The organism is Pseudomonas farris (assembly GCF_019145235.1).
Lineage (GTDB): Bacteria > Pseudomonadota > Gammaproteobacteria > Pseudomonadales > Pseudomonadaceae > Aquipseudomonas > Aquipseudomonas farris.
Map to the genome: position 1 here is coordinate 1 of NZ_JAHSTV010000018.1, position 57,671 is coordinate 57,671.

The 57,671-nt window shown below is 58.9% G+C and carries 46 protein-coding genes (1 of these 46 running past the window's edge); 19 read left to right on the forward strand and 27 right to left on the reverse strand.

Annotated features, from left to right (window positions below; all coding sequences use genetic code 11):
* From KVG95_RS27940 to KVG95_RS27970, 7 genes are all read right to left on the reverse strand, one after another.
* On the reverse strand, window positions 1-1,033 hold a 1,033-nt coding region (locus KVG95_RS27940), incomplete at its 3' end, for a hypothetical protein (RefSeq protein ID WP_217858698.1).
* Window positions 1,033-3,159, reverse strand: coding sequence for a hypothetical protein (locus KVG95_RS27945; RefSeq protein WP_217858699.1), 2,127 nt, complete (start codon window positions 3,157-3,159; stop codon window positions 1,033-1,035). The genes KVG95_RS27945 and KVG95_RS27940, both read right to left, overlap by 1 nt.
* A 417-nt stretch (window positions 3,160-3,576) precedes the next feature.
* Window positions 3,577-3,981 carry a response regulator gene (locus KVG95_RS27950; RefSeq protein WP_080370428.1) on the reverse strand — a complete coding sequence of 135 codons (405 nt, stop codon included), beginning with the start codon at window positions 3,979-3,981 and terminating at the stop codon, window positions 3,577-3,579.
* A gap of 172 nt (window positions 3,982-4,153) precedes the next feature.
* Window positions 4,154-5,485 (reverse strand): deoxyguanosinetriphosphate triphosphohydrolase, encoded by a 1,332-nt coding sequence (locus KVG95_RS27955; RefSeq protein WP_052963977.1) that lies wholly within the window; start codon window positions 5,483-5,485, stop codon window positions 4,154-4,156.
* A 260-nt stretch (window positions 5,486-5,745) separates the two neighbouring features.
* Entirely contained in the window at window positions 5,746-6,084 is a 339-nt protein-coding gene (locus KVG95_RS27960; RefSeq protein ID WP_052963975.1) for a hypothetical protein, read from the reverse strand.
* Window positions 6,081-6,470, reverse strand: a complete 390-nt coding sequence (locus KVG95_RS27965; protein WP_007895049.1) for a phage holin family protein — start codon at window positions 6,468-6,470, stop codon at window positions 6,081-6,083. Before KVG95_RS27965 ends, KVG95_RS27960 begins: the two co-directional genes overlap by 4 nt.
* A gap of 1 nt (window position 6,471) precedes the next feature.
* The gene (locus KVG95_RS27970; protein ID WP_008009371.1) at window positions 6,472-6,786 is read right to left on the reverse strand and encodes an ElaB/YgaM/YqjD family protein; all 315 of its coding nucleotides are present in this window, start codon (window positions 6,784-6,786) and stop codon (window positions 6,472-6,474) included.
* A 305-nt stretch (window positions 6,787-7,091) separates the two neighbouring features.
* On the opposite strand from KVG95_RS27970, the gene KVG95_RS27975 reads away from it, so the two are divergent.
* Window positions 7,092-8,300, forward strand: coding sequence for an ammonium transporter (locus KVG95_RS27975; RefSeq protein ID WP_217858700.1), 1,209 nt, complete (start codon window positions 7,092-7,094; stop codon window positions 8,298-8,300).
* 1 nt (window position 8,301) lies between these two features.
* Here KVG95_RS27975 and KVG95_RS27980 read toward each other — a convergent pair whose 3' ends face one another.
* On the reverse strand, window positions 8,302-10,020 hold the full coding sequence (locus KVG95_RS27980; protein WP_217858701.1) for a cation:proton antiporter: 1,719 nt from the start codon (window positions 10,018-10,020) through the stop codon (window positions 8,302-8,304).
* 209 nt (window positions 10,021-10,229) lie between these two features.
* On the opposite strand from KVG95_RS27980, the gene KVG95_RS27985 reads away from it, so the two are divergent.
* From KVG95_RS27985 to KVG95_RS27995, 3 genes are all read left to right on the forward strand, one after another.
* Window positions 10,230-10,466 carry a glutaredoxin family protein gene (locus KVG95_RS27985; protein WP_052964156.1) on the forward strand — a complete coding sequence of 79 codons (237 nt, stop codon included), beginning with the start codon at window positions 10,230-10,232 and terminating at the stop codon, window positions 10,464-10,466.
* Window positions 10,467-10,629: 163 nt separating this feature from the next.
* Window positions 10,630-10,950, forward strand: a complete 321-nt coding sequence (locus KVG95_RS27990) for a hypothetical protein (RefSeq protein WP_008075636.1) — start codon at window positions 10,630-10,632, stop codon at window positions 10,948-10,950.
* A 72-nt stretch (window positions 10,951-11,022) separates the two neighbouring features.
* Window positions 11,023-11,913, forward strand: coding sequence for a pseudouridine synthase (locus KVG95_RS27995; protein WP_217858702.1), 891 nt, complete (start codon window positions 11,023-11,025; stop codon window positions 11,911-11,913).
* Window positions 11,914-12,002: 89 nt separating this feature from the next.
* On the opposite strand, the gene KVG95_RS28000 is transcribed toward KVG95_RS27995, so the two are convergent.
* Window positions 12,003-12,224, reverse strand: a complete 222-nt coding sequence (locus KVG95_RS28000; RefSeq protein ID WP_038982251.1) for a YgdI/YgdR family lipoprotein — start codon at window positions 12,222-12,224, stop codon at window positions 12,003-12,005.
* Window positions 12,225-12,300: 76 nt separating this feature from the next.
* On the reverse strand, window positions 12,301-12,903 hold the full coding sequence (gene mobA, locus KVG95_RS28005) for a molybdenum cofactor guanylyltransferase MobA (RefSeq protein WP_050681940.1): 603 nt from the start codon (window positions 12,901-12,903) through the stop codon (window positions 12,301-12,303).
* A gap of 81 nt (window positions 12,904-12,984) precedes the next feature.
* On the opposite strand from mobA, the gene moaB reads away from it, so the two are divergent.
* Both moaB and KVG95_RS28015 read left to right on the forward strand, forming a co-directional pair.
* Complete coding sequence (gene moaB / locus KVG95_RS28010) at window positions 12,985-13,524, forward strand: molybdenum cofactor biosynthesis protein B (protein WP_007895059.1); 540 nt, start codon at window positions 12,985-12,987, stop codon at window positions 13,522-13,524.
* Window positions 13,508-14,734, forward strand: coding sequence for a molybdopterin molybdotransferase MoeA (locus tag KVG95_RS28015; RefSeq protein WP_217858703.1), 1,227 nt, complete (start codon window positions 13,508-13,510; stop codon window positions 14,732-14,734). The genes moaB and KVG95_RS28015 overlap by 17 nt, the downstream gene beginning before the upstream one ends.
* Before the next feature lie 65 nt (window positions 14,735-14,799).
* Here KVG95_RS28015 and KVG95_RS28020 read toward each other — a convergent pair whose 3' ends face one another.
* Complete coding sequence (locus tag KVG95_RS28020) at window positions 14,800-15,108, reverse strand: hypothetical protein (protein ID WP_007895062.1); 309 nt, start codon at window positions 15,106-15,108, stop codon at window positions 14,800-14,802.
* Window positions 15,109-15,432: 324 nt separating this feature from the next.
* Here KVG95_RS28020 and yegS point away from each other — a divergent pair, with 324 nt between their 5' ends.
* Entirely contained in the window at window positions 15,433-16,350 is a 918-nt protein-coding gene (gene yegS / locus KVG95_RS28025; RefSeq protein ID WP_217858704.1) for a lipid kinase YegS, read from the forward strand.
* On the opposite strand, the gene KVG95_RS28030 is transcribed toward yegS, so the two are convergent.
* From KVG95_RS28030 to KVG95_RS28040, 3 genes are all read right to left on the reverse strand, one after another.
* Window positions 16,334-16,993, reverse strand: a complete 660-nt coding sequence (locus KVG95_RS28030; RefSeq protein ID WP_052963964.1) for a response regulator — start codon at window positions 16,991-16,993, stop codon at window positions 16,334-16,336. The genes yegS and KVG95_RS28030 overlap by 17 nt on opposite strands.
* Window positions 16,990-17,883: a sensor histidine kinase gene (locus tag KVG95_RS28035; RefSeq protein WP_217858760.1), complete on the reverse strand. Its 894-nt coding sequence runs from the start codon at window positions 17,881-17,883 to the stop codon at window positions 16,990-16,992. The genes KVG95_RS28030 and KVG95_RS28035 overlap by 4 nt, the downstream gene beginning before the upstream one ends.
* Before the next feature lie 472 nt (window positions 17,884-18,355).
* Complete coding sequence (locus KVG95_RS28040) at window positions 18,356-18,826, reverse strand: hypothetical protein (RefSeq protein ID WP_217858705.1); 471 nt, start codon at window positions 18,824-18,826, stop codon at window positions 18,356-18,358.
* A gap of 463 nt (window positions 18,827-19,289) precedes the next feature.
* Here KVG95_RS28040 and KVG95_RS28045 point away from each other — a divergent pair, with 463 nt between their 5' ends.
* Together KVG95_RS28045 and KVG95_RS28050 are read left to right on the forward strand one after the other, a co-directional pair.
* Window positions 19,290-20,225: a chemotaxis protein CheV gene (locus tag KVG95_RS28045; RefSeq protein WP_052963960.1), complete on the forward strand. Its 936-nt coding sequence runs from the start codon at window positions 19,290-19,292 to the stop codon at window positions 20,223-20,225.
* Between the two features lie 90 nt (window positions 20,226-20,315).
* On the forward strand, window positions 20,316-21,119 hold the full coding sequence (locus tag KVG95_RS28050) for an MOSC domain-containing protein (protein WP_217858706.1): 804 nt from the start codon (window positions 20,316-20,318) through the stop codon (window positions 21,117-21,119).
* A 74-nt stretch (window positions 21,120-21,193) separates the two neighbouring features.
* Here the strand turns inward: KVG95_RS28050 and ppnP are convergent, their stop codons facing one another.
* The 8 genes from ppnP to KVG95_RS28090 form a co-directional block, all read right to left on the reverse strand.
* Window positions 21,194-21,478: a pyrimidine/purine nucleoside phosphorylase gene (gene ppnP, locus KVG95_RS28055; RefSeq protein WP_007895072.1), complete on the reverse strand. Its 285-nt coding sequence runs from the start codon at window positions 21,476-21,478 to the stop codon at window positions 21,194-21,196.
* Between the two features lie 74 nt (window positions 21,479-21,552).
* Window positions 21,553-22,101 carry a 3'-5' exonuclease gene (locus KVG95_RS28060; RefSeq protein ID WP_217858707.1) on the reverse strand — a complete coding sequence of 183 codons (549 nt, stop codon included), beginning with the start codon at window positions 22,099-22,101 and terminating at the stop codon, window positions 21,553-21,555.
* A gap of 71 nt (window positions 22,102-22,172) precedes the next feature.
* Window positions 22,173-24,134, reverse strand: coding sequence for an acetyl/propionyl/methylcrotonyl-CoA carboxylase subunit alpha (locus KVG95_RS28065; protein WP_217858708.1), 1,962 nt, complete (start codon window positions 24,132-24,134; stop codon window positions 22,173-22,175).
* A gap of 109 nt (window positions 24,135-24,243) precedes the next feature.
* Entirely contained in the window at window positions 24,244-25,041 is a 798-nt protein-coding gene (locus KVG95_RS28070; protein WP_217858709.1) for an enoyl-CoA hydratase/isomerase family protein, read from the reverse strand.
* Entirely contained in the window at window positions 25,038-26,195 is a 1,158-nt protein-coding gene (atuD, locus tag KVG95_RS28075; protein ID WP_052963949.1) for a citronellyl-CoA dehydrogenase, read from the reverse strand. The genes KVG95_RS28070 and atuD overlap by 4 nt, the downstream gene beginning before the upstream one ends.
* Window positions 26,196-26,263: 68 nt before the next feature.
* On the reverse strand, window positions 26,264-27,880 hold the full coding sequence (gene atuC, locus KVG95_RS28080) for a geranyl-CoA carboxylase subunit beta (protein WP_217858710.1): 1,617 nt from the start codon (window positions 27,878-27,880) through the stop codon (window positions 26,264-26,266).
* 2 nt (window positions 27,881-27,882) lie between these two features.
* A complete protein-coding gene (locus KVG95_RS28085; RefSeq protein WP_217858711.1) occupies window positions 27,883-28,797 on the reverse strand; it encodes an SDR family oxidoreductase in 915 nt (304 codons plus the stop codon).
* Between the two features lie 12 nt (window positions 28,798-28,809).
* Window positions 28,810-30,612 carry an acyclic terpene utilization AtuA family protein gene (locus KVG95_RS28090; protein ID WP_217858712.1) on the reverse strand — a complete coding sequence of 601 codons (1,803 nt, stop codon included), beginning with the start codon at window positions 30,610-30,612 and terminating at the stop codon, window positions 28,810-28,812.
* A gap of 178 nt (window positions 30,613-30,790) precedes the next feature.
* Between KVG95_RS28090 and KVG95_RS28095 the strand changes: the two genes are divergently transcribed.
* From KVG95_RS28095 to KVG95_RS28105, 3 genes are all read left to right on the forward strand, one after another.
* The gene (locus KVG95_RS28095) at window positions 30,791-31,417 is read left to right on the forward strand and encodes a TetR/AcrR family transcriptional regulator (protein ID WP_217858713.1); all 627 of its coding nucleotides are present in this window, start codon (window positions 30,791-30,793) and stop codon (window positions 31,415-31,417) included.
* A 92-nt stretch (window positions 31,418-31,509) separates the two neighbouring features.
* A complete protein-coding gene (locus KVG95_RS28100; protein WP_217858714.1) occupies window positions 31,510-32,304 on the forward strand; it encodes a substrate-binding periplasmic protein in 795 nt (264 codons plus the stop codon).
* A 112-nt stretch (window positions 32,305-32,416) separates the two neighbouring features.
* Entirely contained in the window at window positions 32,417-33,430 is a 1,014-nt protein-coding gene (locus KVG95_RS28105; protein WP_217858716.1) for a GNAT family N-acetyltransferase, read from the forward strand.
* A 147-nt stretch (window positions 33,431-33,577) separates the two neighbouring features.
* On the opposite strand, the gene KVG95_RS28110 is transcribed toward KVG95_RS28105, so the two are convergent.
* Window positions 33,578-34,126, reverse strand: a complete 549-nt coding sequence (locus tag KVG95_RS28110; RefSeq protein WP_007894994.1) for an RNA polymerase factor sigma-70 — start codon at window positions 34,124-34,126, stop codon at window positions 33,578-33,580.
* Between the two features lie 380 nt (window positions 34,127-34,506).
* Between KVG95_RS28110 and KVG95_RS28115 the strand changes: the two genes are divergently transcribed.
* Window positions 34,507-47,490 carry a non-ribosomal peptide synthetase gene (locus tag KVG95_RS28115; protein WP_217858721.1) on the forward strand — a complete coding sequence of 4,328 codons (12,984 nt, stop codon included), beginning with the start codon at window positions 34,507-34,509 and terminating at the stop codon, window positions 47,488-47,490.
* Between the two features lie 200 nt (window positions 47,491-47,690).
* Window positions 47,691-48,515: an alpha/beta fold hydrolase gene (locus KVG95_RS28120; protein ID WP_217858723.1), complete on the forward strand. Its 825-nt coding sequence runs from the start codon at window positions 47,691-47,693 to the stop codon at window positions 48,513-48,515.
* 124 nt (window positions 48,516-48,639) lie between these two features.
* On the opposite strand, the gene dsbG is transcribed toward KVG95_RS28120, so the two are convergent.
* The 3 genes from dsbG to dsbD are packed head-to-tail and all read right to left on the reverse strand — an operon-like array spanning window position 48,640 to window position 51,985.
* Window positions 48,640-49,407 (reverse strand): thiol:disulfide interchange protein DsbG, encoded by a 768-nt coding sequence (gene dsbG, locus KVG95_RS28125; RefSeq protein ID WP_217858725.1) that lies wholly within the window; start codon window positions 49,405-49,407, stop codon window positions 48,640-48,642.
* The gene (locus tag KVG95_RS28130) at window positions 49,383-50,249 is read right to left on the reverse strand and encodes a TlpA disulfide reductase family protein (RefSeq protein ID WP_217858726.1); all 867 of its coding nucleotides are present in this window, start codon (window positions 50,247-50,249) and stop codon (window positions 49,383-49,385) included. Before KVG95_RS28130 ends, dsbG begins: the two co-directional genes overlap by 25 nt.
* Window positions 50,249-51,985 carry a protein-disulfide reductase DsbD gene (gene dsbD, locus KVG95_RS28135; RefSeq protein WP_217858732.1) on the reverse strand — a complete coding sequence of 579 codons (1,737 nt, stop codon included), beginning with the start codon at window positions 51,983-51,985 and terminating at the stop codon, window positions 50,249-50,251. Before dsbD ends, KVG95_RS28130 begins: the two co-directional genes overlap by 1 nt.
* A 153-nt stretch (window positions 51,986-52,138) precedes the next feature.
* On the opposite strand from dsbD, the gene KVG95_RS28140 reads away from it, so the two are divergent.
* From KVG95_RS28140 to KVG95_RS28160, 5 genes are all read left to right on the forward strand, one after another.
* Window positions 52,139-52,819, forward strand: a complete 681-nt coding sequence (locus KVG95_RS28140; protein ID WP_030132275.1) for a response regulator — start codon at window positions 52,139-52,141, stop codon at window positions 52,817-52,819.
* The gene (locus KVG95_RS28145) at window positions 52,816-54,144 is read left to right on the forward strand and encodes an ATP-binding protein (protein ID WP_217858734.1); all 1,329 of its coding nucleotides are present in this window, start codon (window positions 52,816-52,818) and stop codon (window positions 54,142-54,144) included. The genes KVG95_RS28140 and KVG95_RS28145 overlap by 4 nt, the downstream gene beginning before the upstream one ends.
* A gap of 212 nt (window positions 54,145-54,356) precedes the next feature.
* A complete protein-coding gene (locus KVG95_RS28150; protein WP_052963927.1) occupies window positions 54,357-54,842 on the forward strand; it encodes a GNAT family N-acetyltransferase in 486 nt (161 codons plus the stop codon).
* A 143-nt stretch (window positions 54,843-54,985) separates the two neighbouring features.
* Complete coding sequence (locus KVG95_RS28155; protein WP_217858736.1) at window positions 54,986-56,398, forward strand: aspartate aminotransferase family protein; 1,413 nt, start codon at window positions 54,986-54,988, stop codon at window positions 56,396-56,398.
* Window positions 56,399-56,479: 81 nt separating this feature from the next.
* Window positions 56,480-56,707: an MbtH family protein gene (locus KVG95_RS28160; RefSeq protein WP_007934245.1), complete on the forward strand. Its 228-nt coding sequence runs from the start codon at window positions 56,480-56,482 to the stop codon at window positions 56,705-56,707.
* 204 nt (window positions 56,708-56,911) lie between these two features.
* On the opposite strand, the gene KVG95_RS28165 is transcribed toward KVG95_RS28160, so the two are convergent.
* A protein-coding gene (locus tag KVG95_RS28165) for a metal ABC transporter substrate-binding protein (RefSeq protein ID WP_217858737.1) crosses the window boundary here: on the reverse strand, window positions 56,912-57,671 show its 3' portion. 158 nt of this gene lie beyond the right edge of the window; 760 of the gene's 918 nt are visible here — the last part of the coding sequence; its start codon lies off the right edge, out of view; the stop codon is at window positions 56,912-56,914.

Consider the following 57,671-nt stretch of genomic DNA (forward strand, 5'->3'; position numbering starts at 1 on the left):
CATATACCATGACCCACTCAATTGCTTTGTCCATAGCATACATACCTATCGAGTAGGGTATTTTCCTCGTATGGCCCTCCTTTTTGACATCGTAGTTTTTTAATTCTTCATTCGGGTTGTACTCAAACCTCGGCATCAGATCGTGCAAATACGGGTTTCCCTCCGCAACTGATTTCACTAGTATCAGAAATTGAGCGAGAGAGGCTTTGGTTATCTCTCCACTTGCATCTATGTCAAAGATAGGTGCTTTGTGTGAGCTATATTGCGCCCGAATGTTGATTCCGTGCACAAGGACTGGTTTTTGCAGGTTAACTTCAAACTGTCTGAGAAATGTTCGTGTATGTACATGTTTGAACGCTGTTATGTGGGTGTTCAAGATTGTCGCTAGATATGTTCTAGACACTAAACCAAACTCGTGCTCTGTATCAATTTTGTTTTTTTTATACAAATTGTTTTTTTTCAGGTGCTCTACTATCGTGGCTATCTGGGATTGGGTTAGCTCGACACCATTGTATACTTCACCTATCTGTTCACAGAATATTTCGCTAAGTCTTGGGATAAGTTGGAGCGCGCCTGCCCAACCAGATTTGCAATAGTCATTAACTAGTAGTTCACAGGCATTTTTGTTCAGTAGTTTGAAGCCAAATGTTTGTGGGTAGTATTGATCTTTATAAAGGCATAGCCAGCTTGCTAGGTTTATGTAGAAGCGGACATATTTCAACCAAGCTAGATGGTCGACGCGTGGTGTAAGGTATCTTGCGCGTATGCAGAAAGCTTGTTTCTGAATAGCTGCCAGCAGCTGGGCATTCGGTGGATCTGTGAGCAAGCTACCATCAGATAAAAGCTCAGAAAAACTAACTGTTACCAACTTGTTTTTATTGCCGATTACTTTCCATTCGGGAGACCCGATGCCACCTACTTTTAGCCAGGAGGCAGTGTAGGTCACAGTGCCTTCGAGGTTCTGTTTAGCCTGATCTATTAGTAGAGCCAAGGTTGCTCTAGAGGGCAAAGTCTTGAAAATTTTCCTGGGCATTATTTTTCTCGCTCAACCATGATGCTTGCAGACATGGTCTTCTTAGCTAGCTCGGATTTTAATTTCACAGCTTCGACATAAACTTGTTGGAAGTACGGGACAGATAGGCCTGCAATATTGCTTACGATAGGGCCGCACATGTTCGGATCTTTGCTGATCTCGTATGTGCAATGAAGAAGATGTGCCAATGTGATAATCGAATCCTCGGTAAGCCCTGTACCAGGGTCTTCGTGTTGGCCTGATGATCCAGTGAACATCTCAGCAAATAGAAACACGGCAGCCAGAGAGGCAGAGTCTAGTTTTAGAATCATTTTGTGATTCACTAGGTGTTCAACAAGGTTATGAACAGCATCCTCCGTGAGTTCCGCTGCGTAACGTTTAAGATCCATCGATACTGGATCAGAGGTGAGACTTGTCGCTGCTTCCCTGATGATAAAATTAAACAAAAAGCTCTCGGTCAGGAAGTCCGTTGCGGCAAAATGCCATGGCCTACCTTTCGTAGCGAGAATGATTAGCTTGGTCTGAAATGTCCGGAGTATCCGCACGTTCCACCGATATTTTAGCCAGTCCGGTATATATCTAGCCACAACGACAGCGATAGAGTTGCCCAGCGTGTTAGCAACGGCTTGATAGCTACCCTCTTTCAGGAAGCTAATCAATCCCTGGCTACCACGAATTCTCTTTAACGAGAAAACTTCTCTTGAAACGTCCCCACTAATAAGATCAGGTTCAATTGCCTGATAGAGAGAGATTCCTATTGATGCTGTCAGAATTTGATCAAGGCTGCTACTCAATCCAACCCACTTTAATGACGAAGTCAAAAAAAGCTTTCTGTAGTTGATGTCCCCTTCTAGCATTAGCCTAATTCTAGCTTTCATTGTTGCCTTCACCAGCCCTGTATAAATTTTAAGGCTGCGCGGAGGTAGTGCGGAGACTTTTCTAGATCTTGCCCGAGGTTTGCTTACGCTCCACATTAACTGGTCTAGGTCACTATTGAAATAGTGTATTGGTTTGTCATTTTCAGACAGATAATCAGCACTGCGTAGCGGGTGTGGATTGAACTTCGGATTTTCAGCTATCAGAATTGCGGCGGCTGCTCCGCAGTCGCGCGCGGAAAGGTGACCAAGGAGACGGTTTAACGTTTCATTGATGTTTGAATTCGGGGCCCCATAATCTCCAGCAATCTCTCTCAGCTTGCTGTCCATTTTTGCTTTCATATAACGATTGCGACAGAAAGGTTCAAAAAAATGGATTTTGCTCATGGCCCTATAAGAGATTGCAGTCAGCTCATCTGTAATGAGAAAATGATAGTTGATCATCGCCAAAAACCAAGCAACGCCATCTGGATTCGCAGGATCAGCGATGTATCGGCGTCCCACGTAAAAATTACCAGAAGCTAAGAGCGCTTCAATCTGTTCTAAAGAAATTGAATTTATCAACTTTTCGCCAATGCGTTGGCATTCCACTACTTTGTCCCAGTGGTTTTCACAAGCAGAGAGTATAGTCTGCGTACGTTTCTCGATATCGCTTTGAAGGGTATCCAGAAAATGATCTGTACTGACGTTCAATCCTTTATCTATCAAGAAACTCTTCGGCCAGAGCTCATTGACATCTGTCAACGGCCATAAATTTGCTTCCACCGAGTCCAACACATCAGAACTTCTTTCATCATCCGAAATTTGTGGCTGCCTCATGGAAGGTATAGTGATGCCCGAAGGGATGATGTACTTCTGCTTAAGACTTTTATATAGGTAACCAATTTGAGTCCATTCCTTGCGTATGGATTCGAATTCTTTGTCGCCATCGTTATTCAGCTTTTCGGGGTGTGAAAGATGGTATATGTAGTGCTCATTTACGAAGACTTTCCATTCGGCACTGTTCGGATCTGGCAGGGCCCGTCCTTGGTCTGTCGCGAAGTTCAATATTTTTCTCAGTGACCCTACCCGGCCTGTAGTTGTGTAGGGAGCAAAACGATGGCAAATCCGGGCTATTTCACTGCATACAGTCTCAAGGTTGGCTTGCGATGCTAACGGTGGCCTCGGCAAGATCATATTTCTACAGCCTTGCTTATTTCGCCATTCGAGGCGGAATAAGATGTGGTCGCTGGCAATTTTAAAAGAGATCATGGCCAAGGCCTCACCGTGAATCCCTTGAGACTAGACTCGTGATGGGCGGTGTCAAATAATAGGTGTCAAAAAAAGAGCGTGTACGTGCATAAGCTAATGATAAATATAGTAAAATTATGTATCTCGCATTGAGTGTGTGTCCACAAAAGGGAAAGAGTTCATAATCAAATCCCATACGTGCACAAATAAAGCGCGCACCTTAGCTCAGATAGTTGAGGGGCCGCATGAACTGAGGGGGCTGTAGCGGCAATATAGGAAAAGTCCTACAACTGAAGAAGAATGGGACTACGCATCAACTAGGTTTTGCATGAGGAAAGGCAAGGTTTGGTAGGGTTAGTCAAACCGTTGAAAGCATTGAGTTAGAGGTTTGAATCTATATGTTGGTCATTGTTTTAATGTGTTTGGGTTTTTGTGTTTTTATACTGAGGCCAAGGTCAACAAGTTTCTAAAGTCTGATTGTTTCAATGGCTTGATCAAGTAACCGAGCAAGGGCAGTCCATGTTCGTAAGCCATTACTTTAAGTTTGTCCAGTTCGACGGATGTCAGACTGCTCAGAAGGATGGCCTGTCTGATCATCCCCCGGTGACTGGCGTATTCGATCAAATCAAGGCCTGGAAGGTCGGGCAGGCATTGGTCGCACAGAAGAATATCGAATGGTTGCTCCGCCTTGAGCATGTGTTGCAAGGCGCCTTCGGCACTGTCAGTGGCGGTCAGTTGGGTGAAGCCATAACTCTCGAGCAAGTATTGAGTCGCCCGTAGCTGAAAGGGATGATCTTCCACCAGCAAGATGCGCCAGTCATGTTCGAACATAGGAGTTTTCATGCGTCATCTGTCGAGCAGGGGGAGTGTGATTATTTCGCGATATGGCCGAACAATCGATCAGTCCGCTCTGCGCAAGGTGTAGGGCGATTCTGGCGACGTTGAAATACAGATGAATGTCGAGAAACTCGATCAGCCGTTCAGAGCTCTCTGATACGGCTGATCGATACATTTTTTATCGGTGGCTTGAACGACCGGTCATTTCCAGCGCCATTTCACCGGCATAGCTGTCGGTCATGCCGGCGATGAAATCAATCATTCGCAAGAAGGAGGTGTGTAAAGGGCCATTAGGATCGGGCGCATTGTTGCCTAACAGGTCGAGTATGCGGCGGTGCTTGAAGGATGGTGTACGACCGTTGTGTTGCTCCAGTGCTGCTCCGCAAAAGGCGTTGAGCAGGATTTCCAGGGTGGTATAGGCGCCTATTTCGTGGAGTGTCTTGCGCTTGTCCTGGAAGATTTTTTTGCGCGCCATGTCCTTGGCATTCAAGACGCAACGTTTGGCGGGGCCATGCATGTGCTCCACCAGGTCGCCAGGCAGCGTGCCCGCCAGCAGCGCGTCCTGTTGCTCGACGAACGCTCGAGCTGCTGCGTTGGTCAGGTGTTCGATGGCTTTGCCCCGCAGGATCGCCAGTTTGCGCCGACGCGAATCCTGCGAACCGAGCTGGCGATAGGTTTCCGGGAGGTCGTCGCCCACCAGGTCCAGCAGCAGGGACTCGACTTCGGCGTACTCCAACAACTCCATTTCCAGACCATCTTCCAGATCGATCAGCGCGTAGCAAATGTCGTCGGCGGCCTCCATCAGGTACACCAGTGGATGGCGCGCCCAGCGCTGTTCGTCCAGCTGGGGCAGGCCGAGTTTATGAGCGATCTGTTCCAGCAGCGGCAGTTCGCTCTGATAGCAACCGAACTTGTGCTTCTTGTAGCCCAGAGAGTCGGCGTGCCGAGCAGTCCACGGGTATTTCAGGTAGGTGCCCAGCGTGGCATAGGTCAGCCGGGTTCCCCCTTCGAACTGGTGGTATTCAAGCTGGGTAAGCACCCGGAAACCTTGGGCGTTGCCTTCGAAATTGAGGAAGTCATTGCGTTCGGCTTCGCTCATCGCATCCAGCCAGCCACGACCTGCGGCCTGCTGGAACCAGTGGCGGATCGCGTCTTCACCGGAATGACCGAAGGGCGGATTACCGATGTCATGGGCCAGGCAAGCCGATTGCACCACCATCCCCAGGTCGCTCGGTTCGCACCAGTCGGGCAGGGCGCTGCGGATGGTTTCACCAACGCGCATGCCCAGCGAACGACCGACGCAGCTGACTTCCAGCGAATGGGTCAGGCGCGTGTGGATGTGATCGTTGCTGGAGACCGGATGGACTTGGGTCTTGCGCCCGAGACGGCGAAACGCGCCCGAAAAAATGATGCGGTCGTGGTCTTTATGGAAAGGGCTGCGGCCGAGTTCTTCCGGGCTGTGCACAGGCTTTCCGAGGCGTTCGCGGGTAAGCAGGGTTTGCCAATCCAAGGCTGGTTTCTCCGTCAGGTGACTGATCCCCTAGCTTCCCGGTTCGAGCCGGTACCTGCAAGGAGAACTAGAGCCCCGCGGCATCAATATCGATGAGCAGCAGTCGCTCGCCGTTGTCGAAAAATTGCCCGGCGGTAAGGCAGTACTGATTGCTGGTGGCATCGCGGTAGGTGTCCCAAACCTGGGCGCACGCAGGATCAACCTCACGATAAAGAGGTTAATCCCGGTGGTATTGTAGAAATGCAGCCAAACAGGACTGACTAGTGTTTGCGCGAGTTCTGCATGATCAGCTTGATCAGTGGCCCCAGCGTGACGCCCAGGCGAGCCAGCCGAGTCAGGCTGCCGATACCGCCACCCTTGGCACCCTTGCCGGTCAGAAAGCCCAACCCGATCACGGCCGCGATGCCCCAGAGCGGGGCGTGTTTGATGCCGAGACCGTCTTGCAGGTTTTGCGTCATGCCACGCACCCGTTGCAGGGGGTGCAACAGGTGTTGGGATTCGTGGCGAATTTCCTGGCGATGCATTTCCATGCGCAGGCGGATCAGCGCCTTGCGCATTTCCGTGCGCGAGCTGTTGCGGGGAAGTTCAGACATGCTCATGGCAACAGACGCTCCCGATCATTGGCCAACTCTTCCAGGGTGCCATGGAAGGGCGAGGATTCATCGAAAATCGCGGCTCTCAAGCGCATCGCACAGAACAATGCTGCGAGGGTGTAGAACACACAGAGCCCGATGATTGCTGCCAGGCGATAGGTGTCCCAAAACAGGATCAACACCAGCGTCGACAAGCCCACCAGCAATAACAAGGCAAAGACCAGCGTCAGGCCTGCAAACAGCAACAGGCTTACGGTGCGTGCTTTTTGTTCCTGCAATTCAATGCCGAACAGTTCGACATGACTGTGCAGCAGTCCAAGAAACGCGGCACCGAGGCGCCGCGGTGATGAGCCGGTGCCCGTCGCGGACGGGCCGGATTCGCCGATCGCCATGTTAGCGCCGAGTGGCCAGCAGGCCGATCAGGAAGCCCACGCCAGCCGCGATGCCGACCGATTGCCATGGATTGGCCTGAACGTAATCTTCCGTGGCGGTGACAGCAGCTTTGCCGCGCTCGCGCACAGAGTCTTCGGTCAATCTCAGGGTTTCGCGCGCGCGCAACAGACTGTCATGGATCTGCTGGCGCAACTCATCGGCTTGATCGCCAGCCAGGGATTTGGTGTGTTCCAGCAACCTTTCAGTGTCGGTGACCAGCGTCTGAAAATCTTCCATCAAAACTTCTTGAGCAGTCTTTGCTGTGGTGCGTGCCATTGGTGATCTCCGTGAGTGGCTTCTGAAGCGTTCGAGTATGAGCCTTGCGTGAAGGTTCAGTACAAATGACTGGTACAACTTTTGCTATGTCGTGGTGCGTCAGCCTGCGCCATTGCGCTGTTGCTGGGCATGATTTCAGGAAATCCTTAACTCAAATAATCAAAACTCGCGCAGAGGCTGCGGTCTTGTGCGCCAAACCGGTTCATCCAGATCAGCGCTGTGGTCTGGATGAGCTGCAACTTGGTGCGTCAGCCATCTGCGCGAACTGCTTTGGTGCTTTTTTCAGCCTTCAGGTCTGCCAATCCATGGAAAATCTGCAAAGTGCTGTGGACAGTCTGGTCCATAGCTCCAACACATTGTTCATCCTTATCGGTGCGGTCATGGTCCTGGCCATGCACGCCGGTTTCGCCTTTCTCGAGGTGGGTACGGTTCGACAAAAAAACCAGGTCAATGCCTTGTCGAAAATCCTCAGCGACTTCGCCATTTCGACCCTGGCCTATTTCTTTATAGGCTATTGGATTTCCTACGGGGTCACTTTCATGCAGCCGGCGGCGGTGATCACTGCCGATCATGGCTATGGGCTGGTGAAATTTTTCTTTCTGCTGACCTTTGCTGCGGCGATACCAGCAATCATTTCCGGAGGCATCGCCGAGCGCGCCCGGTTCGTCCCGCAGTTGTGTGCGACCGCACTGATCGTGGCGTTCATCTATCCCTTCTTCGAAGGCATGATCTGGAATGGCAACTTTGGCCTGCAAGCCTGGTTGCTGGAGCGTTTTGGTGCCAGTTTCCATGACTTCGCGGGCTCCGTGGTGGTTCACGCCATGGGCGGCTGGCTGGCACTCGCGGCGGTGTTGTTGCTCGGCCCAAGGCAAGGTCGTTATCGCGATGGGCGACTCGTGGCATTCGCACCGTCGAGCATTCCCTTTCTGGCGCTGGGTTCGTGGATTTTGATCGTTGGCTGGTTCGGCTTCAACGTGATGAGCGCTCAGACGCTGCAAGGGGTCAGCGGGCTGGTGGCGGTGAACTCGCTGATGGCCATGGTCGGCGGCACCGTGGCGGCGTTGATCGTCGGGCGCAATGACCCGGGCTTCCTGCATAACGGCCCATTGGCCGGGTTGGTGGCGATCTGCGCAGGCTCGGATCTGATGCACCCGGTGGGTGCGTTGGTGACCGGTGCCATCGCCGGGGCGCTGTTTGTCTGGTGCTTTACCGCGGCTCAAGGCAAATGGCATATCGATGATGTGCTGGGCGTCTGGCCTCTGCATGGACTGTGTGGTGTCTGGGGCGGGATCGCTTGCGGCATCTTTGGTCAAACCGCCTTGGGTGGTTTGGGGGGCGTGAGCCTGGTCAGCCAGTTGATCGGCACTTCTCTGGGGGTGATTGTTGCGCTGGTCGGCGGTTTTACGGTGTATGGCGTGATCAATGCGTTGTTTGGTCTGCGCCTGAGCCAGGAAGAGGAGTATTACGGCGCGGACTTGTCGGTGCACAAGATCGGTGCCGTGAGTCAGGATTGAATCACCGTTCCTCATCGTCATCGTCAGCGCCAGGGTAAAAACCGTGCAGCAGGCGATAGCGGTCCCGCCGTACCTGGTCGACCCGGTCTCGCACCTGCTGGCCGGGTATGCCCAGCATGATCAGCGCATGGGAGGCGAGCATCAGGCTCGACTCCAGCAACTCGGGTACGACTTCGCTGGCGCCGGCCGCCTTCAACTCGGCCAACTGACTGTCGTCCCGTGTGCGCACCAGGATCGACACGCTCGGGTTGAACCGGCGTGCCTCCTTGAGTATCAACAGTGCGATGTCCGTCTTGTCCACGGCGACCACCAGCAGTCTGGCGCGTTCCAGCCCTATCGCGACCAACAGCTCGCCGCGACGTGAGTCGCCGTAATGAACACAGCTTTCATTGACGGCTGCTTCCTGAACCCGCACCGGGTCGGTATCCAGCGCAATGTAAGGTTGATCTATATTACGCAGGACGCGCCCGATGGACTGACCTACGCGACCGTAGCCACAGATCACTACGTGATTGTGCAAGCCTGCGTTGAGCGCGCTGATTTCTTCGAGTTCGGCTTCTTCGTTGGGCTTGTGGTGCAGGCGTGTGGCGATGTGGGGAGCGGCGCGCAGCAGTAAAGGCGTCACCAGCATCGAGCAGAACGTGGCGGCCAGCAGCAGGCCGCCAAAGTCGGCGGGCATCAGTTTGTTCTGCTGCATTTGCGTCATCAGGGCAAAGCAGAATTCACCCCCTTGAGCCAATGCCAGGCCGCTGCGCCAGGCGGTTTCGACATCGCTGCCGCGCCATTTGACCAGCAGCGCGACCACGGTGCCTTTGATCAGCAGCAATCCCAGCGTCAGGCCAAGAATCAGCAGGCCGTGGCTGGCAAACAACCGCAAGTCGATCAGCATGCCGATACTGACGAAGAACACCCCGAGCAGAATGTCGCGGAACGGACGGATGTCCGCCTCGATCTGATGTCGGTAGTGGCTTTCGCCTAGCAGCATGCCGGCGAGAAAGGCGCCCAGGGCTGGGGAGAGGCCGAGCAGGTGAGTCAGCCAGGCCGTCAGCAAAACGATTACCAGCGCCAACAGCACGAACAGCTCTGCGGACCGGGACGCGGCGACTTCATGGAACAGCCTTGGCAGAAACCAGCGACTGACCAGCAGCAGACCGACGAACAGCACTATGGTCTTGCCCAGCGTCAATGGCAGCGCCCAATACCAGGCCTGGTCGCTGCTGCCGGCGAACACCGGCACCAGAGTCAGTAGCAACACCGCGACCACGTCCTGGAACAACAGCACGGCGATGGCATTCTGGCCGTGACGGCTGAAGAGCTCACCGAGACTGCTCAACTCTTTGCTGACAATGGCGGTGGACGACAGCGCCAAACCGGTACCGAGTAACAGTGCAGGTATGGTCGGCATGCCGAACAGCATCAGCCCCCCCCCCAGCACAATCCCGGAACCCAGCACTTGCAGGCTGCCCAGGCCAAATACCACCTGGCGCAGTGCGAGCATTTTCGACAGGGAAAATTCAAGCCCGAGAGAAAACAGCAAGAACACCACGCCCAACTCGGCAAGGTCGGGCAATTCCTCGCTTTCATTCACCCAGTTGAACGCGGTCGGCCCGATCATCAGCCCTACGCACAGATAGCCCAGCACCGGTGGCAAGCGCAGGCGCTGGAACAGTGCAATCACCACCAGAGAGGAGGTGAAGATGATCAACAGATTGGCGAACACAAAAAACTCCGGTGAGGGTTCTGACTACTCAAGCGTAGAGGCAAAAAAGACGCGAGCATCGCGCAAATGGCCGTTGAGGCGAATGATGTGCGTCAGGAGTTTGCCGAAATCTCTTGAAATCAGCCATTGCTCAGACAGATCGGGCATCGGCTCGACGGCTTTTGATAGCGGGCCTAGAATGAGCGCTTACTTCGATGGGTCTTGTCGTCATGCCTCCTGAATGTCAGCTGTTCGGCACCCTTGGTTGCCATCTCTGTGAAGTCGCCGAAGCCATGCTAATGGAATTTGTCGAGCGTGGTTTATTGGTGGAGCTGGTGGATATCGCTGAGGACGAAACGTGGTTCGAAGCTTACAGTCTGCGTATTCCAGTGTTGCGACGGGTCGATACCGGCGCTGAGCTGGATTGGCCGTTCAGTGCCGATGAAGTGGTGGCGTTCCTGCGGTAGGGGGGCGGCGACGGTGTTCCCGTGTGTCGGACTTTATGATTGATACCTTGGCTTAACCGATGTTATTCGGATACTGTATGCGCATACAGTTATTCCGATTGCCTGCCATGCTTTTCCCTGTTTCGGGTTTGGCAGCCGATCCCGGACGTCAGAGGGATGAACCTTGGTCAATGTCGAACAATTGAAGAACAGCGTGAACCGGATGTCGGCGGACGTGGTGCGCGAGGCCGTCCTCGAATTGCGTTTGGATGGACTGGTCACGGAGGGAAAAACGCCTTTCAACAAATTGCATTTCAATACCTGTTTCGCCGAAATCGAAGCCTTGTTCCAGCGTGCGGGCTATCACCGACAGCTGGATGTCGTGGGCTATCAGGGGTTGTTGTATGCGCTTTATGATCCGGGTCGCTGGGAAGCGGTCGATGTGCTGCGCTGGCTCAAGGAGTTCACCGAAGCGGCCGCTCGAGCACAGTCGATACCTGCTTGAGGATTCTCTTCTAGGTTCGTTCCGGCCACTGTTGGATAATGCCGCCCTGTATTGAGGGTCAGAGCTTTTCGTATGTCCACTTCATCTTTTTCTGCTGCACATAACCAGGCCAGCACGCTCTACCTGCCGCCGGGGCCGTGGCAGACCGTCCTCGATTGCCTCTGCGAACACTTCAGTGCCATCGGTCGTGAACAATGGCTGGACAGAATTGCTCGCGGTCGTGTCCTCGATGGGCAAGGCCTGCCGATCGCCCTGGACCTGCCTTACAAAGAGGGTCTGCGGATTCATTATTTCCGTGAAGTGCCGGACGAAAAACCGATTCCGGTGGTGGAGTCGATCCTCTATGCCGACGAGCATCTGGTGGTAGCAGATAAACCACACTTCCTGCCCGTGACTCCGGCGGGTGAATACGTGGAGCAGACATTGCTGCGGCGGCTGATCCGTCGCCTGGATAACCCGCATCTGGTGCCTTTGCATCGCATTGATCGGCATACGGCTGGGTTGGTGTTGTTTTCAGCCAATCCTCAGAGTCGGTCGGCGTATCAGTCATTGTTTCCTACACGCCAGATCGAAAAGCGCTATGAAGCAATCGCCCGGGCATTGCCGGAGCACTCCTTCCCTCTGGTTCATAAAAGTCGACTTATCGATGGCGAGCCGTTTTTTCGCATGCAAGAAGGTCCGGGCGTCAGCAATACCGAGACGGCTGTCGAGGTCAGGGAAAAAAACGGTGAACTCTGGCGTTATGCGCTGTACCCGGTGACGGGCAAGAAACATCAGTTGCGAGTTCACATGACCGCCCTGGGGGCCAGCATCTGCAATGATCCGTTCTATCCGCAGGTGCTCAAGGACGTAGAAGATGACTATGCCAACCCCTTGAAGCTGTTGGCCCAAGGGCTGCGATTTGTCGATCCGGTCACGGGGCAGGAAAGAGAATTCGAAAGCACCATCACCTTGCAGTGGTGATCACAAGGTTAACGACGCTGCTTTTCTTCACCCACGAAAAAGCCCGCTTTTAAAGCGGGCTTTTCTGTATCTGGTTGTCGCCGTAAAGATTACAGATCTTTAACGGTACGGACCTGATCTTTGTTGACGCGGGTTTGCTTGCCATCCAGTTGTTCGAATTCGTAAAAGCCCGATTCTTCATCGTACTTAGGCGCGTCGACGGCCTGGATTTCTCGACCGTCATTCAAGGTGATCACTGTAGGCGATGCGCAACCGGCGAGGGTGGCAAGGCCCAGTGCGAGCATGAAAGTGGCGAGGGTCCGTTGAGTCATGGGTGTGTCTCCGAATGGGAATTCTTTTGGTTGCTGAGCTTGAGACGTATACAACGCGCGCAAGTTCCTTCGCGTGTCAGTCTGACACAGTGTGGTGTGTGCTTAACAGTTCCGGCGTATTCAGATTTGCCAGGCGGGGGTCGTTATCCGGGCATTGCAGGGCTGTAGCGCCCAGCTTGCGCATAAGGCGACCCGGGCTGCGCTCTCCTTCGTTCCAGGCAGTCTCGAAAGCCGCTGAAAGGGCGACGGGAATCATGCATAGCAAGGGTTCCCAGTGTTCTCCATGGCGCAGCATCAGCGGTTTGTCCGGATGCTGTCCGGCGGTTTCACGCATGCTCTGGAGCAGCGCGGCATCGATGCGTGGCACATCGCAGGGCAGTACCAGTAGGTGAGTGTGGCGAGCGGCCTTAAGGCCTGCGCGAATACCCGCCAACGGCCCCGGAAAGTCGCCCTCGTCGTCATGGACCAACTGATCCGCATAGGGCGCATATTTTTCCAGGTTTCTGTTGCAGGAGATGATCAGGTCATCACTCAGCGGGCGCGTCTTACGGTGCAGATGCGCGATCAGTGGCTCGCCGTGCCAATCCAGCAAACCCTTGTCCTGACCGCCCATGCGTTGGCCGCGCCCGCCCGCCAGGAGCAGAATGGAGCAAGGCGCCAGAGGTGTATTCGAGGTCATCGCTCTTCTCCATGGGGGCGGCGAAAAAATGAGGCGCTGTGATATAACACCGGGCTGTTTCTCCTACAACTGGACGAGCCTATGAAAGCCAAGGCTGATGTACCTTTCGCACCGCTCAACATCGCGGTGCTGACTGTCAGCGATACCCGTACCCTGGAAACCGATACCTCAGGCCAGGTCTTCGTCGACCGTTTGAGCGCTGCCGGTCATAACCTGGCGGCCCGTGTACTGCTTAAAGATGACCTCTACAAAATTCGCGCGCAAGTCGCCAACTGGATTGCCGATGAGGTTGTGCAAGTGGTGCTGATCACCGGCGGTACCGGATTCACCGGTCGCGACAGCACACCCGAAGCCGTGAGTTGCCTGCTGGATAAGCAGGTTGATGGTTTTGGTGAGTTATTCCGGCAGATATCGGTAGCGGATATCGGCACCTCGACGGTTCAGTCCCGGGCCTTGGCCGGTCTGGCCAATGGCACGCTGGTATGCTGCTTGCCGGGCTCGACCAATGCGGTGCGCACCGGTTGGGACGGCATTCTTGCCGAGCAACTGGATTCGCGTCACCGTCCGTGCAATTTCGTGGCCCACCTGAAACAGGCGGCACCCTGTGAATCGCGCGGGTAAGCCAGGTAAGGCTGGCAGTCTGATGGCTGTCGAGGTGGCACTGGCGCGTTTACTGGAAATGGCTGACGCCTCGAAGATTCATGAGCACGAACGCTTGCCGTTGGCGCAGGTTCAGGGGCGTGTGCTGGCCACTGACCTGGTCTCGACACTTGATTTGCCGCCTTGGCCCAACAGTGCCATGGACGGTTATGCCTTGCACCTGGCCGACTGGACGGGAGAGCCGTTGGTGGTCAGTCAGAAGATTTTTGCGGGCCAGGCCCCGGAGCCCTTGAAGCCGGGTACCTGTGCGCGAATCTTCACCGGCGCGCCTGTGCCTGCAGGTGCCGACTGTGTCGAGATGCAGGAGAATGCCGAGGTTCAGGCGGATGAGCGGGTTCGTTTCACCGAGACCATGACCCCAGGAAAGAACATCCGTCCACAAGGTCAGGAAGCCACCATTGGTGAGCTGATCTTGCCCGTTGGAACACGTCTGGGGCCTATCGAGCAGGGGCTGGCGGCATCGCTGGGATGCGCTGAGCTGGACGTGGTTCGAAAAATTCGTGTTGCGGTCTTGTCTACCGGTGATGAGTTGATTGAGCCAGGTCAGGCCCTTGGGCCGGGACAGATCTACAACAGCAATCGAGTATTGCTCTGCAGCTGGTTGCAGCGCTTGGGTTGTGAGGTGATCGATGCCGGCATTCTTCCCGATGATTTAACGACCACTCGTGCCCGCCTTGGTGAGCTAAAGGATGTCGACCTGATTCTCTCGACCGGTGGCGTATCGGTGGGAGAAGCCGACTTTCTGGGCATTGCCTTGCGGGAAGAGGGCGAATTGACTCTGTGGAAGCTTGCCATCAAACCAGGAAAACCACTGACGTTCGGGCATTTTCGTGGCGTGCCTGTGATTGGTTTACCCGGCAATCCGGCATCGACCCTGGTGACTTTTGCTCTGTTGGCAAGGCCCTACCTCTTGCGTCGCCAAGGCGTAAAAGAGGTTGAACCCCTGAAGTTTCAGGTGCCGGCAGGGTTTGTCTGGCCAAAGGCTGGTAACCGACGTGAGTACTTGCGCGGACGTCTGGAGAATGGCCGGGCAATCATCTACAGGAATCAGAGCTCTGGCGTACTGCGCAGTGCTGCCTGGGCTGACGGTCTGGTTGAAGTGCTGGAGGACCGTACGCTGATCGAGGGTGATTGTGTGAGCTTCATCCCGCTGAGTGAAGTCTTGAGCTGATACAGGCGCTGGTTTTGTCACGCAAGTCCGATTGATCGCATTGGGCTTGCGTGGATGACCATTCCTTAATGTGCCAGAAGTGTCACGACCTGGTCGAAGCGGCTGTTGGCGATCCAGGTCAGAAGTCCCAGGATCACGGCTGTTCCGCCAGCTGAATAGGCAAGTCTGTGTTTGATGGATTTGACGTCACCCCGGACTTCATCCATGTCTCTTCGGATGTATTTGAGGTGTGTCTCCAGTTCAATGACGCGAGGTTCCATATCAACTTCTCCGGCGGGCTTTGCGCTGTTTTTGAGTTCAGCCTGATGATTGGCGCGATTTTCTGCGAACGGCGCGACCGGAGTTACCGGTAGTCTGAGGTCATGGCTTTGCATGGAGTAACTGGCTCCTTGCGTTAAAACCATTGAAGTGGCCGATGCCGTTATTGCCTGCGCTTTTTGAGGCCCTTAAGGTGGGTCCATTCATTGTTTTTCACGTCCCTGTGTAAATAACGGGTGATGACTGATAACTGAGACACAACGGTGTACCAATTGCCCTGTTGGGTCAATTGAGCCGATTCCTCACGTTTTGTAAGAAAAAATACCGCTCTGTAGGACTCACGTTTTCTTCCCCTGGAAATAATTCAAATTTTTGCGACTTTTATAAGGCGCTGCGAGGTCAACATATCCCATGGAACTGCGGATATGGGAGTGGCAAAAATGAGCGAGCGCAAGGCACTGTTGATTCTGCATGGCAAGCAGGCACTCAATGAGGAGGTCCGTGCAGCCATCGAAGGCAAGCGCCAGCAGGGCTGGGAACTGGCTGTTCGACTGACCTGGGAGGCCGGTGATGCGCAGCGGTTGGTGGAAGAAGCGCTGGCGGCGGGCTATACGCAGCTGATTGCCGGCGGCGGCGACGGTACCTTGCGTGATATCGCCGAAGCCATGGCGGCGCATTCTACGCAAGCCAGTCTGGTACTTTTGCCCTTGGGCACCGCCAACGATTTTGCTCGCGCTGCCGGTGTGCCTCTGGAGCCCGCTCAGGCGTTGGACCTTCTGGAGGCTACCCCGCGAGCCATTGATCTGGGAGAAGTCGGCGGTCAGGTTTTCCTGAACATGGCCACAGGCGGTTTTGGCAGTCAGGTCACGGCCAATACCTCCGAGGATCTGAAAAAAATCCTTGGGGGCGCCGCTTATCTCTTCACGGGTCTATCGCGCTTCAGTGAGTTGCATGCAGCCTATGGCGAGTTGCAGGGGCCGGATTTTCACTGGAGCGGCGAATTGTTGGCATTGGGCATTGGCAATGGTCGACAGGCTGGCGGCGGTCATGTGTTGTGCCCGCAGGCGCTGGCTGACGATGGTCTGCTGGATATCAGCATTTTGCCCGCGCCACAGGAAGTGGTCGGTACCTTGAAAAATTTGCTGACCGATGGCTTCGGCATCGACAACATGTTTGTGCGAGCTCGGTTGCCATGGGTCGAGATCAAAGTCTCGGAGGGTCTTTATATCAACCTTGATGGTGAACCTCTGGAGGGCGATAGTCTGCGTTTCTCGGCGCGCCCGGCGGCATTGCGAGTGCATTTGCCCGAGGGCTCGCCGCTGCTGAGCGTCTCGAATCCAGCTAATCGTCCAGACTGATAATTTGCTCGCGCACGGCGAACAGCACCAGGCCGGCCACATCGTAGATCTGCAAGCGTTTCATGATCTGCGAGCGGTGGGTTTCGACAGTCTTGATGCTCAGACCCAGGCCATTGGCAATTTCCCGCGTGGATTTGCCGCGAACAATCAGTCGCAGGATTTCCAGCTGGCGTGCCGTCAGGTTGTGCGAGTCTTGGGGTTGCGTCTGATTTTTCTGGGTTCGGGTCAGCGCCTGGTTGATGACCGTATGGGCAATGGCCGGGCTCAGGTAGCGTTCGTTATTGCGCAAGGCATCCAGGGCATGTTCGAGTTCGGTGGGCGTGGTGTCCTTGAGCAGGTAGCCATGAGCCCCTGATTCCAGTGCCTGCATGATGAGTGCCGGGTCGGTGTGCATCGACAGGATGAGCACTTTGCACTGCGGGCGTACTTGCTTGAGTCGTTGCAAGGCTTCAAGGCCACTGGTTTCCTTCATGGAAATATCCAGCAGAATGATGTCCGGGGATAGCTGCTCGACCATCTCGACCAACTGCGAGCCGTCATTGGCCTCCCCGATTACCGCATAGCCGGGAATATCCAGCACCAGAGCGCGCACGCCAGCCCTGATCAGCGAGTGGTCGTCCACCAGAAGTAAGTTACAAGTCAATGCATAACCTTATTCGTACTGGCCCGTTCTAGCGCACGGGGCGCCCAGGGGAAGAGTGCTTCTATTTGAGTGCCTTTGCCCGGTTCGCTGGTCACGGTCAGTGTGCCGCCTAGCTGATCGATCCGCTCCGACATCCCGGCCATTCCGCGTTGCCCCTCGCGAGCGGGATCTGTCGCAGGCGCGAAACCCTGGCCGTCGTCGCTGATCAACAGCGTCAGGCCCTGGGGCAGGCGTTGCAGGCGGACCAACAGATTACTGGCCTCGGCGTGACGCAGTATATTGGTAATTGCTTCTTGAGTGATTCGAAAAGCTGCCACCGCTATTTCCTCCGGTATGCCCGTCAAGCGTTGATGGCATTCCAGGCTCCAGTGCATAGAGGTATTGGCCAGGGTCCTGAGTAAATGCGCACGCAGACTGGCTTCCAGCCCGAGACTGGCCAGTTGCCGCGGATTGAGGATGGCCGAGACGTCACGAACCTTGGTCAGGGTTTCGTCCAGCGTTTCGCTGAGCACCGAGCACTGCCCCTGCAGTTCTTCGGGCAATCGGCGTTTGAGCCATTCACTTTGCAGTTTTGCGGCGGTCAGCAATTGGCCGATGTCATCATGCAGCTCCCGACTGAGCCGGTGGCGTTCGTTTTCCTGCACTTGCAGCAGACGGTCAGCCAGTTCTTGAGGTTGAAACTTTATCGATTTGCGCGAGAGGCAATGTCTCACCCAGACACAGGTCAGCGCTGCACTATTGAGCACCAGCAGACTCAACGGCAGAGGCATGGACAAGCTGTAGATCAGCAGGCTGCCAAGCGTCGAGCAGATACACAGAAAAAGCGTGAGCCGGCGCGCGTTTTTTCGGGAGGGTGGCCACAGGGTAATTGACTTGAGGCTGGCGTACATAGCGGATGGAGCCAATGGGTGTTCGCTGCGGGCAGACCGGCCGTAAGGGCTGACGGGTCTCTGTGTGGAAATCGTTGTGTGAAGTCGGCTTCAATGGCTGCAGTGCAATGTTTGAAATACAGCCTTAAATGTGCTCGTCTGGCGTCACTCTGTCATTAGTTGAGTCAACTAATGGTCGGCATAATACCACTTAAGATACCGTTGGTCGCGTTCGGTATATAACTCTATACAGTCAGGAAATATGCTTTTTGGACGATAGTTCCATAATGGAAAAACTTTCGAGTTTTATCGTAGGAAGATATCAATTGCAGGCATCTTGTTTTAATTGGACAGGCACTATCTGAAGTGGAGACAGGGATAAGTTTCGAGCTGTCGTCGAATGGTCAGAATATTCAATAGCGACATGAACGCACCAAGTTAGAGGGTAGCGTCATGACAATAAAAAGCGCAACACGGCCAGAGGCCGGTAATTTCAGGCTTGCCGTTCCGCGAAAGAAACGAGCCTGAACGGTCTGGAGTGGCTGGGCGGTTGAAACTGACTATGTCCAACTTGAAACGCAAACGCTTCAATCAGCGAGGTCTGTTCACTGTTATCGAGACCGAGTTGACCGGTAGTCTGATCGATGAGTTCGAGTTGCCAGGCCATTAATGTGAAGCAGTCCTTGAGTGCGTCCAGGGCTTCATCGTGCAGGTCCATGTGGTTCTGCGCGTGGCTCAGCAATCCGTGAATATGCAGCGAGAACTCCGAGACCGCCGCCAGTGCCAAGGCATCGGCCTTGCTGGACAGTTTGAGAAGGGTGCTGAGCATGCAATCGATGGCGTCCTTGTCATTGCTGATCAGTTGCAAATGACTCAGGCATTCCTCGGATTTGGCCAAGAGTGTTTCAGCCTCGACCAGAAACTCTGGAAATCGTTGCGCCCACTCTTTGGTGTCGATCGGCATGCTTATCTCCACAACGTCATATCAGATGAGGGAATGTCGTGTGTGCCGACGGGAACCATAGGCGTCCCGGCGCTGCCAAGCCTTCGTGAGATCGCGCTCCGGCAGGTTTGAGTGCCGGCTGGGGAACTCGAGAAGATGGATGGCCACTGACCTGCGATCGCACACAAAAGCCTGACTCCGTTCATGCAATGAGAATGGCGTCACATTAATGGCTATTGGATATTGCGAATATCAGGTTGGGCCTGATTGTTACTAGGGGAATCCCTTATATAGGGGAACCTAACGTGCAAACCGTGGTCGCGCCGCAGGAAATGAAGCAGATGAAAATCACGGAGCCAGTAAAGCATGATGTTAATGTGACATCAATGTCTGGACGTGGCATTTTGTCTGGGGGTCAAGGTCCGGCAAAAACAGCCGATAACTCCCTTTAATGAATTCATCAGAACAAGCCCAGGAGTCATTAATGGCCGGCATTCTCGACACGGTAGACCAACGCACGCAACTGGTGGGTGAGAATCGCCTGGAAATTCTCATGTTTCGGCTGGCCGGACGGCAATTGTTTGCGATCAACGTCTTCAAGGTCCAGGAGGTGCTACAGCTGCCGAAGCTGACTCTGATGCCGCAACGCCATCCTTTTGTGTGCGGCGTGGTCAACCTGCGTGGCCAGACGCTGCCGGTGATCGACCTGTCCCAGGCTATCGGCATGCGCCCGCTGGTGCCAAGCCCCACCAGTACCATCATCGTCACCGAGTACAACCGCTCGGTGCAGGCGTTCCTGGTCGGTGGCGTGGACCGCATCGTCAACATGAACTGGGAAGCCATTTTGCCGCCGCCGGCCAGTGCTGGTCGCCAGCATTACCTGACCGCCATCAGCAAGGTTGATGATCAGTTGGTGGAAATCATCGACGTCGAAAAAGTCCTGGCCGAAATCGTTCCGTACAACGCCAAGGTATCGCGCGACAAACTCGACGATCCGGTGCTGGAGCTCGCCCGTGGCCGTGAAGTGTTGTTGGTGGATGACTCGAACGTGGCCCTTTCGCAATTGCGCGACACCTTGGGTCAGTTGGGCGTGAAGATGCACATCGCCAGCGATGGCTTGAAGGCACTGAACATGCTCAAGGCCTGGGCTGATACGGGCGAAGTCATGACTGACAAGTTGCTGATGATCTTCACCGATGCGGAAATGCCGGAGATGGATGGCTATCGCCTTACCACCGAAATCCGTAACGACCCCCGCTTGCGCGGCCTTTATGTGGTGTTGCACACCTCGCTGTCGGGCAGCTTCAACGACTCGATGGTGAAGAAGGTCGGCTGCGACAACTTTCTCTCCAAGTTCCAGCCCGACAAACTCGTCGACGTGGTGCGCCAGCGCCTGATGCTCGACGCAGTACCTGCCTGACATTACGAGCAGAGGCTGGTTTGACATCAGCCTTTGATTCGGCAAACAAGCTCGTATAGGGTGGCGTTTTCACCTACTAGGGAGCTGGCCATGCGTCTGAGCGCGCTTTATCGTTTTCCGTTGAAATCCGGCAAGGGCGAGACCCTCAATCAGGTCAGCCTGGATAAGCTGGGGCTGGACGGCGATCGACGCTGGATGCTGGTGGACGAGGCCAGTGGGCGTTTTCTGACCCAACGCGCGGTCGCGAAAATGAGTCAGTTGTCGGCGTTGTGGAATGCCGACGGCGGTTTGACCCTCAGCGCCCCGGACCATTCACCGATCGATATTGCGTTGCCTGACGGCGATGCCGATCTGCGTGGGGTGACCATCTGGCGCGACACTTTGCGCGTTCCCGATGCCGGCGATGCGGCGGGTGCCTGGGTCAGTGAGTTCATCGGCAAACCGACGCGCCTGGTACAAGTGCCAGTTGATCGCGCGCGGACCACCCAGGCCGGCTATGGCAAGGACGATGATCAGGTAGCTTTTGCCGACGGCTTTCCGTTGTTGCTGATTGGTCAGGCGTCGCTGGAAGACTTGTCGAGCAAGGTCGGGCGGCCGCTGGAGATGTTGCGCTTTCGGCCCAATCTGGTCATCGAGGGCAGTGAAGCGTATGCCGAAGATAGCTGGAAGCGTATCCGTATTGGCGATGTCGAGTTCCGCGTAGTCAAGTCCTGCTCACGCTGCATTCTGACCACTATCGACCCGCAGACCGGCGAACGCAGCGAAGATCGTGAACCACTGGCCACCCTGCAGAAATACCGCACCGAGGCCGACGGTGCGATGTTCGGTCAGAATCTGGTCAACGACGGTAATGGCCGCCTGGAAGTCGGCATGCCGGTGACGATCCTCGAATAAAAGCCCTTCAAAATGAAAAAATGCCCGTGTCCAAGGACACGGGCATTTTTTTGTCGCTGTGAAAACCCACGGTTTTAGCCGCGGTATTCGCACAGGTAAGCGGTGTCGACGGCCACTTTCAGTTGGAACTTGCTGTTGGCGGGCACGTTGAACTGGCTGCCGGCGGCGAAGGTTTCCCAGGTGTCGCTGTCAGGCAGTTTGACGGTCAGGGCGCCGGACACCACGTGCATGATTTCACGCTGGCTGGTGCCGAATTCGTATTCGCCCGGTGCCATGACGCCGATGGTCGCTGGACCTTCAGCGGTGCCAAAGGCGATCGACTTGACGGTGCCGTCGAAGTACTCGTTGACTTTAAACATGGGCGGTTCCTCGAAAAGGGCTAAAAAGGGCCGGCCAGTATGCACAAGGTGTCGATAGGCGTCACCTCCTGCACTCAAGGATTAGCGGGGAAAATCAGCGGTAGCAAACGCGCGGTATTGCGCGCGTCTTCCAGGGCTCGATGCTGCTGACCGTTGAACTGCAGGCCCGCCAGTTGCAGGGCTCCATTGAGGCTCAGCGGGCGCTCAAGCCGACAAGCCTTGGCGAAGCGTTGCTTGAGGTTCATGTGTGGCACCCGGCTCAGGATGCTGTTGAGTTGCAGGCGCTGCCATTCCTGAAGCAGTTGTTTGCGGTCGTAATCGCCCCAGCTGGCCCAGCCGTCCAGGCGCGCGTGATGTTGGCCGAGCCAGCGTTCGAACAACGGCCAGACGTCGGTGAGCGGCTGTGCGGCATCGATATTGGCCTGGGTGATGTGGGTCAGATCCCGGCAAAACGGCGTCAGCAAGGGCCGGCGCAACGGGCGCACGAAGCACTGGAAGTGATCCAGTTCCTGGCCCTTGCGGTCCACGAGGGTGGCACCGATTTCGATGATTTCCATTTCTGTTACTGGCCAGCCACCCTCATCGGTGGTGGCTTCCAGATCAATGACCAACCAGTGAGGCATCGCAGGGTTCCTGGTATCCGCGTCCTGATAGGGCTTGAGCGTAGCCAAACGCGGCGGATCCGCCTAGCGGCTTATTCGACCTCCAACAAAATCTGACGATTTTTGACCTGATCGCCTACCTTGATCTGCAACCGTTTGAGCACGCCGTCGATACCCGATTTGAGCGGATGCTCCATTTTCATTGCTTCAAGCACCACCAGTAGCTGACCTTTACTGACCGGGCTGCCCTCACTGACCAATACATCGACGATTGCCCCGTCCATCGGCGCCTTGAGCGTGCCGGAACTGACACTGGCCTGGCCGCTGACCAGCGCCTGGGTCCGATCGACCAGCTGCAGGCTGCCGGGGCGCGTGAACAACCACAGTTGCCCGGCTTCGAGGCGGTAGGCATGGCGTTGGCGGATGCTATCGATTTCCAGGGTGGCCCAGCGTCCATCGCATCCGATGACCTTCAGTTCGAGAGCGCGAGCGCCGACCTGAGCACGGTAGCGTTTGCCAGGTTCAGCGTTCAATTCCACCGGCCAATCCTGATCCTCCAGGCCGATTCGGTAGTGCAACGGCACGCTGGCGTTGTTGCGCCAACCAGCCAGCGGGGCGCGGTGAGCCTGCGCCGACGCTTGATAAAACAGCGCTGCAGCGATGGCCAGTTCTTCGGCGCTCGGCACATGGGGATGCAGGCAGGAATGATCGGCGAAGTACGTGGGGATGAACCCGGTGCTGAACTCGCCGCTGATGAACTGCGGATGTTCCAGCAGACGGGCGAGCAAGCGCTGATTGCTTTGCACACCCAGCAGCACGCTGTCCTGCACCGCCCGCAACAACTTGCGCCGGGCTTCTTCGCGGGTGGCGCCGTGGGCGATGAGCTTGCCCAGCATCGGGTCATAGAACGGGCAGACAGACTGGCCTTCGATCAGGCCATGGTCGATCCGCACGCCGCCCTGTAACGCAGGCTCCCAGGCTGCGATTCGCCCGGTTTGCGGCACAAATCCCTGGGCTGGATCTTCGGCGTACAGGCGCACCTCCATGGCATGGCCATTGAGCTGCACCTGCTCCTGTCGCAACGGCAGTGGCAGTCCTTCGGCGACATGTAACTGCCAGGCCACCAGATCAAGGCCTGTGATCAGCTCTGTCACCGGATGTTCCACCTGCAGCCGGGTGTTCATCTCCAGAAAGTAAAACTGCCCGCGAGCATCCAGCAGGAACTCCACAGTGCCAGCGCCGACGTACTTCACCGCGCGCCCAGCCTTGAGCGCAGCTTCGCCCATGGCCTGGCGCAACTCGGCGGTCATTACCGGGCAGGGCGCTTCCTCGATGATTTTCTGGTGGCGGCGCTGGATCGAACAGTCGCGCTCGCCAAGGTGGATCAGGTTGCCGTGCTGATCGCCAAACACCTGAACCTCGACGTGACGCGGGTCGATCAAGGCTTGTTCGAGGATCAGTTCGTCGTTGCCAAACCCATGCAGCGCCTCGGAGCGTGCGGTACGGAGTTGCTCCAACAACTCGGCGGCGCTATGCACCAGACGCATGCCACGACCGCCACCGCCAGCACTGGCCTTGATCATCAGCGGGTAGCCGATGCGTTCGGCTTCGCGGCTCAGGGCCGCGTCGTCCTGTTCGCTGCCCTGATAGCCTTTGATGCAAGGCACGCCAGCTTTGATCATGGCGAATTTCGACAGACGTTTGCTGCCCATCAGCTCGATGGCCTCGGGGCTCGGGCCGATGAAGATGATGCCGGCCTGTTGGCAGGCGCGGGCGAACTCTGCGTTTTCGGAGAGGAAGCCGTAACCGGGATGGATCGCATCAGCACCGGTGCGCCGGGCGGCGTCGATGATTGCCGGGATGTTCAGGTAAGACTGCTGCACCGGGGCCGGGCCGATGTTCACAGCTTCGTCGGCGATCTGCACATGCAAGGCATCGGCGTCGGCATCGCTGAACACTGCGACGGTGCGGTAGCCCAGCGCTTGCGCGGTGCGCTGGATGCGGCAGGCGATTTCACCGCGGTTGGCGATCAGGATTTTGCTGAAGGCGGGCATGGGGGCTTTCCTTGAGTTTTGCGGTGTCATTCAGGGCCTCTTCGCGAGCAAGCCCGCTCCCACATTTGAAATGCATTCCCCTGTGGGAGCGGGCTTGCTCGCGAAGCTTTTAAATAGCCCAACCCGGTTTTCGCTTTTGCACAAAGGCCATCGTCCCCTCGACCCCTTCATCCCCGGTCACCGCTTCACTGAACCACTCGGCCGCCTGATCCAGCAGGCCATCCGAGAGTTGCACCGCACTCGCCAACAAGAGTTTTTTGGTCGCCGCATTCGCCCCCGGCGCGCAACACAACACATGGGCCAGCACCTCATCGAGGCGCTCGGCCAAGGCTTGCGGATCATGCTCGACAAAATGCACCAGCCCCATCCGTCGCGCCTGGGTGCCATCGAACCGTGCGGCGGTCAGGGCCAGTCGGCGGGCCTGGGTCAGGCCAATGCGCTGCACCACGAACGGCGCGATCTGCGCCGGCAACAGACCGAGGCTGGTTTCCGGCAGGCCGAATTGCGCCTGATGATCGGCCATGGCGATATCACTGACGCAGGCCAGACCGAAACCACCGCCAAGCACCGCGCCTTGCAGCACCGTGATGACCACTTGCGGCGCGTGCTGAGCTTCTTCCAGCAAGGCGCCGAACGCACGGTTCAACTCGCGGTAGGCGGTCGCGCCTTGAGCGCGGGCCTTGGCCATGTCCTTGATGTCGGCACCGGCACAAAAATGCCCGCCAGCACCGCTGATCACCAACGCGCGAACCTGCCGGTCATCCCGCACCGCCGCCAGTACCGCGCGCAGCTCGGCGACCATTTGCAGGCTCATGGCGTTGCGACTGTCGGGGCGATTGAGGGTGATGTGCAGGACGCCGTTATGCCGTTCGAGCAACAGGGTCTGGCAAACGGGAAGGGTGTTCATTTCTTTTTCCCCGGCAGGATGCCCATGAGTTTGCAGATGATCCCCAGCATGATTTCGTCGGCACCGCCGCCGATCGACACCAGCCGCACGTCGCGGTACGCCCGGGCCACCGGGTTGTCCCACATGAAGCCCATGCCGCCCCAATATTGCAGGCAACTGTCGCTGACTTCCCGACCGAGTCGCCCGGCCTTGAGTTTGGCCATGGACGCCAGGCGGGTGACGTCCTGGCCTTTGATGTATTGCTCGGTGGCCTGATAGACCAGCGCCCGCAGGCATTCGATTTCGGTTTGCAGTTCGGCCAGACGGAAATGAATGACCTGATTGTCGATCAGCGCATTGCCGAAGGTTTTGCGCTCCTTGCAGTACTCGATGGTGCTGTCGACGCAGTACTCCAGGCCTTTGATCATGTTCGCCGCGCCGAACAATCGTTCTTCCTGGAACTGCAGCATCTGCATCATGAACCCCGCACCTTCGTGGCCGATGCGGTTGCGTTGCGGCACGCGCACATTGTCGAAGAATATCTGGGCGGTTTCCGAGCTGCGCATGCCGAGCTTGTCCAGGTGCGAGCTGAGACTGATGCCGGGGCTGTTCATCGGCACCATGATCAGCGACTTGTTGATGTGCGGCTTGTCGTCCGAGGTGTTGGCCAGCAGGCAGATGAAGTCGGCGCTCGGCGAATTGGTGATCCACATCTTGCTGCCGTTGATTACATAGTCGTCGCCGTCCTTGCGGGCAGTAGTTTTCAAACCTGCTACGTCGGAGCCGGCGCCGACTTCGGAGACGCCAATGCAGCCGACCTGCTCGCCGGTGATCGCCGGCCGCAGGAACTCTTCACGCAGTTCATCGGAGCCGAAACGGGCCAGGGCCGGGGTGCACATGTCGGTCTGCACGCCGATGGACATCGGAATACCGCCGCAATGAATGGTGCCGAACTCTTCGGCAGCCACAATCGAATAGCTGTAATCGAGCCCCATGCCGCCGAATTTTTCCGGTTTGCTAATTCCCAGCAGACCGAGGTCGCCAGCCTTGCGGAAGATTTCATGGATCGGAAAGCGCCCGGCCTTTTCCCATTCATCGACGTGAGGATTGATCTCATGATCGACGAATTGGCGGACGGTGCGGCGCAGTGCTTCGTGTTCCTGGGTAAAGATCATTTTTTATTGTTCTCCTGTGATCGTTCCCACGCTCTGCGTGGGAATGCAGCCTTAGACGCTCCGCGTCATCAAAACCGGGCTACGCCGAAACTGTTGGCTTGCAGCGAACGAACCTCGGCCTCATGGCAGATGTCCAGCAAATACCCCAGCAACGTGCGGGTGTCCCGCGGATCGATCAGCCCGTCGTCCCACAGATTGGCGCTGCCATACAGCGCGGTGGACTGGCTGTCGAGTTTCTGCGCGGTGACCTGTTCCAGCATGTCGAGCATTTTCGGGTCGGGCACCAACCCGTCCTTGAGCTGTTTGGCTTCGGTGACGATCCGCAACACTTTGCCGGCCTGAGCGCCGCCCATCACCGCGCTGCGGCTGTTGGGCCAGGCGAAGATGAAGCGAGGGTCGAGGCCACGGCCGCACATCGCGTAGTTGCCAGCGCCGTAGGAGCCGCCGACGACGATCGTCAATTTAGGTACCCGAGCATTGGCCACCGCTTGAATCATCTTCGCGCCGTGCTTGATCACCCCTTGTTGTTCCGACTCGGTGCCGACCATGAAGCCGGTGGTGTTGTGGAAAAACAGCAGGGGCGTCTGGCTCTGATCGCAGAGCTGAATGAACTGTGCAGCCTTGCTCGCACCTTTGGGCGTAATCGGGCCGTTGTTGCCGATGAGCCCACAGGCTCGACCCTGAATCTGCAAATGCCCGCAGATTGTTTGCTGGTCGAACTCGCCCTTGAATTCAAGGAAGTTCGAAGCGTCGGCAATCCTGGCGATGATTTCACGCACGTCGTAAGGCTTTTTCGGGTCATCCGGGATCAATCCCAGCAGTTCGTCGATGGGGTACAGCGGTTCTTCCCATCGCCGTTCGGGTAACCATTGCAACTGATCGTTCCACGGCAACAGGCTCATGATCTCGCGCACCTGGCGCACGCCATCGGCATCGTTCTCGGCCAGGTATTCGGCGGTGCCGGCGGTTTGCGCGTGCATCTCGGCGCCGCCCAGTTCTTCGTCGGTGGCGATTTCACCGGTGGCGGCCTTGAGCAGTGGCGGCCCGGCGAGAAACAGCTTGGCCTTGCCGCGCACCACCACCACGTAATCCGACAACCCCGGCTGATAAGCACCGCCCGCCGTGGCCGAGCCATGGACCACGGTGATTTGCGGCAAGCCCATGGCCGACATCCGCGCCTGATTGGCAAAGCTGCGCGCGCCTTCGACGAAAATCTCCGCTGCGTAATTGAGGTTGGCGCCCCCGCTTTCCGCGAGGGTGATTACCGGCAGTTTGTTTTCCATGGCGATCTGTTGCAGGCGCAGAGACTTTTTTAAACCGCTGGGGGAAATGGTTCCGCCCTTGATCGCGCTGTTGTTCGCCACCACCAATACCCGCACGCCGGACACGTAACCGATCCCGGCGATCAAACCGCCGCCGGCCGAGCTGCCGTCCTTGTCGTCGTGCAATTTATAGCCGGCCAGGCTCGCCAGTTCGAGGAACGGCGCGCCGGGGTCGAGCAGCAGGTTAAGCCGCTCCCGGGGCAGCAGTTGCCCGCGCTTGTCGAACCTGGGCTTGGCTTCGGCGGCTTTGCTCAGCAAGTTCTGCTCGAGCTGACGGACCTGTTCGATGCCGGCCAGCATGGCCGCCCGGTTGCGGGCGAACGGTTCGCTGAACGGATCTACCTGGGACTGGATGACCGGCATGGTTATTCCTTGTCCTTGAGCTCGTCTGGCTTGGGGACGTCTGGTTTGGACGAGTCGGGTTTGAGTACTTCGGGTAAATAGGCGCGGTGAAAGCCGTTGTACGAGTGGCTGTTCTGCGCCTTGTGCATCGGCCAGGCCCGCCCGCCGAGGCTGGCGGCGCCGTCGATGCGCAACGTGCTGCCGCTGACAAACGCCGCTGCCGGGCTGAGCAGAAAAACAATTGCCGCACTGATTTCCGATTCGGTGCCGATGCGCTTGAGCGGTACGTGTTCGCACAGGGTCGGGATCACGGCCCGGAACGCACCTTCGTAGGTGTCCATGCCGCTGGAGGCGACCCAGCCTGGCGCGACGGCGTTGACCCGCACGCCGGCATAGCCCCATTCAAACGCGGCGGTCTTGGTGAAGTTGTCCATGCCCGAGCGCGCCGCGCCCGAGTGACCCATGCCGGGCATGCCGCCCCACATGTCGGCGAGCATGTTGACGATGGCGCCGCCGTGCTTGCTCATGGACTGATTGAACACCTCACGGGCCATCAGAAAACCACCCACCAGGTTGGTGCGCAGTATGGTTTCGAACCCTTTCTGATTGATCGACGCCAGGGGCGAGGGGTACTGCCCGCCGGCATTGTTGACCAGCCCATGAATCGGCCCGTGTTTGCGGATCAATTCGCTGACCAATTGCGTGACGGCGTCTTCATCGCGGATATCGCAGACCTGCCAACTGGCTTTACCGCCGTCTTCGGTGATTTCAGCGGCGACCTTTTTCAGTTTCTCGACATTTCGCCCCACCAGCAGCACCTGCGCACCGAGGGCTGCGAGCTCGTGGGCAGTGCAACGGCCGATGCCGCTGCCGCCCCCGGTGACAATGATGTTTTGGCCAGCGAACAGGTCGGGTTTGTAAATCGAGTCATAAGCCATGACGACGGTCCTCTAGTTGACCTGATCGGCGATGCGCTGCGGCACCGGAATCTGGATCTCCAGCAGTTGTTGGGCGAACGCCTTGCCTTGCGGATCGATCCGCAGACTGGCCACGCCACCGCCGCCGAGCGCGTTCTCCAGAAGAAAATTAAAGCTCTGAGTGCCGGGTAAATACCAGCGTTCGACACGCCCGTGGATCGGGTCGAGGACATGGCTCATCCAGTCGACGATCACCTCAGGTGTCAGCGCTTCGGCGATCCACGGCAGGTAATCGGGATGGCGCGCCATGACGCCGATGTTGCTGTGATTGCCCTTGTCGCCGGAGCGCGCCACGGCGAGCTTGATCAGGGCCACGCTGGCGTCGGCGCGCTCTGTGGGTTGGGGCGGATCGAACGGTAGCGGCAAGTCATCCGGGTCGAGTACATCGAAGGCGGGCAGGGCGCACGGGTGGCGCTCACCGGCGAGGTCGATTTCCAGGGTGCAGGCGGTCTTATCGATCAGGAATGAAAACAGCCGGATCAGCGGGTACACCGTCGGCCGCCCGCCGACGATCCCGGTCAACCCCGGCGCCATGCCGGTGGCGGCCTGGGCGATTTCCCGGGAAAACAGAATCAAGGCCTGTTTGCTTGGGTGGCGCACGGCGAGTTTGATCACCACTTCGCGGCTGTCCTGGCGCTGGCCGTGGGGGCCATAAGTGGCTTCGCTGCCCAGCAGTTCGATGTTCACTTCGCTGTAGGGCGCCCAGCCGCGCTGGCTGAAGATTTCCGAGGTTTTGTTGATGATCGCCTGGCTGACCCGTCGGGCCTTGGCCACGGCATCGATCCCGGCGATCAGGCAGCTGGCGGTACAGCGAAAACCGTCCGGATACGTGGCGCTGACCTTGTACTGATCGGTCGGCGGCAAACCTTTTGCGCCATGCACCTGCACCGCGTTTTTGCCTTGCTGCACGAGTTTGACCTGACTGAAATCGCACACCACGTCGGGCAGCAAATAGGCCTGTGGGTCGCCGATTTCATAAAGCATCTGCTCGCCAACGGTCAGGGGCGTAACCAGACCGCCGGAGCCGTCGGGTTTGTTGACGATAAACTGGCCGTCGGCACCGACTTCGACGATTGGAAAACCGATGTGTTCGTAGTCGGGAACGTCGTGCCAATCGGTGAAATTGCCGCCGGTGCATTGGGCGCCACATTCAATGAGGTGCCCGGCCAGTGCAGCCTGGGCGAGTTTGTCGTAGTCGTGCCACGACCAGCCGAACTCATGCACCAGCGCGGCGCTGACCACGGCGCTGTCGACCACGCGCCCGGTAATCACAATGTCGGCGCCCAGGCGCAGGGCTTCGACGATGCCCGGCGCGCCGAGGTAGGCGTTGGTCGACACGCACATCGGCGGCAGCGGCGTGCCATTGAACATCTCATGGAGGCCAAGACTGCTCAGGCGTTTGAACTGCGGTTGCAAATCGTCGCCCGACAGCACGGCGATCTTCAGCGCCACTCCGGCCTTGTCGCAGGCCGTTTGCAGGGCAGCGGCGCAAGCGTGTGGATTGACGCCGCCGGCATTGCTGATGACGCGGATCTTCTGTTCTGCGAGCTGGTTGAGGAGGGGACTGAGGACTTCGATGAAGTCGCTGGCGTAGCCGGCCCCCGGATCTTTCATCCGCGCCCCGGCCATGATCGACATCGTGATCTCGGCCAGATAATCGAACACCAGATAGTTCAGCCGCCCGCCTTCCACCAGTTGCTCGGCGGCGGTCGAGGTGTCGCCCCAGAATGCGCTGGCGCAACCGATACGGATTGTTTTGGGCGCAGCCAATTCCATAACCACCTCCGACAGAAGTGCTTCGAGACTACCAAGCAAGCGCTTGGTTTGTAAACGACTGAAATATCTTCTGCCCAAGCGCTTGCTTGGTCGCCCCTGCCAGCTTAAATTGCCCGCGCAACCCCGCTGTTTTAGCGGCCAGCGGCGCAATTGATTGATCGACTGTAGGAGAGAACGGGTGGACGAGCAAAAAGCCCTGAGGGTGATGCGCGAATTGGTCGACAGCGGCCAATTGACCGACCCGGACAGCGCCCGCGGCAAACTGCTGCAAGTGGCTGCTCACCTGTTTCGTAATAAAGGTTATGAACGTACCACCGTGCGCGATCTGGCCGGTGCGGTCGGTATTCAGTCAGGCAGTATTTTTCATCACTTCAAAAGCAAGGATGAGATCCTGCGGGCAGTGATGGAAGAGACCATTCGCTACAACACTGCGTTAATGCGCGCAGCCCTGGCCGAGGCCGGCAACGTGCGTGAGCGAGTGTTGGCGCTGATTCGTTGTGAATTGCAGTCGATCATGGGCGGCAGCGGCGAGGCCATGGCGGTGCTGGTGTATGAATGGCGTTCGCTGTCAGCAGAAGGCCAGGCGCAAGTTTTGGCGCTGCGTGATATTTATGAAGACATCTGGCTGCAGGTGCTGGGGGAAGCCAAGGGCGCCGGTTTTATCCGTGGCGATGTGTTTATCACCCGCCGTTTCCTGACGGGCGCGTTATCCTGGACTACCACCTGGTTTCGTGCCGATGGCAGCATGAGTCTCGATCAATTGGCCGATGAAGCGCTTATTCTGGTGCTCGAAGAACGGCAGTAAGCCGTCTATCTCGGTATGAAACTGGCTAAGTCGGCGAAACCGCCTAGCTTGAATGCATTGATGGGTATTTTTCTCGGGGAGTGGGCTGTTTGATGTCTTCGCCAATTCGGACAGCGTCTCGGCTTTTGCTGGCGGCGCTTGCGGTGTGCTGTGTGTTGCCGTCTCAGGCTGCACAGTTGGTGCGGGTCGGTGCCGCGCATTTTCCACCCTATACCGTGCGCCCGGAGTCCGGTGCCGACACCGGTCTGTTGCCGCAACTGATGGAAGCGCTGAATCAGTTGCAAACCGACTATCGGTTTGAGCTGGTGCCCACCTCGATTCCTCGACGTTTCAACGATTTCAAGGAAGGCCGGGTCGATATGGCGATTTTCGAGAACCCGGACTGGGGGTGGAAGGACATCCCGCATACCCTCGTCGACATGGGCCTGGAAGATGCAGAAATCTTTGTCGCGCAGAAGAAACCCGATCGCGATGAGAATTACTTCAAGGACCTGACGGGCAAGCGCCTGGCACTGTACAGCGGCTATCACTACGAGTTTGCCAATTTCAATGCCGATCCCAAGTATCTGGCCGACGCCTACAAAGCCACGCTGACCTATTCCCACGACAGCAACCTGCTGATGGTGCTGCGCGCACGAGCGGACATTGCCTTGGTGACACGTTCCTACCTGAGCGATTACCTGCTGCGTAACGAGAAAGTCGGCGAGCAATTGCTGGTGTCGCAACGGATCGATCAGGTCTATCACCATTACGCGCTGATTCGCCCGCAGGCACCGATTACTGGCGAAGCATTCGGCAAGTTGCTGCAAGGCCTGCGAGACAACGGCCAGATGTTGAAGATTTTCAATCCCTACAAAATTGCCTTGGTACCGGTGCGCAAACCCTGATTCGTGCCCTTGATTAGTACCATGAGACGCGTATTTGGCGACGGCGCTTAAATTTCCCGCTCCGGCTCACGTCACATCGTTGAACTGTCGACGATTACCGTGAGCCGCACCCATGTCCAATCTGAATGACCTGACCACCCTGGCCTTGCCGTCAGGCAACTGTCTTGTAGCCGATGAAACCGCCAGCCGCCTGAGCCTCAGCCTGCAAGGGCAGCCGTTGATCGAACTGCGGCTGACTCGTGAGCCGGCGTTGCATCTGCGGCTGGAGGAGCGTTTTGGCCATCCTGACGGTCAGGCATTCTGGGCGGCTTGCTATTGGCTGTTTGCCCGTGACGCGGCTTGTCAGCGTCTGACCTGGCACCTCGATGATGTGCCCACCGAAGCTTTGCTCAGCGGGTTGCTGATCCCCACCGACGTTACCGGCCAGTATCGCTGCGAACGCACGCTGTTCTGGCAATTACCCCAGCCTTGGCTGGGTGAGTCGCGCACCGGCAGCTATCCGCAGCAAATGGTCATCAGCGACGGTAAGCGCCATCCATTGCGCCCGATAAAGCCCAGAGGTGAGGTGTATCGACGTTTCGATGCGCGGCTCGGTGCGTGGGTCTCCCTGCGCACGGTAGAAATCGAGCATGACCTGGCGCGTTTCAACCGCTGGCAGAACAGCCCGCGGGTGGCGAGTTTCTGGCAGGAGGAGGGTAGCCTCGAGAAGCATCGCGAATACCTGAGCAAGCTCGAAGCCGACCCGCACACCTTGACACTGATCGGTTGCTTCGATGATCAGCCGTTCGCCTATTTTGAAGCCTATTGGGCCAAGGAAGATCGCATTGCGCCGTTCTATGATGCAGCCGATTACGATCGTGGCATTCACATGCTGGTGGGCGAAGAACATCACCGCGGCCCGCATAAAGTGGCGAGTTGGCTATCGGCGCTGGTGCATTACCTGTTTCTCGATGATCCACGCACTCAACGGGTGGTTGCCGAGCCTCGCGCCGACAACGCGAAGATGATTGGGCATATGCACAATCAGTGTTTCCACTGCGAAAAAGAGTTCGACTTCCCGCACAAGCGCGCGGCGCTGATGATGCTGGGACGTGAGCGGTTTTTTGATCGGTGTTCGTTGGTGTGAGGTGTATGGCTCAAGGTCTGTTGCGGTCTTGAGTCTGCCTTCGCGAGCAAGCCCGCTCCCACAGTAGATTTTTGGTGTACACCAAATCGGTGTTCACACCGATCAAATGTGGGAGCGGGCTTGCTCGCGAATGGAGCGGCGCAAATTTCAGCGACGAGCAAAGGTATCCGCACGATTGCCCGACACCTTGCGGCAATGCACCAGCGCATCACGAATCATGAAGTTCACCAGGGTTGGCGAGACGCCGAGTTCCTTGGCGATATCTTTTTGCGGCACACCGTGCAGGCGGTACATCTCGAAGGCGTAACGGGTGCGGCTGGGCAGCTCCGTCAGCGCATCGGCGATGTTTTCCAGGGTCGAGAAATTCATGTGCGAGGTTTCCGGCGAAGCGCCCTGAATCACCACGTTCAGACCTTCCTCTTCCGGGCCCGAATACTTCTGCTCCAGCGCCTGCTTGCGGTAATGATCAATCGCCAGATTGCGCACGATCTGGAACAGATAGCTGAGCTGCGCCTTGATTGATGACGTGATCTGCGGCGCCGATTGCAGCCGGAAGAACGCATCCTGCACCACGTCTTCGGCGCGTGATCGGCAACCGGTGATGCGGGCTGCAATCTTGACCAGAATCAGTCGGTTGTCGACGAAGGCCTGAAGTAGCGGTGAATCGCACCTGCTTGTGGATACTTGTTCCGTCATTGGAAATCACCTTGCTGCAAATAGGGTCGTGGGACGACAGGGGGATCGGCGTCGTCCTACACATCGAGCGACAAATTAGGCTGAATGATAATGATTGTCAATTGAGAAAGAGAATTAATGCGCCACAAAAGAGCAGAGTGAGAACTGCGACACGCTGACTCACCTACCGACCTCAAGCCTGCTGGCGCTCAAGCCTGGCGACTAATTATTTCAAGACCTCATCCGTTCTCATTGGTGAATGGCTGCGGGCGCAAGCCCCGGCCAAACCAGCATTCCCAAGCCTTGCGCGGTCGGCGAAGACCGCGTCCTGCATGTCCATGAACGGGCGTGACGTACGAAAACCGATTCCACTTGCAAGCCGAATTCAGGCAGGAAACCTCATGACCGACGCGTTCGAACTCCCCAGCACACTGGTCCAATCCCTTCAGCGCCGCGCGGCCCTGACGCCGGACCGGGTGGCCTTGCGTTTTCTCGCCGAAACCCAGGATCAGGCTGTGGTGCTCAGTTATCGTGAGCTGGATCAACGGGCGCGAACCATTGCCGGTGCGTTGCAGGCCGAGACGTCGTTCGGCGATCGCGCGGTGTTGCTGTTTCCCAGCGGCCCGGATTACGTCGCGGCGTTTTTTGGCTGTCTGTACGCAGGTGTAATTGCAGTGCCGGCCTATCCGCCTGAATCGACCCGTCGTCATCACCAGGAACGTTTGCTGTCGATCATTGGCGATGCCGAGCCGCGCTTGCTGCTGACCAGCGCCGACCTGCGTGATGCGTTACTGCAAATCAACGAGGCGCCGCCGCTGCTATGTGTCGACACCCTCGACAGCGCCCTGGCCGAACGCTGGGTCGCGCCGGACTTGCACGGCGAGCACATCGCCTTCCTGCAATACACCTCCGGCTCCACGGCGTTGCCTAAAGGTGTGCAAGTCAGCCACGGCAACCTGGTGGCCAACGAACTGCTGATTCGCCACGGATTCGGCATCGATTTGAACCCCGATGACGTGATCGTCAGCTGGCTGCCGCTGTACCACGACATGGGCCTGATCGGTGGCCTGTTGCAGCCGATTTTCAGCGGTGTGCCGTGCGTGTTGATGTCGCCGGCGTACTTCCTCGGTCGGCCATTGCGCTGGCTGGAAGCGATCAGCGAATACGGCGGCACCATCAGCGGCGGGCCGGACTTCGCCTACCGACTGTGCAGCGAACGGGTCAGCGAATCCGCTCTGGAACGCCTCGACCTGAGCGGCTGGCGCGTGGCGTACTCCGGTTCCGAACCGATTCGCCTCGACACCCTGGAGCGCTTCGCCGAGAAGTTCGCGGCCTGTGGCTTTACCTCGGACAGCTTCATGGCCTCTTACGGCTTGGCGGAAGCCACGCTGTTCGTTGCCGGCAGCCCGCGCGGTCAGGGCATCCCGGCATTGCGTGTGGATGATCAGGCCTTGGCGCAGAACCGTGCCGAGCCGGGCGATGGCAGTCCGATCATGAGTTGCGGCATCAGCCAGCCGGATCACGCAGTGCTGATTGTCGATGCCGTATCGCTCGAAGAACTCGCCGACAACGCCGTCGGTGAAGTCTGGGCTACCGGGCCGAGCATCGCCCATGGCTACTGGCGCAACCCCGAGGCCACGGCCAAGACTTTCGTCCAGCGCGCTGGCCGCACCTGGTTGCGCACCGGAGACCTGGGTTTTTTGCGGGACGGTGAACTGTTCATCACCGGGCGCCTGAAAGACATGCTGATCGTGCGCGGTCACAACCTTTATCCGCAGGACATCGAGCAGACCATCGAGCGTGAAGTGGAGGTGGTGCGCAAAGGTCGCGTGGCCGCATTCGCAGTCAACATCGAGGGGCAGGAAGGCATTGGCATCGCCGCGGAAATCAGCCGCAGTGTGCAGAAAATCCTGCCGCCCGAGGCGCTGATCAAAGCTATTCGTCAAGCAGTGGCCGAGGCGTATCAGGAAGCGCCGAGCGTGGTGGTATTGCTCAATCCGGGAGCGCTGCCAAAGACGTCCAGCGGCAAGTTGCAACGCTCCGCCTGCCGCAATCGCCTGGCCGATGGCAGCCTCGACAGCTATGCGCTATTCCCGTCGGCAGACGGCGCAAACGCGTTTGAAACCAACGCCGGCTCAGAGCTGCAAATCCTGATCGGCCAGATCTGGTGTGAGCAATTGCAGGTCAAGCAGGTCAATGCCGATGACCATTTCTTCCTGCTCGGCGGAAACTCCATCGCCGCCACTCAAGTAGTCGCACGCCTGCGCGAAGAGTTGGGGCTGGAGCTGAATCTGCGCCTGTTGTTCGAAGCGCCGACCCTCGGCGCATTCGCCACTGCCATCGCTCAGCAACAACAGGATGGCGGCGTGGCCCAAGGCGCGATCATGCCCTTGTCGCGCAGCGAAGCCATGCCGCAATCCCTGGCGCAAAACCGTTTGTGGATCACCTGGCAACTCGACCCGCAGAGCAGCGCCTACAACATTCCCGGTGCCTTGCACCTGCGCGGCGAACTGGACGAAGACGCCTTGCGCGCCAGTTTCCAGCAACTGATCGAGCGTCACGAATCCCTGCGCACACGGTTTTTCGAGCGTGATGGTGTGGCTCTGCAACAGGTCATTACTGCCGGCGAATTCAACCTGCAAGTGATCGACATCAGCGACCTGCCAGCCGCCGAACGTGAAGCCCGCGCGCAGCAGATCCGCGAGGACGAAGCCCGTACACAGTTCGATCTGGAAAAAGGCCCGCTGCTGTGGGTGACGCTCGTGCGCCTCGGCGATGAGGACCATCAACTGCTGGTGACGATGCACCACATCATCGCCGACGGTTGGTCGATGAATGTGCTGATCGACGAATTCTCGCGGCTGTACGCGGCCGCTTCTCAGGGCCAGACCGCCAGCCTTCCAGCGTTGCTGACTCAATACGCCGACTACGGCAGTTGGCAGCGCCAGTGGTTGGCGCAAGGGGAGGGCGAGCGTCAACTCGCTTACTGGAAAGCGCAGTTGGGCGTTGATCATCCGCCCCTGAACCTGGCCACCGATCATCCGCGTTCGGCCCAACACATTCACAGCGCCGCCCGCCACACGCTGCGTTTGGACGCGAGCCTGAGCGATGCCATTCGCCAGACTGCCCAGGTCCATGAATCGACGCCGTTCATGTTGCTGCTCGCGGCATTCCAGAGTCTGCTGCATCGCTACAGCGGCCAACGCGACATCCGCGTCGGCGTGCCAAATGCCAACCGCCCGCGCCTGGAAACCCAAGGGCTGATCGGCTTCTTCATCAACACCCAGGTGCTGCGTGCCGAGGTGGATTCGCGACTGCCGTTTGTTGAGTTGCTGGCGCAAACCCGTCAAGCCGCATTGGACGCGCAAGCGCATCAGGATCTGCCGTTCGAACAACTGCTCGAAGCCTTCCCGCAGGCCCGCGAGCAGGGTTTGTTCCAGGTGATGTTCAACCATCAGCAACGGGATCTCAGTGCGCTGCGTCGCTTGCCGGGACTGCTCGCCGAAGAACTGCCGTGGCACAGCCGCGAAGCCAAGTTCGACCTGCAACTGCACAGCGAAGAAGATCGCAACGGGCGTCTGAGCCTGTCGTTCGACTACGCCAGCGAGCTATTCGACACCACGACTATCGAGCGTCTTGCCGAGCATTTCAGCAACCTGCTGCGAGCCGTCTGCGAACAACCGACGACCGCCATCGGCGACCTGCAACTGCTGACCTCGAGCGAGCACGATCAGCAATCCGCCTGGAGCGCCGCACCCTGCACCCCGGCCAGCCAATGGCTGCCGGAGTTGCTCAACGAACAAGCGCGCCAGACCCCGGAGCGCACCGCGCTGCTGTGGGACGGCGGCAGCCTGGATTTTGCCGAACTGCACGCCCGGGCCAACCGCCTGGCGCATTACCTGCGCGACAAAGGCGTCGGCCCGGACGTGTGCGTGGCCATCGCCGCCGAGCGTTCGCCGCAGTTGCTGATCGGTTTGCTGGCGATCATCAAGGCCGGCGGCGCTTATGTGCCGTTGGACCCGGACTACCCGGCTGAGCGGCTGGCCTACATGCTCTGTGACAGTGGCGTCGAGCTTCTGCTGACCCAAAGCGAATTGCTCGATCGCTTGCCGGCCACCGACCGCGTCAGCGTGATTGCCATGGACGCCCTGCATCTGGAGAATTGGCCAAGCCATACGCCGGGTCTGCACCTGCACGGCGACAACCTGGCCTACGTGATTTATACCTCCGGCTCCACCGGTCAACCGAAGGGCGTTGGCAATACTCACGCGGCCCTCGCTGAACGCCTGCAATGGATGCAAGCCACTTACCGTCTGGACCAGACCGATGTGCTGATGCAAAAAGCGCCGATCAGTTTCGACGTGTCGGTATGGGAATGCTTCTGGCCGCTGATCACCGGGTGCCGCCTGCTGCTCGCCGGCCCCGGCGAACACCGCGATCCGCATCGCATCGCACAACTGGTTCAACAATTCGGCGTGACAACACTGCACTTCGTACCGCCGTTGCTGGCGTTGTTCATCGACGAACCGCTCAGCGCTGAATGCACCAGCCTGCGCCGGCTGTTCTCCGGCGGCGAAGCCTTGCCCGTCGAACTGCGCAATCGAGTGTTGGAGCACCTGCCGGCAGTGCAACTGCACAACCGCTATGGCCCGACCGAAACGGCGATCAACGTCACCCACTGGCATTGCACAACGGCTGATGGCGAGCGTTCGCCGATTGGCCGGCCATTGGGCAACGTACTGTGCCGCGTGCTCGATAGCGATCTCAATCCGGTACCGGCCGGTGTGCCGGGTGAACTGTGCATCAGCGGTATCGGTTTGGCCCGAGGTTACCTCGGTCGTCCAGGTTTGACCGCGGAACGCTTTGTGGTCGATTCGCTGGGCGAGCAGGGCGCACGTCTGTACCGCACCGGCGACCGTGCCCGCTGGACCGCCGACGGCGTGATCGAATACCTCGGCCGTCTCGATCAGCAAGTCAAACTGCGTGGTTTTCGAGTCGAGCCGGAAGAAATCGAAGCGCGTTTGTTGGCGCAGCCCGGAGTCGCCCAAGCGGTGGTACTGGTGCGTGAAACGGCGGCCGGCGGGCAATTGATCGGTTACTACATCGCCACTGAAAACAGCGAAACCGAAGTGGCTCAAACCACGCGCCTGAAAACCGCGCTGGCCGCTGAGCTGCCGGAATACATGGTCCCGGCGCAACTTATGCGTCTGAATGAAATGCCATTAAGCCCGAGTGGCAAACTCGACCGTCGCGCCTTGCCGGAGCCCCAGTGGCAAGTCCGTGAGCACGTCGAACCAGTCACTGCCCTTGAGCAACAAATCGCCGGCATCTGGCGTGAAGTGCTGGGCCAAACACAGATCGGCCTGCGTGATGACTTCTTCGCCCTCGGCGGCCATTCGCTGTTGGCCACGCAAATTATCTCCCGCACCCGCCAGGCTTGCGACGTCGAATTGCCGCTACGAGCGCTGTTCGAGACCAGTGAACTCGGTGCTTTTGCCGAACAGGTTCGCTTGATCCAGGCCAGCGGTAAAACCAACAAACAGCCACCGATCGAGAAGGTCGACCGCAGCCAGCCGGTGCCGCTGTCCTATTCCCAGCAACGCATGTGGTTCCTCTGGCAGATGGAACCGGACAGCCCGGCCTACAACGTTGGCGGCATGGCGCGGTTGCGCGGCGTGCTGGATGTCGGGCGTTTCGAAGCGGCATTGCAAGCGCTGATCATGCGTCACGAAACCCTGCGTACGACGTTCCCGAGCGTCGACGGCGTGGCCCGGCAACAGGTTCATCCGGACACCCGCCTGCGCATGGACTGGAAGGATTTCACCACGCTGGATACCGATGGCCGCGAATGGCAGGTCCAGCAACTGGCCGATGACGAAGCCCATAAACCTTTCGATCTGGAAACCGGGCCGCTGCTGCGTGCTTGCCTGGTCAAGACCGCCGAGCAGGAGCATTACTTCGTCCTGACCCTGCATCACATTGTCACCGAAGGCTGGGCGATGGACATCTTCGCCCGGGAACTGAGCGCGCTCTACGAAGCGTTCGTCGATGATCGCGAATCGCCGTTGCAACCGCTGCCGGTGCAGTATCTGGATTACAGCGTGTGGCAGCGTCAGTGGCTGGAGTCCGGCGAACGTCAGCGCCAGCTCGATTACTGGACCGCGCAACTGGGCCGCGAACATCCGCTGCTGGAATTGCCGGCCGATCGTCCGCGTCCACCGGTGCAAAGTCATCAGGGTGAACTGTTTCGCTTCGACCTCAGCGATGATCTCGCGGCGCGGGTTCGTGCCTTCAACGCCCAAAACGGTCTGACTCTGTTCATGACCATGACGGCCGCGCTGGCGGTGCTGCTTTACCGCTACAGCGGCCAGACCGATTTGCGCATTGGTGCACCGGTGGCCAACCGCATTCGCCCGGAAAGCGAAGGGCTGATCGGCGCGTTCCTCAACACTCAAGTGCTGCGTTGCCAGCTCGACGGGCAGATGTCCGTCGGCGAGTTGTTCGAGCAGGTTCGCCACACCGTGATCGAAGGCCAGTCCCATCAGGACCTGCCGTTCGATCATCTAGTAGAAGCCTTGCAGCCAACCCGCAGCGCGGCTTACAACCCGCTGTTCCAGGTGATGTGCAATGTGCAGCGCTGGGAATTCCAGCAGAGTCGCACCCTGGCCGGGATGACTGTCGAGTACCTGGCCAACGATGCGCGAGCGACCAAGTTCGACCTCAACCTGGAAGTTACCGACCTCGACCATCGCCTCGGTTGCTGCCTGACTTACAGCACCGATTTGTTCGATGAACCGCGCATTGCGTGCATGGCCGGGCACTGGCGCAATCTGCTGGAAGCGTTGCTCGCCGATCCGCAGCAGCGCCTCAGCGAGCTGCCGTTGCTGGAAGCCACTGAACAGCAAAACCTGCTCGACAGCCTCGGCATTGAGTCGGGCGAGCATCGCCTCGATCAATGCATCCATCACCTGTTCAGCGAACAGGCGCTGGTGCGCAAGGACGCGCCGGCCCTGACGTTCGCCGGGCAAACATTGAGCTACGCCGAGCTCGACAGCCGCGCCAATCGTCTGGCCTGGATGCTGCGCGAGCGCGGTGTCGGGCCGCAGGTTCGGGTCGGTCTTATGCTTGCGCGTTCGCTGGAGATGGTCGTCGGCTTGCTGGCGATCCTCAAGGCTGGTGGCGCTTATGTGCCGCTGGACCCGGAATACCCGCTGGACCGCTTGCACTACATGATCGAAGACAGCGGCCTCGGTTTGCTGCTCAGCGATGCGGCGATGTTCGCGGCCCTCGGTGAATTGCCGGCCAGCGTCGGCCGCTGGTGCCTGGAAGAAGACGCCGCCGCACTGGCCAACTACCCGGCCAGCGAACTGCCGTTTATCAGCCTGCCGCAGCATCAGGCGTATCTGATTTACACCTCAGGCTCCACCGGCAAACCGAAAGGCGTGGTGGTGTCCCACGGTGAAATCGCCATGCATTGCCGTGCAGTGATTGAGCGCTTCGGCATGCGCCCGGACGACTGTGAATTGCACTTCTATTCGATCAACTTCGATGCCGCGACCGAGCGTCTGCTGGTGCCGCTGCTGAGCGGTGCGCAGGTTGTCCTGCGTGCGCAAGGCCAGTGGGATGCGCAAGAGATTTGCGGGCTGATTCGTCGGCACAGCATCAACATTCTGGGTTTCACCCCAAGCTACGGCAGCCAGTTGGCGCAATGGCTGGCGACTCAGGGCGAAACCCTGCCAGTGCGCATGTGCATCACCGGCGGCGAGGCGCTGACCGGCGAACACTTGCAACGGATTCGCGCGGCGTTCAAACCGAGCTTGTTTTTCAACGCCTACGGCCCGACTGAAACTGTGGTCATGCCGCTCGCCAGCCTGGCACCCGAGCAACTGGAAGAAGGGCTGGGCAGCGTGCCGATTGGCAGCGTGATAGGCGCTCGCGTCGCCTACATCCTCGATGCCGATCTGGCGTTGGTGCCGCAAGGCGCAACGGGCGAGTTGTACGTCGGCGGTGCCGGTCTGGCGCAGGGGTATCACCAGCGTCCGGGCATGACCGCCGAACGGTTTGTTGCTGATTCGTTCGCCGCCAATGGCGGGCGTCTGTATCGCACCGGCGACCTTGTCCGTCAGCGCGCCGATGGTCTGGTCGAGTACCTCGGCCGGATTGACCATCAAGTGAAGATTCGTGGTTTCCGCATCGAACTGGGCGAGATCGAAACCCGTTTGCTGGAACACAAATCCGTGCGTGAAGCGGTGGTGCTGGCCCTCGACGCACCGAGCGGCAAGCAATTGGTCGGCTACCTGGTCACCAGCGTCGCCGAGCAGGATGAAGCGCAACAAACTGCATTGCGCGAAGCGTTGAAGGCGCACCTGAAATCTCAGTTGCCGGATTACATGGTGCCGACGCACTTGATCCTGCTGGCCAGCATGCCGCTGACCGCCAACGGCAAGCTCGATCGCCGCGCGCTGCCGGCCCCGGACCCGGAGTTGAATCGTCAGCAGTACATGGCGCCGAGCAACGAACTTGAGCTGACCCTGGCCGGGATCTGGTGCGAAGTGCTGAACGTCCAGCAGGTCGGCCTCAACGACAACTTTTTTGAACTGGGCGGCGATTCGATTCTGTCGATCCAGGTGGTCAGCCGTGCGCGGCAGCAGGATATCCACTTCAGCCCGCGTGACCTGTTTCAGCACCAGACCGTGCAGACGCTGGCCGCCGTCGCGACCCGCACCGAGCAGATCACGGCCGAGCAAGGTTTGCTGAGCGGTGAATCGCGTTTGACGCCGATTCAACATTGGTTCTTCGACACTGAAATCCCGCAGCGTCAACACTGGAACCAGGCGTTGCTGCTGGAGCCGACCGTGGCGCTCGACCCGCATCGTCTGGAGCAAGCGCTGCTGGCGGTAATTGAACAACACGACGCCTTGCGTTTGCGTTTCACCGACGTCGCCGGCCACTGGCAGGCCGAACACCAGGCGGTTTCCGACGCTGCCGTGCTGTGGCAGGTGCAAGTGCCGACCATGGACAAATGCGTGGCGCTGTTCGCCGATGCCCAACGCAGCCTCGACCTTGAACAAGGGCCGCTGATGCGGGCGCTGCTTGTCGATGATCCTGAGGGGCAACAACGGCTGTTCATCGCCATTCACCATCTAGTGGTGGACGGGGTGTCGTGGCGGGTGCTGCTGGACGATCTGCAATCGGTTTATCGTCAACTCGAGTCCCGGCAGTCGGCAAAACTGCCGGCGAAAACCAGCGGCTTCAAGGACTGGGCCGCACGGTTGCAGGCTTACGCCGGCAGCGAATCCCTGCGTGAAGAATTGAGCTGGTGGCAGACGCAACTGGCCGGCCCAAGCGCTGAGTTGCCCTGCGATCGTCCGCAGGGTGGTCAGCAAAATCGTCACGCGCAAACCGTCAGCGTGCGCCTCGACAGCGAGCGTACCCGCCAACTGCTGCAACAGGCGCCGACGGCCTATCGCACTCAGGTCAATGATCTGCTGCTGACCGCATTGGCCCGTGTGGTGTGCCGCTGGAGTGGTCACGAATCAGCGTTGATTCAACTCGAAGGCCACGGTCGTGAAACCCTGTTCGACGAGATCGACCTGACCCGCACCGTGGGCTGGTTCACCAGCGCCTATCCGCTGCGCCTCACACCCATGAGTGAACAGGGTGCCTCGATCAAGGCGATCAAGGAGCAATTGCGCGCGGTGCCGCACAAAGGCTTGGGTTATGGCGTGCTGCGTTACCTGGCCGATGGCGTGTGCCGTCAGACCATGGCTGCATTGCCGGTGGCGCCGATCACCTTCAACTACCTGGGGCAGTTCGACCAGAGTTTCGGCAGTGATGCGCTGTTCCGTCCGCTCGATGAACCGGTGGGCGCGGCCCATGATCCACACGCTCCGCTGCCTAACGAGCTGAGCGTCGACAGTCAGGTGTATGGCGGTGAGTTGGTGCTGCGCTGGACCTTCAGCGCCGAACGCCACGATCTGCAAACCATCACCAAACTGGCAGAGGCGTATCTGGGCGAATTGCAAAGCCTGATCCAGCATTGCCTGAGCGACCACGCGGGCGGGCTGACGCCGTCGGACTTCCCGTTGGCCCGACTGACTCAGCCGCAACTCGACGCATTGCCAGTGCCAGCGGCGATGATCGAAGACGTTTACCCGCTGACCCCGATGCAGGAAGGCATGCTGCTGCACACCTTGCTCGAACCGGGCACCGGCCTCTACTACATGCAGGACCGTTACCGCATCAACAGCGAGCTCGACCCGCAACGTTTCGCTCAGGCCTGGCAAGCGGTGATCGCCCGACATGAAGCCTTGCGCGCCTCGTTCTGCTGGAATGTCGGCGAAGACATGCTGCAAGTGATCCACAAACCGGGCAGCACGCCGATCGAATATCTGGACTGGAGCGCGGTGGCCGAAACCGAGCATGAGCCGAAGTTGCAGGCGCTGCTGAAAAGCGAGCGTGAGGCCGGGTTCGATCTGCTCAATCAGGCACCGTTCCACCTGCGCTTGATCCGCGTGGCCGCGGCGCGTTACTGGTTCATGATGAGCAACCACCACATCCTCATCGATGCCTGGTGCCGTTCGCTGCTGATGAACGACTTCTTCGAGATCTACACCGCCCTCGGCGAAGGCCGCGAAGCGCAACTGGCGGTGCCGCCGCGTTATCGCGATTACATTGGTTGGCTGCAACGCCAGAGCCTGGCCGAAGCGCGGCAGTGGTGGCAGCAGAACCTGCGAGGTTTCGAGCGCACCACGCCGATTCCGAGTGACCGGCCGTTCCTGCGTGAACATGCCGGCGACAGCGGCGGCATGATCGTCGGCGACCGCTATACCCGACTCGATTCCCGCGATGGTGCGCAATTGCGCGAACTGGCCCAGGCCCATCAGCTGACCATCAACACCTTCGCCCAAGCGGCGTGGGCGCTGGTGCTGCGTCGCTTGAGCGGTGATCGCGACGTGCTGTTCGGCGTCACGGTGGCCGGGCGGCCGGTGGAGATGCCAGAGATGCAACGCACCGTCGGGCTGTTCATCAACAGCATCGCCCTGCGGGTGAAAATGCCCGAAGACGATCAGCGTTGCAGCGTTCGTCAGTGGCTCACTGGCTTGCTCGACAGCAACATGCAACTGCGCGAGTACGAATACTTGCCGCTGGTGAGCATCCAGGAAAACAGCGAACTGCCTAAAGGCCAGCCGCTGTTCGACAGCTTGTTCGTGTTCGAAAACGCGCCGGTGGAAGTCTCGGTGCTGGACCGTGCGCAGAGCCTCAACGCGACTTCGGATTCGGGCCGCACCCACACCAACTTCCCGTTGACGGCGGTGTGTTATCCGGGCGATGACCTGGGCTTGCACCTGTCCTACGACCAGCGTTATTTCGACGAATCCACGGTCGAGCGCATGCTCGGCGAATTCAAGCGCCTGCTGCTGGCGCTGGTCGAAGGCTTCCATGGCGACATGGCGGATCTGCCGCTGCTGGGCAACGAAGAGCAGGACTTCCTGATCCATGGCTGCAACCAGAGCGAACACGACTACCCGCTGGAGCGGAGCTATGTCTCATTGTTCGAAGCGCAGGTTGCCGAGCATCCGCAGCGAGTTGCCGCCAGTTGTCTTGATCAGCAGCACAGCTACGTTGAGCTGAACCAGCGCAGCAATCGTCTCGGCCATGCGCTGATGGCGGCCGGCGTCGGCCTGGATCAACCGGTGGCGTTGTTGGCTGAGCGCAATCTCGATTTGCTGGGCATGATCATCGGTAGCTTCAAGGCCGGCGCCGGTTACTTGCCGCTGGACCCGAGCCTGCCGAGTCAGCGCTTGAGCCGGATCATCGACCTGAGCCGCACGCCGTTGTTGGTTTGCACTCAGGCGTGTCGTGAACAAGCCGTCACGCTGCTGGAAGAGTTTGGTTGTGCCAATCGACCTCGATTGCTGGTCTGGGAAGACGTGCAGTCGAGCGAAGTTTCGGTGGCCAATCCGGGCATTTACAGTGGCCCGGACAACCTCGCCTACGTGATCTACACCTCGGGTTCCACCGGTCTGCCGAAGGGCGTGATGGTGGAGCAGCGCGGCATGCTCAATAACCAGTTGAGCAAGGTGCCGTACCTGAAACTGAGCGACACCGATGTGATCGCTCAGACCGCTTCGCAAAGCTTCGATATTTCGGTCTGGCAGTTCCTCGCGGCACCACTGTTCGGCGCTCGGGTCGACATTGTGCCGAACAGCATCGCCCACGATCCGCAAGGCTTGTTGGCTCACGTTCAGAGCCAGGGCATCACCGTGCTGGAAAGCGTGCCATCGCTGATTCAGGGCATGCTCACCCAGGACCGCATGAGTCTCGATGGCCTGCGCTGGATGCTGCCGACCGGTGAAGCGATGCCACCGGAACTGGCGCATCAATGGTTGCTGCGTTACCCGGAAATTGGCTTGGTGAACGCCTATGGCCCGGCGGAATGCTCGGACGATGTGGCGTTCTTCCGTGTCGACCTGGCTTCGACGCGCGGCAGTTATCTGCCGATTGGTACGCCGACGGACAACAACCGTTTGTACCTGCTCGATGGCGCGCTGGAATTGGTGCCGTTGGGGGCGGTGGGGGAGTTGTGCGTGGCTGGTACCGGTGTGGGGCGCGGCTATGTGAGCGATCCGTTGCGCACTGCGCAGGTGTTTGTGCCGAACCCGTTCGGCGCACCGGGTGATCGTCTGTATCGCACCGGCGACCTGGCCCGACGTCGCAGTGACGGCGTGCTGGAATACGTCGGACGCATCGACCATCAGGTGAAGATTCGCGGTTACCGCATCGAACTGGGTGAAATCGAGGCCCGTCTGCACGAGCAACCGGAAGTTCGCGACGCGGCGGTGGGGGTGCAGGAAGGTGTCAACGGCAAGCATTTGGTCGGCTATCTGGTCGCAGCGGAGTCGGCGCTGAATCCGAATGAACGACTGGAGCGCATCAAGCAACGTCTGCGCGCCGAATTGCCGGAATACATGGTGCCGCTGCACTGGCTGTGGCTCGACAAGCTGCCGCTCAACGCCAACGGCAAACTCGATCGCAAGGCCTTGCCGGCGCTGGAAATCGGCCAGTTGCAGAGCCAGGACTATCGGGCGCCGCGCAATGAGCTGGAACAGACCCTGGCGGATATTTGGGCCGAGGTGTTGAAGGTCGAGAAGGTCGGCGTGTGTGACAACTTCTTCGAACTCGGCGGCCATTCGCTGCTGGCCACACAGATCGCCTCGCGGGTGCAAAAAGCCCTGCAACGCAACGTGCCGCTGCGGGCGATGTTCGAGTGCAGCACGGTGGCGGAGCTGGCCGAGTACATCGACGGGTTGGCGGCGAGCGACATTACCGAGGAGAAGGTGGATCGGTTGAATGACCTGATGGCGGAGTTGGAGGGGCTGTAATTCTTTAGCGTTTGTGAAGGCCCCTTCGCGAGCAAGCCCGCTCCCACATTTGTCCTGCGAACACAGGCCCAGTGTGGGAGCGGGCTTGCTCGCGAAAGGGCCAGTGCAGACACCACAAAGCTCGGGTTGACTGCCGATCCCATGCGGCTCAGTCTTCCTGTGCTTTTTTAATGGATCCGATTTCACCAGGGAGACAGTCGATGCCCTTCGTAACGGTTGATGGACAAGCGCTTCACTACACAGATCAAGGTACAGGCCCTGCGGTTCTGCTGGCCGGCAGTTACCTGTGGGACCAGGCTATGTGGGCGCCACAGATTGCGGCGCTGTCGCAGCATTATCGGGTCATCGCCCTGGACCTGTGGGGCCATGGCGAATCCGGACGGATGCCCGAATGCACAAAGTCGCTGGATGACGTGGCGCGCCAGGCACTGGCCTTGCTCGATCACCTGGCCATCGATCGCGTCACGCTGGTCGGTCTTTCGGTGGGTGGTATGTGGGGCGTTCGACTGGCGCTGTCGGCGCCGCAGCGGCTCAACGGCCTGGTGCTGATGGACACCTACGTCGGCGCCGAACCGGAACCGACTCGCCAATACTATTTCTCGCTGTTCAAGCAGATTGAAGACAGCGGTGTGATCTCGCCGCAGCTGCTCGATATTGTGGTGCCGATATTCTTCCGTCCAGGCATCGATCCGCAGTCGGCGCTGTATCAGGATTTCCGCGCCAAATTGGCAGCGCTGCCGGCCGACCGCCTGCGTCAAAGCATCGTGCCGATGGGGCGGATTACCTTTGGGCGTGATGATTTGCTGCCGCGTCTGGGTGAACTGAACCCTGAAACCACGCTGTTGATGTGTGGCGATCAGGACAAACCAAGGCCGCCGTCAGAAACCAAAGAAATGGCCGAGTTGATCGGTTGCCCGTATGTGCTGGTGCCGGAGGCGGGGCATATCTCCAATCTGGAGAATCCGGCATTCGTCACCGAGGCGCTGCTGAGTTTTTTGCGCGAGAGAACCTGCAAGTCCGTGTAATCGTTCTTCGCGAGCAAGCCCGCTCCCACAGTTGACCGAGTTCTTTGATTGAAATGCGGTCGAATGTGGGAGCGGGCTTGCTCGCGAAGGCGCCGGTGAAATCACCTCAACCCTGAAGACAGGATCACTTAGGCCCGAGAATCTTCACCAATTTCTCCGGCGACGGCGCCCCTTGCTGCTGTTGCAGCTGACCCTTGTCGTCCATATAGAAAATCGCCGGGGTGGCAGCCAGCTCCAGCTCTTCCATCAACTGCATGTTCGCCGCCAGTTTCGCCTGAATCGCCGGCGGCACGTCTTTCAGTGCCTTGAGCGAACTCTCCTTGCCAGCCTTCTCATGGTCTGCCAACGCTTTTTGCGGGTCCTTGGCGGCCAGCAACGCGGCGGATTTGCCCGGGCTGTCTTCGCGAATGATGCCGACCATAATGTGCCGCAACTGCACCTTGCCGGCCTTGACCCACGGTCGCGCCTGTTCCCAGAACATGTTGCAGTACGGGCAATTCGGGTCGCTGAACAGATAGACGATTCGCGGTGCGTCCTTGTTGCCGTCACCGATCCAGTTGCTCGCTTCCATCTTGCCCCAGATTTCCTTGGCCATTGGCGCGTAGACCAGTTTCTGCAACGGCGCGCTGCTCAGGTCATTGCCTTCGGCGTCGTACAGATTGCCCAACAGTACATGTTTGCCGTCCGGGGTCAGGTACAGCGCCATGCCACGGTTCTGGTACTGCGCCGCATAACCGCGCAGGCCATCGGGCGCGTCGAAGGTGCCGACAATTTTCGCGCCCTTGGCTTCGATCTTCTTGATCGCTTCAGGCAATTCTTCGGCCTGTACCGACGGCAAGTGCAGCAAGGCGGCACCCAGGGTTAACGTCAGCAGGTGGCGGAGGCGGAGCATGGCAATTTCCTTGAAGGCGTGGCCGAGGTGGCCGGGTTTGGGGTGTCGAAGTTTTCCAGGGCACGGGCCAGGCTGGCTTCAGAGAGTTCGCCCAGATGGCTGCCCAGCAGGTGCCCGTCGGGGCTATAGAACAGCGTAGTCGGCAATGCCATGGAACCCACGGCCTGACCCAATCGACCGCTGCCATCGAACAGCACATTAGTCAGGCTCAGGCCTTGGGTTTCGAGGAAGGTGCTGACGCTCTGCATGCTTTCGGCTTGGTTGACGAATAGAAAGGTCAGGTCCGGACGCTGTTGCTGGGCGTTTTCCAGCACTGGCATTTCCCGGCGGCACGGCGGGCACCAGGTGGCCCAAAGATTGATGACCAGCGGCCCGCCCTGATAGTCGCTGAGCTGCACGGTTTGGCCGGCGGCATTGCGCAGGGTGATCTGCGGCAGGCGCGTGCCTTGTTCGTAAATACTCAGGGAGAACGTCGCCAGCAACCAGAACGCCAGACCACTGGCCACGCCAAAGCCCAACGGGCGACGCAGGGCCGGGCGACGCCAGCCTCGATACAGGGCGGCAAGCAACAGCACGACCACCCCGGGCCAGGCGAGAAAACCACCGTCGCGCAGGTCGATGATCTGCCACGGATCGTTGCGATACTGCGCCCAGTAGGCGATCACGAAACCGACCCGGGCCGCCAGCATGCCCAGCAGGAACAGGCTGAACAGCACCGACTCCGGGTTCTCGCCACCGCGCTTGGCCACCCGCCAGCCGACAAAGGTCGCCAGCGCCAGGGCACTGATCAGCAGCAGGTGATTAAGCGCGATGGCAAAGGTGCCGAGGGTAAAAGTCAGCATTAACGAGCGTCTCGGGTGGTGGTCCAGCGTTGCAGGAAGGTGCCGGCATCGACCTCACCGGTGATGCGCTGGCTGCGACGCTCTTCACCATTAGGGCCGATCCACAACAGGCTTGGCGGCCCCGGCACTTTATAACGGCCGAGCAGTTCGCGGCTGGCGGCATTGTCGGCGGTGACGTCCAGCCGTAGCAAGCGCACATCGCTGAGCGCTTCCAGGACCTGCGGTTTGCCGAAGACCTGTTTTTCCATGACTTTGCACGACACACACCAGTCGGCGTAGTAGTCCAGCAGCACCCATTGACCCTGAGCTTTGGCCGCATCGAGTTCGCGTTTCAGTACAGCGGGCTCCTTGACCGTGGTGAATGCCTCATGCGTGCTCGGCGCGGCAGCGCCAGTACGGTCGGCGCTGTACACCTGCAACGGCTGATACGGATCGTCACTGCCACCCGCCGCACCCACCACCAACAGGCTGCCCCACAACCCCAACAGCAGCGAACTGGCGCCGAACAGGTGGGCAACTCGGCCAAATCCTTGCGACTGCTTCCAGGCGCTGTAGGCGGCGATCAGCAACAAGGCGCCACACAGACCGAGCCACAATGATTCAGCCAGCACCGGCCGCAGCATCAGCAACGCAGTAGCGAGGAAGAGGAAACCGAACACGCCTTTGAGCAAGTTCATCCACGCACCCGGTTTGGGCAGAAAGCGATTGCCGACAGTCACCAGCAGCAACAGCGGCACACCGATGCCGATACCCATGGCGAACAGAATCAGCCCGCCGTGCAGCGCATTGCCGCTCTGGGCGATAAAGAGCAAGGCCCCCGCCAGCGGTGCGGTCATGCACGGACCGACCAGCAGGCCGGACAAAGCCCCGAGTACACCGGCACCGATCAGGCTGCCACCGCGCTGATTACGCGAAACATGTTCCAGCCGATCTCGCACGGCCACCGGCAACTGCAGCTCAAAGAAACCGAACATCGGCAAGGCCAGCAGTACGAACACTGCTGCAAAGCTGCCCAACAGCCATGGATTCTGCAGCAGCGCTTGAAGGTTTGCGCCCAGCAGAGCGGCCAGAACGCCCATCGCCGCATACACCAACGCCATGCTGGTCACGTAACTGCCGGCCAGGGCAAAACCGCGTTTGGGCGTGGCACCGCTGCCAACGATCAAACCCGCTAGAATCGGCAGCATCGGCAACGAACATGGCGTGAACGCCAACAGCAGCCCCAAGCCAAAGAACACCAGCAGGCTCCAACCCAGCGCTCGTTGCTGCAGGCCGCTGGCCAAGGCCTGGTCGGGCGCCTCTTCATTAAACGCGGTAAGGACGTTGCTTGCGCCAAGGTCGACCACTTGAGTCTGCGGCGGATAACACAAACCGGCATCGGCGCAGCCCTGGAAGCCTACTTTGATCTGACCAGTGGCTCCGGCCGGAATCTTCAACTCCAGGCCCTGGCGATAGACCTGCTGTTCGCCGAAGAACTCGTCGCTGTGGGACTCGCCCTCGGGCAGAACCGGCACTTGCTCCGGGGCCAGACCGTCGAATTTCAGGCGTTTCTGATACAGGTAATAATTGTCGGCAATCTGCCAATAGAGCTGGGTTTCCCCGGATTCAAGGCGTTCGGAGGTGAAGATGAACGCTTTTTCTACCGGGAGAAACTCGGGTTTGGTCTCGAACGGATTCGTTCCAGCCTGGGCGATACCCGAGATCAACAGAACAAAGAATAAAAACAATCGACGCATGGGTAAGCCTTATCCCTGTGCAAGTGAGGTGCACAGTGGCGGGCGGCGATTAACCGATGATTAACCACACTCGCCTTGTGACAATGGCACTTGCGGCATAATGTCCGCTTAATCGGCTACCGGCCTAATCACCTTTTTTCTACGGGGCTCACCATGCACGTACTGGTTTGTGAAGACGATGAGCTGATCGCCAGCGGCATTGTTGCCGGGTTGACCGCTCAAGGCCTGACCGTCGAGCACGTCGCCACCGCATCAAAGGCCCGGGCGATGCTCAAAGTCGCGGAGTTCGACGTCATGGTGCTCGATCTCGGCCTGCCCGATGAAGATGGCCTGAAGCTTTTGCAGCAGTTGCGTCACCATGGCCTGGAAATCCCGGTGCTGATCCTCACCGCGCGGGATTCGGTCACCGACCGGGTCGACGGCCTGCAAGCCGGTGCCGACGACTACTTGCTCAAACCGTTCGACCTGCGCGAACTTGCCGCGCGCTTGCACACCTTGTTGCGACGAGTGGCGGGGCGCAGCGTCAACCTGATTGAACACGGTCGTTTGACCTACGACCCGAGCAGCCGCGAAACCCTGCTCGGCGGCCAATCGGTGGATCTGTCACGCCGTGAGCAATCGCTGTTGCAAGCCTTGCTGCACAATCGCGGTCGGGTATTGTCCACCGAGCAACTGAAGGACAGCGTCTACGGTTTCAACGACGAACTGGAAAGCAACGCCCTTAACGTCCATATCCATCACCTGCGGCGCAAACTCGGCAATGGCATTGTCGAGACGGTGCGTGGCTTGGGCTATCGCCTGGGGCCGGCCGATGGCGGAGAGCAATCGAAGTGATGAGCCTGCGTTTGCGGCTGAGCCTGACCCTTGGCGCCGCGTTTGCGCTGATCTGGGCCCTGGCCGCCGCCTGGATGCTCAGTGATCTGCGCAACCAGATGATGTTTTCCCTCGACCAGCGACTGGTGGCGTCGGCTCGGATGGTGGCCGGGCTGCTGGAGCAACTGCCGGCGTTGCCGAGCAAGGGCGAGGGGACCCATTTCAGCGCTGAACAGCTGAGCATTCCTGGCGGCATGGCCTGCCAGGTCAGCTCGTTGCGCGGCGAAATCCTGGCCCGCAGCCACAGCAGTCCCGAACAAACCCTGGAAGCCGAAAAAATGGGCTTCCACGATCAAATGATCGACGGCGCACCCTGGCGCAGCTTCACCCTGGCGCGCGGTGATGTGCGCATTACCACCGCCGACCGGCAGATCGAACGCGAAGCACTGAACATGTCTATTCTGCTGGCGGCCTCGGTGCCGGTCGGCGTGGCGCTTCTTGGCTGCCTGTGTCTGCTGTGGCTTGGCATCGGTCAGGGGCTGGCACCGCTCAATCGTATGCGCGATGCGTTGATGCGGCGCAGCGCCGATTCCCTGGAACCGTTGCAGATCCAGCCGCTGCCCAGCGAACTGCAACCGCTGCTGGAAACCCAGAATCAGCTGTTTCAGCGCATCGGCAAGACCATCGAGCGCGAACGGCGCCTGACCGGTGATGCCGCGCATGAATTGCGCAGCCCGCTGACTGCCATCAAAACTCACCTGCAAGTGGCGCGCATGACCGAAGGCAATGCCCGGGATCAATCCCTGGCGCGGGCAGAAGAGGGGGCTGACCGGCTGCATCGCACGCTTGAACAATTGCTGCTGCTGGCGCGCGTCGAGGGCAGTCTGTCGTTCGACGATGGCGTGCAATGCAGCGCCGAACAGGTGGCGAAGCTGGCGATTCAGGATGCGGCCAGCGGTGATCGTCAGCGGATCAAATTTCAGTTGCCGGCCACATTTTCCGATGCGCCGCTGCAAATGCCCGCGGTGCTGTCGATCGCCGCATTGCGCAACTTGCTCGACAACGCCCTGCGCCATACCCCTGACGATGGGGCAGTGGAGCTGAGCCTGGAAACCACTGGCAATCGTGTGAGATTTTTGGTCCGCGACCACGGCCCGGGGATTGCCGAAGATGACTTGCAACACCTGACCCAACGCTTCTGGCGCAACGGCCAGAGCACCGGTTGCGGCCTCGGCCTGGCGATTGTCCAGGCCATCGTCCAGCGCTGCGGCTGCACCCTGCATTTCGACAGCCGGCCGGATGGCTTGCGGGTTGAATTGACGATGCCGTTGCAGCCCATCCAATAAACGACACAAATCCAGTGTGGGAGCGGGCTTGCTCGCGAAAGCGGTGGCACATCCAGAAATGATGTGACTGATAGTCCGCCTTCGCGAGCAAGCCCGCTCCCACATTTATTCTGTGTTGCACACCAAATGTAACGTCTCTCCATTAGCCACCCGGCCCCCACAGCGCTATCGTCCCCGGCAGCTTTGACTCAATGGATTGAGGTAACAGCGCCATGGATGCATCGATACACATCTGCAAGGCAACGCCTGCCGACGCCGGGATCATCAGCCGGATCGTCGAGCGCTCGATTCGCGTCGGCTGCGCGCTCGACCACCGCAACGATCCGCGAACCGTCGCCACCTGGACTCACAACAAAACCATCGAACACGTGCAACCCTGGCTGGCCGACCCGAGGTTGTACCTGAACATCGCCCTATTGCAGGACAAACCGATCGGCGTCGCCATGGCGGCGATCAGTGGCAAGGTCGCGTTTTGTTACGTGCAGCCGGAATGGTTTCGACGAGGCGCCGGACAAGCGCTGGTGCACGATCTCGAAACCTGGTTGATCGCTCAGGGTTTGCCTCAGGCGCGACTCAACAGCACCCGTACCGGCGAGGCGTTTTACCACCGTCTGGGTTACCGGGCTTGCGCTGAAACCTTCACCGTGGCGGGACTCCACGCCATTCCCATGCACAAGGCGCTGTCGCCACCTTCATAGAAAGCTGATCGAGGGTGTAAATCCTTGAGGTCCTGATGCGTTTCCAGAACAGGAAAACCTGCAAGTGCGCCCCGTGACCGGAACGCGCACCTGCCCGGTGTGCAGTTTTGGTCACTATCAACAGCGTATTGAGGGATCGAGAGATGTCAGTCGCTACCAGCCTTATCGAAGATCAGCCGGCCCGGATCGTCTCGACGCCTGCCGAGACGCTTTATCAGTTCAACGAATCGCCGCTGCTGGCCCGTCAGAGCCAGCAGGAATCGAATGCTCGCAGCTACCCGCGGCGTATTCCCTTGGCACTCAAGCGTGCCAAGGGCATTTATGTCGAGGACGTCGAAGGTCGCAGTTTCATCGATTGCCTGGCGGGTGCGGGGACTCTGGCCTTGGGGCACAACCATCCAGTGGTGATCGAAGCGATCCAGCAAGTGCTGACCGATGAACTGCCGCTGCACACACTCGACCTGACCACGCCGGTGAAGGATCAGTTTGTTCAGGACCTGTTCGGTCTGTTGCCGCCGGCATTGGCCGCTGAAGCGAAGATTCAGTTCTGTGGCCCCACCGGGACCGATGCGGTGGAAGCCGCGCTGAAACTGGTGCGCACCGCCACCGGGCGCAGCACCGTGTTGTCGTTCCAGGGCGGTTACCACGGCATGAGCCAGGGCGCGCTGAGCTTGATGGGCAGTCTGGGGCCGAAAAAACCGTTGGGTGCGTTGCTCAGCAGTGGCGTGCAGTTCATGCCGTATCCCTACGATTACCGTTGCCCGTTCGGGCTTGGCGGCGCGCAGGGGGTGCAGGTCAACCTGAATTATCTGGAAAACCTGCTGAATGATCCCGAGGCCGGCGTGCAATTGCCCGCTGCGGTGATCGTCGAAGCGGTGCAGGGCGAGGGCGGGGTGATTCCGGCCGATCTCGACTGGCTGCGCGGCTTGCGACGCATCACCGAGAAGGCCGGCGTGGCGCTGATCGTCGATGAAATCCAGAGCGGTTTTGCCCGCACCGGCAAGATGTTCGCCTTCGAGCACGCCGGGATCATTCCGGACGTGGTAGTTCTGTCCAAAGCCATTGGCGGCAGCCTGCCCTTGGCGGTGGTGGTCTATCGCGACTGGCTCGACACCTGGCTGCCGGGCGCCCATGCCGGGACCTTCCGTGGTAATCAGATGGCGATGGCTGCAGGCTCTGCGGTAATGCGCTACCTGACAGAGCACAAGGTGTGCGAGCACGCCGCCGCCATGGGCGAACGCTTGAGCGAACACCTGCACATCCTGCAACGGGATTTCCCGCAACTGGGCGATATTCGCGGACGCGGCTTGATGCTGGGCGTTGAACTGGTCGACCCGACCGGCGCGCCGGATGCTCAAGGCCATCCGCCGATATTCGGTCATCTGGCGCCGCTGGTGCAGCGCGAATGCCTCAAGCGTGGGTTGATCCTTGAGCTGGGCGGGCGTCACGGCGGTGTCGTGCGTTTCCTGCCGCCGCTGGTGATCACTGCCGCAGAAATCGATCGGGTGGCCGACATTTTCGGCAGGGCCATGGCCGCAGCCATCGCCAGTCTCTAAATTTTTTGGTGCCTTGAACGTTCCTTCTACATAACGGCTGCGCACGCCGCGCAGCCCACCCTACAGCGATGGAGAGACAGCATGACGTCAGTATTCGACCGCGAGGACATCCTCTTTCAGGTCGTGGTCAACCACGAAGAGCAATACTCGATCTGGCCCGACTACAAAGCCGTGCCACAAGGCTGGCGCACCGTGGGCAAGAGTGGCCTGAAAAAGGAATGCCTGGCCTACATCGAAGAGGTCTGGACAGACATGCGTCCACTCAGCCTGCGCCAGAAAATGGAAGAACAGGCGGCCGTGGCTCACTGAGTCACCGCCCAAAAAGAAGCCCGCTGAACCGGTGACGGTCAGCGGGCTTTTTCAGGTCTGGAATTTGTGTTGCTTGTCAGGCCGCCTTCGCGAGCAAGCCCGCTCCCACATTTGAATTTGTGTCGATCACAATATCTGCGCCCGCATCGGTTAAATGTGGGAGCGGGCTTGCTCGCGAAGAACGATTACACGGTCTAACTGACGTTACACCCCGCTCAACCCCTTGATCACGCTATCCACATTCCCTTCCAATTCAGCCACCGGATCTTCCGCATCGACACTCAACACCACCAACCGACTACCGGCCTCGGCAATCACCGCTTTCACCGCGTCCGACGGCTGGCGATGATGCAACACCACCGCCACATCATTGTCCTTGAGCGTCGCACCCAGTTGTTTGAGCACCTCCGGTGTCCACTCGGCATCCGGTCGTGCATCAAGGCCAATCAGCTCCAGGTTGAGGCTGCCGATCAGGTAGCCGAAATGATCGCTCAGGCTCATCACACTCAGATTGTCAGCATCGGCCAAGCGTGACTCACTGTCAGCGCTGAGCTTGAGCAGACGCTGTTTGAGCGCTGCCAGATTGGCATCGATTTTCGGCTTGGCCGCTGGCGCCAGGCGCACCAGGTCTGCCGCCATCACATCCGCCATGCGCCCCATATTGTTGCTGGCCAGCCAAGGCTGACTGTTCAAACCGTCGACCTTGTTGCCAGGCTGCACGGCGATGCCGGGCAAGGCGCCGTCCACCGGGCGGGCGGCGTCGATTTCAATGATGCGGATATTGCTGCGCCGTGAGATCGGGTACAGCGGGTCATCCGCCCACAGTGACCGCAGACCAATCACCGCATCGGCGTCGGTCGACAGTTTGGCCAGCGCCGGGGCACCACGCCCTGTGAAGTAAGCTGTTTGCCGGCTGCCGGGGAGGTTCGCTGGCGCCGCACGTTCAAGGTTGACGTCGGTGCCT

Bases quoted from the DNA above. Each gene is read 5' to 3' on its own strand.
- moaB (WP_007895059.1), top strand. From the start codon at position 12,985: ATGAAAGCCAAGGCTGATGTACCTTTCGCACCGCTCAACATCGCGGTG.
- yegS (WP_217858704.1), top strand. From the start codon at position 15,433: ATGAGCGAGCGCAAGGCACTGTTGATTCTGCATGGCAAGCAGGCACTC.
- KVG95_RS28110 (WP_007894994.1), bottom strand. From the start codon at position 34,126: ATGACGGAACAAGTATCCACAAGCAGGTGCGATTCACCGCTACTTCAG.
- KVG95_RS27945 (WP_217858699.1), bottom strand. From the start codon at position 3,159: ATGATCTCTTTTAAAATTGCCAGCGACCACATCTTATTCCGCCTCGAA.
- KVG95_RS28035 (WP_217858760.1), bottom strand. From the start codon at position 17,883: ATGTACGCCAGCCTCAAGTCAATTACCCTGTGGCCACCCTCCCGAAAA.
- KVG95_RS28050 (WP_217858706.1), top strand. From the start codon at position 20,316: ATGCGTCTGAGCGCGCTTTATCGTTTTCCGTTGAAATCCGGCAAGGGC.
- atuC (WP_217858710.1), bottom strand. From the start codon at position 27,880: ATGCCGGTCATCCAGTCCCAGGTAGATCCGTTCAGCGAACCGTTCGCC.
- dsbD (WP_217858732.1), bottom strand. From the start codon at position 51,985: ATGCGTCGATTGTTTTTATTCTTTGTTCTGTTGATCTCGGGTATCGCC.
- KVG95_RS27965 (WP_007895049.1), bottom strand. From the start codon at position 6,470: ATGGCGATCGGCGAATCCGGCCCGTCCGCGACGGGCACCGGCTCATCA.
- KVG95_RS28160 (WP_007934245.1), top strand. From the start codon at position 56,480: ATGACGTCAGTATTCGACCGCGAGGACATCCTCTTTCAGGTCGTGGTC.
- KVG95_RS28130 (WP_217858726.1), bottom strand. From the start codon at position 50,249: ATGCTGACTTTTACCCTCGGCACCTTTGCCATCGCGCTTAATCACCTG.
- KVG95_RS27985 (WP_052964156.1), top strand. From the start codon at position 10,230: ATGCCTCCTGAATGTCAGCTGTTCGGCACCCTTGGTTGCCATCTCTGT.
- KVG95_RS28155 (WP_217858736.1), top strand. From the start codon at position 54,986: ATGTCAGTCGCTACCAGCCTTATCGAAGATCAGCCGGCCCGGATCGTC.
- KVG95_RS27995 (WP_217858702.1), top strand. From the start codon at position 11,023: ATGTCCACTTCATCTTTTTCTGCTGCACATAACCAGGCCAGCACGCTC.
- KVG95_RS28020 (WP_007895062.1), bottom strand. From the start codon at position 15,108: ATGCAAAGCCATGACCTCAGACTACCGGTAACTCCGGTCGCGCCGTTC.
- KVG95_RS28115 (WP_217858721.1), top strand. From the start codon at position 34,507: ATGACCGACGCGTTCGAACTCCCCAGCACACTGGTCCAATCCCTTCAG.
- KVG95_RS28060 (WP_217858707.1), bottom strand. From the start codon at position 22,101: ATGCCTCACTGGTTGGTCATTGATCTGGAAGCCACCACCGATGAGGGT.
- KVG95_RS28090 (WP_217858712.1), bottom strand. From the start codon at position 30,612: ATGGAATTGGCTGCGCCCAAAACAATCCGTATCGGTTGCGCCAGCGCA.
- KVG95_RS28045 (WP_052963960.1), top strand. From the start codon at position 19,290: ATGGCCGGCATTCTCGACACGGTAGACCAACGCACGCAACTGGTGGGT.
- KVG95_RS28140 (WP_030132275.1), top strand. From the start codon at position 52,139: ATGCACGTACTGGTTTGTGAAGACGATGAGCTGATCGCCAGCGGCATT.
- KVG95_RS27950 (WP_080370428.1), bottom strand. From the start codon at position 3,981: ATGAAAACTCCTATGTTCGAACATGACTGGCGCATCTTGCTGGTGGAA.
- KVG95_RS28070 (WP_217858709.1), bottom strand. From the start codon at position 25,041: ATGAACACCCTTCCCGTTTGCCAGACCCTGTTGCTCGAACGGCATAAC.
- atuD (WP_052963949.1), bottom strand. From the start codon at position 26,195: ATGATCTTTACCCAGGAACACGAAGCACTGCGCCGCACCGTCCGCCAA.
- KVG95_RS28065 (WP_217858708.1), bottom strand. From the start codon at position 24,134: ATGCCCGCCTTCAGCAAAATCCTGATCGCCAACCGCGGTGAAATCGCC.
- ppnP (WP_007895072.1), bottom strand. From the start codon at position 21,478: ATGTTTAAAGTCAACGAGTACTTCGACGGCACCGTCAAGTCGATCGCC.
- KVG95_RS28105 (WP_217858716.1), top strand. From the start codon at position 32,417: ATGTCCAATCTGAATGACCTGACCACCCTGGCCTTGCCGTCAGGCAAC.
- KVG95_RS28100 (WP_217858714.1), top strand. From the start codon at position 31,510: ATGTCTTCGCCAATTCGGACAGCGTCTCGGCTTTTGCTGGCGGCGCTT.
- KVG95_RS28000 (WP_038982251.1), bottom strand. From the start codon at position 12,224: ATGACTCAACGGACCCTCGCCACTTTCATGCTCGCACTGGGCCTTGCC.
- mobA (WP_050681940.1), bottom strand. From the start codon at position 12,903: ATGACCTCGAATACACCTCTGGCGCCTTGCTCCATTCTGCTCCTGGCG.
- KVG95_RS27960 (WP_052963975.1), bottom strand. From the start codon at position 6,084: ATGAGCATGTCTGAACTTCCCCGCAACAGCTCGCGCACGGAAATGCGC.
- KVG95_RS28150 (WP_052963927.1), top strand. From the start codon at position 54,357: ATGGATGCATCGATACACATCTGCAAGGCAACGCCTGCCGACGCCGGG.
- KVG95_RS28120 (WP_217858723.1), top strand. From the start codon at position 47,691: ATGCCCTTCGTAACGGTTGATGGACAAGCGCTTCACTACACAGATCAA.
- dsbG (WP_217858725.1), bottom strand. From the start codon at position 49,407: ATGCTCCGCCTCCGCCACCTGCTGACGTTAACCCTGGGTGCCGCCTTG.
- KVG95_RS28040 (WP_217858705.1), bottom strand. From the start codon at position 18,826: ATGCCGATCGACACCAAAGAGTGGGCGCAACGATTTCCAGAGTTTCTG.
- KVG95_RS27975 (WP_217858700.1), top strand. From the start codon at position 7,092: ATGGAAAATCTGCAAAGTGCTGTGGACAGTCTGGTCCATAGCTCCAAC.
- KVG95_RS27970 (WP_008009371.1), bottom strand. From the start codon at position 6,786: ATGGCACGCACCACAGCAAAGACTGCTCAAGAAGTTTTGATGGAAGAT.
- KVG95_RS28085 (WP_217858711.1), bottom strand. From the start codon at position 28,797: ATGGCTTATGACTCGATTTACAAACCCGACCTGTTCGCTGGCCAAAAC.